Source organism: Synechococcus sp. W55.2, from assembly GCF_047461635.1.
Classification (GTDB): domain Bacteria; phylum Cyanobacteriota; class Cyanobacteriia; order Thermostichales; family Thermostichaceae; genus Thermostichus.
This window is the reverse complement of the sequence record NZ_JANSHM010000019.1, coordinates 1-43,231: the sequence shown is the minus strand read 5'-3', so window position 1 is coordinate 43,231 and position 43,231 is coordinate 1. Positions and strand designations below refer to the sequence as shown.

40 protein-coding genes and 1 tRNA gene are annotated in these 43,231 nt (G+C 60.0%); 21 read left to right on the top strand and 20 right to left on the bottom strand.

The features are described from left to right. Positions 1-293 precede the first annotated feature (293 nt). From NW828_RS05905 to NW828_RS05870, 8 genes are all read left to right on the top strand, one after another. On the top strand, positions 294-977 hold the full coding sequence (locus NW828_RS05905) for a hypothetical protein (RefSeq protein ID WP_414382407.1): 684 nt from the start codon (positions 294-296) through the stop codon (positions 975-977). A gap of 36 nt (positions 978-1,013) precedes the next feature. Beyond that, the gene (locus NW828_RS05900; protein WP_414382405.1) at positions 1,014-1,937 is read left to right on the top strand and encodes an ABC transporter permease; all 924 of its coding nucleotides are present in this window, start codon (positions 1,014-1,016) and stop codon (positions 1,935-1,937) included. 343 nt (positions 1,938-2,280) lie between these two features. After that, positions 2,281-2,433 (top strand): photosystem II protein Y, encoded by a 153-nt coding sequence (locus NW828_RS05895; RefSeq protein ID WP_414330801.1) that lies wholly within the window; start codon positions 2,281-2,283, stop codon positions 2,431-2,433. 34 nt (positions 2,434-2,467) lie between these two features. Beyond that, positions 2,468-3,568 (top strand): NAD(P)/FAD-dependent oxidoreductase, encoded by a 1,101-nt coding sequence (locus NW828_RS05890; RefSeq protein ID WP_414382402.1) that lies wholly within the window; start codon positions 2,468-2,470, stop codon positions 3,566-3,568. 177 nt (positions 3,569-3,745) lie between these two features. Further along, complete coding sequence (locus tag NW828_RS05885) at positions 3,746-4,651, top strand: 6-carboxytetrahydropterin synthase (RefSeq protein ID WP_011432318.1); 906 nt, start codon at positions 3,746-3,748, stop codon at positions 4,649-4,651. Positions 4,652-4,661: 10 nt separating this feature from the next. Next, positions 4,662-5,978, top strand: a complete 1,317-nt coding sequence (locus NW828_RS05880) for a DNA double-strand break repair nuclease NurA (RefSeq protein ID WP_011432319.1) — start codon at positions 4,662-4,664, stop codon at positions 5,976-5,978. A 110-nt stretch (positions 5,979-6,088) separates the two neighbouring features. Next, on the top strand, positions 6,089-9,538 hold the full coding sequence (gene treS / locus NW828_RS05875; RefSeq protein ID WP_414382399.1) for a maltose alpha-D-glucosyltransferase: 3,450 nt from the start codon (positions 6,089-6,091) through the stop codon (positions 9,536-9,538). A 47-nt stretch (positions 9,539-9,585) separates the two neighbouring features. Next, positions 9,586-10,344: an SOS response-associated peptidase gene (locus tag NW828_RS05870; RefSeq protein WP_414382397.1), complete on the top strand. Its 759-nt coding sequence runs from the start codon at positions 9,586-9,588 to the stop codon at positions 10,342-10,344. On the opposite strand, the gene dprA is transcribed toward NW828_RS05870, so the two are convergent. Continuing rightward, on the bottom strand, positions 10,283-11,440 hold the full coding sequence (gene dprA / locus NW828_RS05865; RefSeq protein WP_414382395.1) for a DNA-processing protein DprA: 1,158 nt from the start codon (positions 11,438-11,440) through the stop codon (positions 10,283-10,285). The two genes, NW828_RS05870 and dprA, sit on opposite strands and share 62 nt — an antisense overlap. A 138-nt stretch (positions 11,441-11,578) precedes the next feature. Between dprA and NW828_RS05860 the strand changes: the two genes are divergently transcribed. Continuing rightward, positions 11,579-11,770 carry a hypothetical protein gene (locus NW828_RS05860; protein WP_414382392.1) on the top strand — a complete coding sequence of 64 codons (192 nt, stop codon included), beginning with the start codon at positions 11,579-11,581 and terminating at the stop codon, positions 11,768-11,770. Continuing rightward, on the top strand, positions 11,763-13,217 hold the full coding sequence (locus tag NW828_RS05855) for a sodium:solute symporter family protein (RefSeq protein ID WP_414382390.1): 1,455 nt from the start codon (positions 11,763-11,765) through the stop codon (positions 13,215-13,217). The genes NW828_RS05860 and NW828_RS05855 overlap by 8 nt, the downstream gene beginning before the upstream one ends. 24 nt (positions 13,218-13,241) lie before the next feature. Here the strand turns inward: NW828_RS05855 and NW828_RS05850 are convergent, their stop codons facing one another. Both NW828_RS05850 and clpS read right to left on the bottom strand, forming a co-directional pair. Then, positions 13,242-14,066 (bottom strand): lysostaphin resistance A-like protein, encoded by an 825-nt coding sequence (locus tag NW828_RS05850; RefSeq protein WP_414382387.1) that lies wholly within the window; start codon positions 14,064-14,066, stop codon positions 13,242-13,244. 14 nt (positions 14,067-14,080) lie between these two features. Then, positions 14,081-14,362, bottom strand: a complete 282-nt coding sequence (clpS, locus tag NW828_RS05845) for an ATP-dependent Clp protease adapter ClpS (RefSeq protein ID WP_011432326.1) — start codon at positions 14,360-14,362, stop codon at positions 14,081-14,083. A 284-nt stretch (positions 14,363-14,646) separates the two neighbouring features. On the opposite strand from clpS, the gene NW828_RS05840 reads away from it, so the two are divergent. Next, entirely contained in the window at positions 14,647-16,374 is a 1,728-nt protein-coding gene (locus tag NW828_RS05840; protein ID WP_414382384.1) for an alkaline phosphatase D family protein, read from the top strand. Between the two features lie 241 nt (positions 16,375-16,615). Beyond that, positions 16,616-16,975, top strand: a complete 360-nt coding sequence (locus NW828_RS05835; protein ID WP_414382381.1) for a hypothetical protein — start codon at positions 16,616-16,618, stop codon at positions 16,973-16,975. 56 nt (positions 16,976-17,031) lie between these two features. On the opposite strand, the gene NW828_RS05830 is transcribed toward NW828_RS05835, so the two are convergent. From NW828_RS05830 to NW828_RS05820, 3 genes are all read right to left on the bottom strand, one after another. Beyond that, positions 17,032-19,326, bottom strand: coding sequence for a glycosyltransferase family 2 protein (locus NW828_RS05830; RefSeq protein WP_414382378.1), 2,295 nt, complete (start codon positions 19,324-19,326; stop codon positions 17,032-17,034). 49 nt (positions 19,327-19,375) lie between these two features. After that, positions 19,376-21,310, bottom strand: coding sequence for a cellulose biosynthesis cyclic di-GMP-binding regulatory protein BcsB (locus NW828_RS05825; RefSeq protein ID WP_414382375.1), 1,935 nt, complete (start codon positions 21,308-21,310; stop codon positions 19,376-19,378). 150 nt (positions 21,311-21,460) lie between these two features. Next, positions 21,461-21,862 carry a cupin domain-containing protein gene (locus NW828_RS05820; RefSeq protein WP_148202691.1) on the bottom strand — a complete coding sequence of 134 codons (402 nt, stop codon included), beginning with the start codon at positions 21,860-21,862 and terminating at the stop codon, positions 21,461-21,463. Positions 21,863-22,156: 294 nt separating this feature from the next. On the opposite strand from NW828_RS05820, the gene NW828_RS05815 reads away from it, so the two are divergent. From NW828_RS05815 to NW828_RS05800, 4 genes are all read left to right on the top strand, one after another. Then, positions 22,157-23,797 (top strand): hypothetical protein, encoded by a 1,641-nt coding sequence (locus NW828_RS05815; protein WP_414382372.1) that lies wholly within the window; start codon positions 22,157-22,159, stop codon positions 23,795-23,797. Next, entirely contained in the window at positions 23,794-24,927 is a 1,134-nt protein-coding gene (locus NW828_RS05810; protein ID WP_414382370.1) for a hypothetical protein, read from the top strand. Before NW828_RS05815 ends, NW828_RS05810 begins: the two co-directional genes overlap by 4 nt. Positions 24,928-25,062: 135 nt before the next feature. Further along, positions 25,063-25,875 (top strand): hypothetical protein, encoded by an 813-nt coding sequence (locus NW828_RS05805; RefSeq protein ID WP_414382367.1) that lies wholly within the window; start codon positions 25,063-25,065, stop codon positions 25,873-25,875. A gap of 101 nt (positions 25,876-25,976) precedes the next feature. Further along, positions 25,977-26,819 (top strand): universal stress protein, encoded by an 843-nt coding sequence (locus tag NW828_RS05800; RefSeq protein ID WP_414382364.1) that lies wholly within the window; start codon positions 25,977-25,979, stop codon positions 26,817-26,819. 8 nt (positions 26,820-26,827) lie between these two features. Here NW828_RS05800 and NW828_RS05795 read toward each other — a convergent pair whose 3' ends face one another. The 4 genes from NW828_RS05795 to prmA all read right to left on the bottom strand — a co-directional run bounded on the left by NW828_RS05795 (position 26,828) and on the right by prmA (position 31,421). Beyond that, the gene (locus NW828_RS05795) at positions 26,828-28,339 is read right to left on the bottom strand and encodes a hypothetical protein (protein ID WP_414382361.1); all 1,512 of its coding nucleotides are present in this window, start codon (positions 28,337-28,339) and stop codon (positions 26,828-26,830) included. Between the two features lie 7 nt (positions 28,340-28,346). After that, positions 28,347-29,630 carry a histidine--tRNA ligase gene (hisS, locus tag NW828_RS05790; RefSeq protein ID WP_414382359.1) on the bottom strand — a complete coding sequence of 428 codons (1,284 nt, stop codon included), beginning with the start codon at positions 29,628-29,630 and terminating at the stop codon, positions 28,347-28,349. 94 nt (positions 29,631-29,724) lie between these two features. Further along, on the bottom strand, positions 29,725-30,561 hold the full coding sequence (locus tag NW828_RS05785) for a 16S rRNA (uracil(1498)-N(3))-methyltransferase (RefSeq protein WP_414382356.1): 837 nt from the start codon (positions 30,559-30,561) through the stop codon (positions 29,725-29,727). Beyond that, a complete protein-coding gene (gene prmA / locus NW828_RS05780; protein WP_414382408.1) occupies positions 30,531-31,421 on the bottom strand; it encodes a 50S ribosomal protein L11 methyltransferase in 891 nt (296 codons plus the stop codon). The genes NW828_RS05785 and prmA overlap by 31 nt, the downstream gene beginning before the upstream one ends. Before the next feature lie 481 nt (positions 31,422-31,902). On the opposite strand from prmA, the gene NW828_RS05775 reads away from it, so the two are divergent. After that, complete coding sequence (locus tag NW828_RS05775; protein ID WP_414382353.1) at positions 31,903-32,736, top strand: hypothetical protein; 834 nt, start codon at positions 31,903-31,905, stop codon at positions 32,734-32,736. On the opposite strand, the gene NW828_RS05770 is transcribed toward NW828_RS05775, so the two are convergent. Together NW828_RS05770 and NW828_RS05765 are read right to left on the bottom strand one after the other, a co-directional pair. Next, entirely contained in the window at positions 32,733-33,482 is a 750-nt protein-coding gene (locus NW828_RS05770; RefSeq protein WP_414344751.1) for a phycocyanobilin:ferredoxin oxidoreductase, read from the bottom strand. The genes NW828_RS05775 and NW828_RS05770 overlap by 4 nt on opposite strands. A 165-nt stretch (positions 33,483-33,647) precedes the next feature. After that, positions 33,648-33,734 (bottom strand) — tRNA-Ser (locus NW828_RS05765). A 152-nt stretch (positions 33,735-33,886) separates the two neighbouring features. Between NW828_RS05765 and panB the strand changes: the two genes are divergently transcribed. Beyond that, complete coding sequence (gene panB, locus NW828_RS05760; RefSeq protein ID WP_414382350.1) at positions 33,887-34,672, top strand: 3-methyl-2-oxobutanoate hydroxymethyltransferase; 786 nt, start codon at positions 33,887-33,889, stop codon at positions 34,670-34,672. Positions 34,673-34,809: 137 nt separating this feature from the next. On the opposite strand, the gene NW828_RS05755 is transcribed toward panB, so the two are convergent. Beyond that, the gene (locus NW828_RS05755) at positions 34,810-35,238 is read right to left on the bottom strand and encodes a hypothetical protein (protein WP_414382347.1); all 429 of its coding nucleotides are present in this window, start codon (positions 35,236-35,238) and stop codon (positions 34,810-34,812) included. 87 nt (positions 35,239-35,325) lie between these two features. Between NW828_RS05755 and NW828_RS05750 the strand changes: the two genes are divergently transcribed. After that, complete coding sequence (locus NW828_RS05750) at positions 35,326-37,026, top strand: hypothetical protein (RefSeq protein WP_414382345.1); 1,701 nt, start codon at positions 35,326-35,328, stop codon at positions 37,024-37,026. Here NW828_RS05750 and NW828_RS05745 read toward each other — a convergent pair. The 4 genes from NW828_RS05745 to NW828_RS05730 form a co-directional block, all read right to left on the bottom strand. Continuing rightward, positions 37,020-38,228: a glycosyltransferase gene (locus NW828_RS05745; protein WP_414382342.1), complete on the bottom strand. Its 1,209-nt coding sequence runs from the start codon at positions 38,226-38,228 to the stop codon at positions 37,020-37,022. The genes NW828_RS05750 and NW828_RS05745 overlap by 7 nt on opposite strands. A 29-nt stretch (positions 38,229-38,257) precedes the next feature. After that, positions 38,258-38,671 carry a PH domain-containing protein gene (locus tag NW828_RS05740; protein ID WP_414382340.1) on the bottom strand — a complete coding sequence of 138 codons (414 nt, stop codon included), beginning with the start codon at positions 38,669-38,671 and terminating at the stop codon, positions 38,258-38,260. 75 nt (positions 38,672-38,746) lie between these two features. Continuing rightward, the gene (locus NW828_RS05735; RefSeq protein WP_011432348.1) at positions 38,747-39,253 is read right to left on the bottom strand and encodes a hypothetical protein; all 507 of its coding nucleotides are present in this window, start codon (positions 39,251-39,253) and stop codon (positions 38,747-38,749) included. Positions 39,254-39,315: 62 nt separating this feature from the next. Then, positions 39,316-40,131 carry an ion transporter gene (locus NW828_RS05730; RefSeq protein WP_414382337.1) on the bottom strand — a complete coding sequence of 272 codons (816 nt, stop codon included), beginning with the start codon at positions 40,129-40,131 and terminating at the stop codon, positions 39,316-39,318. 148 nt (positions 40,132-40,279) lie between these two features. Here NW828_RS05730 and NW828_RS05725 point away from each other — a divergent pair, with 148 nt between their 5' ends. Beyond that, positions 40,280-40,873 (top strand): Maf family protein, encoded by a 594-nt coding sequence (locus NW828_RS05725; RefSeq protein ID WP_414382334.1) that lies wholly within the window; start codon positions 40,280-40,282, stop codon positions 40,871-40,873. Here the strand turns inward: NW828_RS05725 and gatB are convergent. From gatB to NW828_RS05710, 3 genes are all read right to left on the bottom strand, one after another. Beyond that, a complete protein-coding gene (gene gatB / locus NW828_RS05720) occupies positions 40,870-42,342 on the bottom strand; it encodes an Asp-tRNA(Asn)/Glu-tRNA(Gln) amidotransferase subunit GatB (RefSeq protein ID WP_414351470.1) in 1,473 nt (490 codons plus the stop codon). The two genes, NW828_RS05725 and gatB, sit on opposite strands and share 4 nt — an antisense overlap. Positions 42,343-42,489: 147 nt before the next feature. Further along, positions 42,490-42,774: an acylphosphatase gene (locus NW828_RS05715; RefSeq protein WP_414382332.1), complete on the bottom strand. Its 285-nt coding sequence runs from the start codon at positions 42,772-42,774 to the stop codon at positions 42,490-42,492. Further along, the gene (locus tag NW828_RS05710) at positions 42,771-42,953 is read right to left on the bottom strand and encodes a hypothetical protein (protein ID WP_041436250.1); all 183 of its coding nucleotides are present in this window, start codon (positions 42,951-42,953) and stop codon (positions 42,771-42,773) included. Before NW828_RS05710 ends, NW828_RS05715 begins: the two co-directional genes overlap by 4 nt. A 43-nt stretch (positions 42,954-42,996) precedes the next feature. Here NW828_RS05710 and NW828_RS05705 point away from each other — a divergent pair. Next, positions 42,997-43,231, top strand: a 235-nt coding sequence (locus NW828_RS05705) for a hypothetical protein (protein WP_414382329.1), incomplete at its 3' end; no start/stop codon positions are given.

Below are 43,231 nucleotides of genomic sequence, written 5' to 3'. Positions count from 1 at the left end.
GTTCTATCATAACTTCCGCATTCCTCCCGACACTGACCCTACGGGTACAGTGCGGGGCTCCTGCGATTTCTAGCTGAGGCCAGAACAGATCCAGCTGGCCTTGTCCGCAGCAGAGGTGCGGAGCACTTTCCCGTGAGAAGTGTCTTGAGCTGAGGAGCTGAGAAGAGGGCTGGCTGCTATCTTTGTCGGATGGCCCTCCTTGGTCTTGTTGAATCTCTGCCCATGCTGCTGTTGCTGACCAATCTGATTGCCGTTTTGCTGTTTTTGCTCTGCCCTTAGTGGATGCTGAGTGGATGCTGAGGCGGGAGTTCGGCGGAGCAGGGGTGCTGGCGGGAACCTTTGGCCTCATCGACCCGCAGCAGTTGGGAATCCCGGAGACTTTGGCGGTGGGTTGGATCCCAGGGTTGAGCTGGGCCTGGGTGCTGTTGGCGCTGTTGTCATGTCTGGCTCTGGGGATCAAGGAGCGGCAAGTGCGGGCCCGCTGGCTGTACAGCTTGGGAGTGGTCGGTCTGGTTCTATTTGGGCTGGGCTTGCTCTGGTTTTATGGGGCAGTGGGGGCGGTGAATAGGGCGGCCCTGGCGGAGGGGATCCCGCCGGCTCGGTTGCCGTTGCGGCGGTTCAGCCCTTCTTTGGCTGGCTATGCCAGCTTTGCCTATGCCCTGCTGCTGTTGCTGCTGGGGCGGCTGCAGTTGCCGGGAGGAAAAGCTTTTTTGGTGCGGCAGCGGCAGATCATCGTACCCCTGAGTGCCTTGGGGGCGGCGGTGGCAGCAGGGGCGGTGGTGGTGGGGTTGCTGCGGCCCGGCTTAGGCTCCTCGCCCGATTCGCCTTTTTTTGTAAAGCTGAGCACCAAAGTGGACTTGATCACCTACACCTTTTCATTGCTGCAGGCGGCCTGTTGCCCGGCTATTTCACGGATCCCTTGCAGGCAGCCCAGGTGGAAATGGACTGCGATGAACGCTCAACTTGAGTACCTCTGAGCGGAGATCTCGTTTGCGCTGGCGCTGCGGAGCAATATGGCAACTCTGTTTTGGGCTTTGATCCCGGCTACCCTGCGCTCCACTACCCCTCTGTTGCTCACGGCCTTGGGGGGCATGTACTCCGAACGCAGCGGCGTGGTCAATATTGCCCTGGAGGGGATCATCTTGTTTGGGGCTTTGGCGGCGGCGGTAACCACCCAACGCCTGGAAGCTTCCCTTCTGGCCCAGACTCCAGCAGCTCAGGTGGGTTGGATCCCTTGGGTGGGTTTGTTGGCCGGCGCCTTAGGGGGGGTGGCCATTGCCTTTGTGCATGCGCTGATGTGCATCCGCTACAGAGCCGATCAAATTGTCAGCGGCACTGCCATCAACCTGTTGGCCATGAGCGTGCCTTCGCTGGTGCTGCAATCGTTCTACGGCAACACCACCAACTCTCAAGAAATTGTCAATCGGCTGCCGCTGTGGCATGGGTTTAGCCCCTTGGTGTATCTGGCCTTTCTGTTGGTGCCAATCTCCTGGTGGTTGCTGTTCAAAACACCCTGGGGCTTGCGGCTGCGAGCGGTGGGAGAGCATCCTCAGGCTGCTGCCACCATGGGGGTGGATGTCCTGGGTATGCGCTACGCGGCGGTGCTGCTCTCCGGCCTGTTGGGGGGCCTGGCGGGGGCCTACCTTTCCATTGGCTTTTTGAACCAGTTTGTCCGCAACATGTCAGCAGGAAAGGGCCTTATCGCCTTGGCAGCGATGATCTTCGGCAAGTGGCACCCCTTCGGGATCCTGGGCGCGACGCTGTTGTTTGGGGCCACCGACACCCTGGCCATTCAACTGCAAGGGGGAGATGTGATGCCGCCCGTGTTGATCCAGGCGTTGCCCTTTGTGTTGACGATGGGGGTTCTATCGGGAATGCAGGGCCGCGCCCGCCGCACTCGTCCGCCGGCTGCCTTGGGCAAAATCTACAGCAACTGAGAAAGAGCCCAGAATTAAGATCCAAGTTGCGGGCTTGGGCAGCAGTTAGTCAGGTGATCGGGGTCGATTGCACATCCCTGGTGGGTGCGCTAGTTCTGGACGCGATTCTCAGTGTGGGCCTGTTGGCTCCCGCCTTGGCAGCCCAGATGGGGCAAAGTCTAGCCGGTAGGGATCCCCATTTGGGTTTATTCTGGACTTAGCCATCTTTCCAGAGTTGCACCTCAGCTTGTGCGGGATCCAGAGTCGAAAATGGTTTCACCCTATCGGGATTCCGGCAGTTGCCAACCCTGGAGGCTCTTGTTCCGAGCAGTCGGTAAATCTATGTTAGGGGGGGATGAAAACCATGGACATTGATCTCCGTCCGCTGATCGTTCTGTCGCCCATTGTTTTGGTGGTTGCCTGGGCTGCCTACAACATCATCAAGGCTGCCATCAAGGGAGAAGCCAAGCTCTTCGGAGAGAGGGGCAACAACCCCTTCGGCAGAGGCGGGAGCTGAACGTGCGGATCCGGTCACAGCTGGCAGGCTCAGTATGCTAGGCGAAGCAACCCAGGCAGCGGTAACCCCTTCCGAGGGAGCCCGCTCAACATCCGCCGATGTGATTGTCATCGGGGCGGGAGTGGCCGGTTTGGTGTGTGCAAGGCAACTGCTGCGGGCGGGGCTGCGGGTTCTGGTGCTGGAAAAATCGGCGGGCTTGGGCGGGCGCATGGCCACCCGTCGAGTTGAGCACGCTGGGCAAACGGTGCCAGTGGATCATGGGGCTCAATACCTGACTGCCGATTCGGATGGCTTTTATCGCTGGGTGAAGGAGCTGCTGGGCCTGGGGCTGCTGGCGGAATGGACGCGCTCGCTGCATGTGCTGGATCGAGAAGGGCTGCGCCCAGAGGATCCCAACGACGAGAAACCACGCTACGCTTGCCCCCAGGGCATGACAATGCTGGCCAAACACTTGGCTGCCCCGCTATCGGTACACACCCAAACTCGTGTGGTCAGCCTCAAACCTTTGGCAACAAGCTGGCAATTGAGGGCGGAGAACGGCCAATGCTACGAGGCTGCTGCCCTGGTGGCGACAATTCCGGCCCCCCAGTTGCTGCCCCTGCTCCGGGAAGGGATCCCTTCGGCTGAAAACCTGTTGCCTCTGCTGGAATCCGCCCAGTATCAACCCTGCCTTGCGGTTTTGGCGGGCTACTCTGAGCATACGCCGCCTTGGAAGGGGATCAAGTGCTTGGAGGATCCGATGTTGGCCTGGCTGGGACTGGACAGCAGCAAGCGCCTGCAGCCGCTCCCGCCTGTGGTGGTCTTGCATGGGGGGGCGGAGTGGTCATCTCTGTACTTGGAGGCCGGCCCCTCTGAGCTGGAAAAGGCCGGTCGAGAATTGCTGGCCCACGCAGCCCAACGGCTGGATCCCTGGTTGGCTTCGCCACAATGGATGCAGGTGCACCGTTGGCGCTACGCTTTGCCTTTGGAAACCACGGGATTGGCCAGCTTAAGCACCCGTGTGCCGGTTTCCGCTGCTGAGGGATTGCCTTTGGTTTGTGCCGGCGATTGGTGCGCCGGAGGGCGCGTAGAGGGGGCTTGGCTCTCAGGACACAATGCCGCCAAAACCTTGCTCGAAATGCTTTCTGGGAAATGAGGGTATGCACAGGCCGACCCGGTCGGCAGGGCAAGTGCCTGACCTGGCGCAGGACAGAGATGACGGCAAGACCACTGGGAGGGTAGGCTGAGGGCCGCTGAGAATTTCCACCCTCTGGGCCGGGGAGTGTGTCAAGCTAAAGGGTGGATCCCCCGGCAGATGCTCTCCTCTCCACTCATGTCCAGAATCTGTACAATCTACCGACGTGCGCAATTTGCCGCCAGCCATCGGTACTGGTTGCCCGAACTCTCAGAAGCCGAGAACTTAGCCCGCTTTGGCCCAAATGCCCGTTTTCCCGGCCATGGCCACAACTATGTGCTGGAGGTGGGCATGAGTGGTGAGGTGGATGACTATGGGATGGTGCTCAACCTCTCGGAGGTGAAGCAGGTGATCCGGCAGCGGGTGATTCAAGATCTCAACTTTGCTTATCTAAATCAAGCTTGGCCGGAGTTTGCCCAAACCTTGCCCACTACCGAGTTTATCGCTTACGTGATTTGGCAACGCCTGGCCGATGCCTTGCCCCTAACCAGCGTCCGTCTGTACGAAGATCCTGAGCTTTGGGCCGAATACCGAGGAGAAGCCATGCAAGCCTACTTGACTGTTGCCACCCATTTCAGCGCCGCCCACCGCTTGGCTCTGGATCACCTGAGTTTTGAAGAAAACAGCGCCATCTACGGCCTCTGTGCCCGTCCCCACGGCCACGGCCACAACTACGGCCTGGAGATCACCGTCAAGGGATCCATCGACCCGCGCACGGGGATGATCGTGGACTTGGCGGCCCTGCAGCGGCTGATCGAGGAGCAGGTGGTGAAGCCGCTGGATCACACCTTTTTGAACAAAGACATTCCCTACTTTGCCCAGGTGGTGCCTACTGCCGAAAACATCGCCCTCTACATCCAGCGGCTGCTGACTCTGCCCCTGCGGGAGCTGGGGGTGCAGTTGCATCGGGTTCGCCTGCAGGAGAGTCCCAACAACAGCAGCGAGGTCTACGGGGAGTTTCCGCTGGAAGAGCTGCTCAACTCCTCAGAAGGACAAGATGTGGCTTCTTCCGCTTCTGGCAGCCGTATTGCCATGCAGGGCTGATGCGGCCATCATGTTGGATCTGGTTAAGCTGAGCGGGCAAATTCCTGCGTTCACCCGGCACCTGCAACAGGAGTCGAAAGCCAGCCAAGAACGCCTCCGCCAAGCCTGGCAAGTTTTCGAGCGCTGGCAGCAGGAGCCGCAGGTTTGGCAGTCCCGCTGGGTGGAGTGGGGATCCCATCTGTCGTTTGTTTGCGCCAGCCCCGCCGAGCCGCCGGAAGCCTGGGGATCCCTGCCCAAGGTCGAGCCTCTGCAGGGGCGACACACGGTGGTGGCCACGGATGGATCCCAGATTTTGCCCAGTCACCACGAGATTGCCTACTGCTCGCTGATCAATGTTGGGCGCGTGGTTCTCCACTACGGCACCCAGGAGTGGCCGCTCCTGGACAGCCAGCCCCTGCTGCTGTATGGAGATGGGCCCCTTGCCCAGCAAAACCGCTCAGACTCCCCTCTCTCGGAACCGCGGGCAGAAGGGTTGCCGAGGGCCCCCCTTAACCGGCGAGACTCTCGCCCGCAGCGCGCTCCAGGTGAACGCAATCCTACCAGCGGCACGGAGTCCTCGTTGGGGCTGGAAGAGATACTGGCCTTACGACGCTCCCAAGCGGAACTGGAGGAGCTGGCTCGTTTGGCCCTGTCGGTGCCCCGTCGCCGCACCACGCTGGCGCTCCTGGATGGATCCCTAATCCCTTGGGGACTGGAGCCTCTGCCCCAGTCGGCCCGGCGCCCCTGGTTGGATCCCATTCTGGCGACCTTGGAGCAGTTGCGGGCGGCCCGCATTCCTCTCGTGGGTTACATCAGCGCCTCCCGCAGCAGCGAAACCCTCAACTACCTGCGCTTGGGGCTGTGCCCGTACCTGGGCTGTGACTGCTACCGCTACTGTCCCGGCGAGAAGTCTCCTCCCTGCCATCCCTTCGCCCCCCTGGCAGACCGCGTCTTTTGGGGATCCCTGCTGCAGCCGGGAGAGCGCAGCCCCCTTTGGCGCAGCGGCGCCAGCGTGTTGGACGCCTTCGGGGAACACCACGTCCACTGTTGTTACCTCAATGTTGGCGAGGGATCCCTGGGCCAAGCCGAAATTGCTCGCCTGGAGTTTCCCGCTTGGGTGGTCCAGGATGCGGAGTTGCTGCAGCGGGCTCTGGCAGGGGTGCTGAGCCAAGTGCACAAGGGCTTTGGCTACCCCATCGCCTTGGCGGAAGCCCATCATTTGGCGGTGGTGAGAAGCGGGGATCGGCAGCGGTTTTTTGCCTTGATCGAGCAGGAGCTGCTCCGGGCCGGCCTGCGCCACGTGGCCGTCTCCCGCAAGGAAGCCCAGAAGCGGAGTGGCATTGCCTGAACCGACGCCGGGGATCCCTGGCACCCAAGAGAAGGCTGTAGCCTATTGAGGGGATCCCCATTCAACGGCTAGGGTTGCCAAGGTGTCCCAATCCTGTCTCTGTTGCCGACATGACCGACATGATGATCCGAGCCCCTCTGCGCAGCCTCATCTCCCCCCTCACCCACGACCCCCTTTGGTACAAAGATGCAATCATCTACGAGCTGCCGGCACGGGCCTTTTTCGACAGCGACGGCGATGGCGTGGGCGACTTCCAGGGCCTGACCGAAAAGCTGGACTACTTGCAAGAACTGGGGATTACAGCCGTCTGGCTGCTGCCGTTTTTCCCCTCGCCTTTAAAAGATGACGGCTACGACGTTTCTGACTTTACCAGTGTTCACCCTGACTTGGGCACCCTAGAGGACTTCAAGATCTTTCTGGAGGCTGCCCATAAGCGGGGGATCCGCGTCATCATTGAGCTCATCCTCAACCACACTTCGGATCAGCACCCCTGGTTTCAGCGGGCCAGACGAGCTGCCCCCGGCACCCTCGAGCGGGACTTTTACGTTTGGAGCGATACCCCCGAAAAGTACAAAGAGGCCCGCATTATCTTTCAAGACTTTGAAGCCTCCAACTGGACCTGGGATTCAGCGGCCAAGGCCTACTACTGGCACCGCTTTTACTCCCACCAGCCAGATCTCAACTACGACAACCCCGCCGTACAAAAAGCCATGTTCGAGGTGGTGGACTTTTGGCTGAGCTTGGGGGTAGATGGCATGCGGCTGGACGCGGTGCCTTATCTCTACGAGCGGGAGGGCACCACCTGCGAGAGCCTACCGGAGACCCATGCCTTTCTCAAGGCTCTGCGCCGACACATTGACCAAAGGTATCCTGGCCGCATGCTGCTGGCGGAGGCCAACCAGTGGCCAGAAGATGCTGTGGCCTACTTCGGCGATGGGGACGAGTGCCACATGGAGTTCCACTTTCCCCTCATGCCACGGCTGTTTATGGCCATCCAGATGGAGGATCGCTTCCCCATCATTGACATCCTGCAACAAACCCCTCCCATTCCTGAAACCTGCCAGTGGGCCCTCTTCCTGCGCAACCACGACGAGCTCACCCTGGAGATGGTCACTGACGAGGAGCGGGACTACATGTACCAGGTGTACGCCAAGGATCCCAACGCGCGGGTGAACCTGGGGATCCGCCGCCGCTTGGCCCCCCTGCTGGGCAACAGCCGCCGCCGCATCGAGCTGATGAACAGCCTGCTGTTTTCTCTGCCCGGCACGCCGGTCATCTACTACGGGGACGAGATCGGCATGGGGGACAACATCTACCTGGGGGATCGCAATAGCGTGCGCACCCCCATGCAGTGGAGCGCCGACCGCAACGCCGGCTTTTCGCGGGCCAACCCTCAGAAGCTCTACCTGCCCATCGTCATCGACGCCGAGTACCACTACGAAGCTGTCAATGTGGAGGCGCAGCGAAACAACCCCCATTCCCTGTGGTGGACCATGAAGCGGCTCATCGCCGTGCGCAAGCGATTCCAAGCTTTTGGCCGCGGCTCCTTTGAGCTGCTCCACCCAGAAAACCGCAAGGTGCTTGCCTTTGTGCGAGCCTACCGCGGCGAGCGCATCTTGGTGGTGGCCAATCTCTCCCGCTACGCCCAGTGGGTGGGGCTGGATCTATCGCCGTGGGAAGGATTGATCCCGGTGGAGATCTTTGGCCACACCGAGTTTCCCCCTATTGGGCGACTGCCCTATTTCCTAACGCTAGGCCCCCATTCCTTTTACTGGTTTTCCCTTGAGCCCAAAACGGAGACCATCCACCTCAGCCCCAGCAAAGCGGAGGAGCAGGAACGCCTGGTCCCTCTGGTTGTTCAAAGTGGTAGTCCTCTGGTTGTTCAAAGTGGTAGTTGGGACAGTCTCTTGCAAGGGGAAAGCCAAAAGCAGCTGGAGGCAGTCTTGGCGGACTACCTCTACCGCTGTCGTTGGTTTGGCTCCCAAAACCGCCAGCTCCAGGCGATCCATATCCTGCAGGCTATCCCCTGCCGCCGAGAAGAGGAGTCCTTGCTGGGCAGCCAGATCTTGCTTCTCCAGGCCGAGTTTATCGAGGGCGATACGCAGCTCTACTCTCTCCCTGTGGGCTATGCCACCCAAGAAGCAGCCGTACACCTGCGCCTAGAGATGCCCCAGGCGGTCATCCTCCCTGTGCAAGTGGCCGGAGGGCCGGCGGGAGTAATTTTCAACGCTCTGGCTGACAAAAGCTTCTTGCTGCGGCTGCTGCAGCTAATTGCCCAGCAGGGCCGCCTGCGTCACCGTCAGGGAGAGCTCTGTGCCACTAGCTTTGCTGCCCTTGAGCATGACCTGGAACCCCGCCTCCTCAAGGCGGAGCAGAGCTACACCTCCGTTGTCTATGGCAACCACTACCTCCTCAAGCTCTACCACCGGGTGGCCGAGGGGGTAAACCCAGAGCTGGAGATAGGCCGCTACCTGCTGGAGCGCCATCCCCAGGTGCGCGTGCCACGGCTGCTGGGATCCCTGGAGTATCGCCGTCGTCGCGGGGCACGCGGGTTTGATCCCGCCGATCAACCCATCACCCTGGCCATTTTGCAGGAGTACATCCCCAACGAGGGAGATGCCTGGCACTACACCCTGGACAGCCTGGGGCAATTTTTTGAGGCGGTGCTGGTTCACCACCAAGAGGTGGATCCCGTGCCCGTGCCGCAGGGATCCTTCTTGGAGCTTTCCCAACAGCCCTTGCCGGAGCTGGCCTACGCCACCATCGGCAGCTACCTAGAATCGGTGCGGATCTTGGCCAAGCGCACCGCCGAGCTGCACATCGCCCTGGCTGCCGATACGGAGAACAAAGACTTTGCCCCAGAGCCTTTCTCCAGCCTGTACCAGCGCTCCGTTTACCAGTCCATGCGCAACTTGGTGGGGCAGGTGTTTCCGCTGCTGTTCGCGTCAGCGGGACGGAGTCCTTATAAGCAGCTCCCCAAGCTGCCGGAAGCAGAGGCCAACTTGGCTCGGGCTGTTTGCGACCAAGAAGGGGAAATCATGAGCCGCTTCCGCCTGATCCTGGAGCGGAAGATCACTGCCCTGCGTACCCGCTGCCACGGGGATTATCACCTGGGCCAGGTGCTGTTTACCGGCAAAGACTTTGTCATCATCGACTTTGAAGGGGAGCCGGCCCGCTCTTTGGGCGAACGGCGTCTCAAGCGTTGCCCCTTGCGGGATGTGGCAGGGATGCTGCGATCCTTCCACTACGCCGTCCACACCGCCTTGCGCCAGCAACTGGAGAGCGGCCTGGTCTGCGCCGACCACTGCCCCGACATGATGCGGTGGGCCCAGTTTTGGCACCGCTGGGTCTGTGCTGTCTTTTTGGCTGAATATCTGCAGGTAGCTTCCCAAGCGGCTTTTTTGCCCCGCAGCCTGCAAGAGATAGAGGTGTTGTTGGACGCCTATCTGCTGGAAAAAGCCATTTACGAGCTGGGCTATGAGTTGAACCACCGCCCCGAGTGGGTGGAGATTCCCCTGCGCGGGATCTTGCAACTGCTGGGCATTTCCACCAAGGTTTAGGGGATCCTGTCGGCAGGCCATTTGGGGTGAGCGACTGGGGGACAAACATGTGTGGACGGTTTAGCCTGGCAGTGGCCCCAGAAGTGCTGATGCAGCATTTCGGCTTGCCGGCGGCAGCCCAAGAAAGGGCAGCTGTCCCCCGGTATAACATCGCTCCTTCTCAGCCGGTGCTGGCGGTGGTGGCGGGATCCCTTCAGCGCGAGGCAACCCATTTTCGCTGGGGCTTGATCCCCAGCTGGAGCCGAGCTCCTCAGGCCGGCTGGATCAATGCCCGAGCTGAGACAGTAGCTGAGAAGCCTTCTTTCCGCGAAGCTTTCCGCCGGCGTCGCTGCTTGATCCCGGCCGATGGTTTCTACGAGTGGGCCGACTCAGGTACGGCCAAGAAGAGCAGACAACCCTACTGGTTTCACCTGCTGGATCGACCGGTATTTGCCTTTGCCGGCATTTGGGAACGCTGGCGCAGTCCAGAGGGGGTGGAGGTGGAAACCTGTGCCATCCTCAACACTGCCGCCAACCGTCTGATGCAGCTTTTTCACGAGCGGATGCCCGTGATTTTGACGGAAAACGACTACGACCTCTGGCTGGATCCCCAGGTGCAGGATCCCAAGCTGCTTTTGCCCTTGCTCCGCCCCTACCCAGCAGAAGCCATGGCGGCTTATCCGGTCAGCACCCATGTGAACAATCCCCGCCACGAGGATCCCACTTGCCGCGCTCCCACAGGAGAGGCAGTGCGGGGGGCCGACTTCAGCGCGCTCGACGATAGCGCATCCCCGGCAGTTGCACGAGCCAGCCTTCCAATTCCATAAGCAGCAGGGTGCTGGAGAGGGTGGTGATGTCCATCTGGGTGGCCTGGGCCAAGGCATCGATGCTGAGGATCTCGGTTCCAATGGTTTGCCATAGGATTTGCTGCCGGGGATCGGTGGGGGCAGTGGGTTGGGGTTCTGTCTTGGGCGGGGATCCCTGAACTAAGCCCAAGTCTTTCAACAGATCCTCGATCCCCAGGATCATGCCGGCGCCGTCGCGGATGAGGTGGAGACAGCCACGGGCCGCCGCCGTGTCGATATTCCCCGGCAACGCATAGACTTCCCGACCGTAGTGGTTGGCTAAGTGAGCAGTGATCAGCGCTCCAGAGGTCTCAGGAGCTTCCATCACCAAAGTGGCGCGGCAGAGGCCGGCAATGATGCGGTTGCGCTGGGGAAAATGCTCCTTGGCCGGTGGCGTGCCGGGGGGATATTCGCTGAGGATGGCCCCTTGGGCCAGGATGCGCCGGTAGAGAGCTTGATGGTGAGCTGGGTAAACTTTGTCCACCCCCGTTCCCACCACGGCCACCGTCTTGCCGCCGGCATCCAGACAGGCCTGGTGGGCAATGCCGTCGATCCCCGTTGCCAGCCCCGAGACCACCACACAGCCAGCTTCCGCCAGGGCAGCGCTGACTTTCTGGGTCCACTGTCGACCGTAGGCCGTAGGGGCGCGGGTGCCGACGATGGCAATAGCCGGCTGTTGCCAATTGGGACATTCTCCTAGGGCATAGAGAATGGGCGGGGGATCTGGCACCTCCCACAGCAGCGGCGGATAGTCCGGATCTGCAGGCGTGAGAAAGGGGATCCCCGCTTTGAGGGTTTCCTCCAGGATCTGCTCGGGATCAAGGCCAGGACGGGCAGAGACAATAGCCTGGGCCAGGGTGGGGCCAATGCCTTCCACCTGTCGCAGGGCCGGGGCATCCGCTTGCCAAGCCCGCTCCAGGGATCCAAAAAACTCCGCCAGCCGCTTGAGCCGGTGGGGGCCAATCCCTTTGATGCGGGCCCAAGCTAGCCAGTAGGGCCGCTCCCGTTCTTCATGGCCTGGCCCACGGGAAGGCTCCCTCTTGCCAACAGGATCTGAAGGGGAAAGGGGAAAAGACAATTTAGCTCTGCGCAGTAGTGGCTGTATCTTAAATGATTGGCAAAAGGAACGCTTGGCAAAAAAGCAGGAGATGGGTAGATGTCAGGGTTGGATCCCGCCGGTAACCTTCAAGGATCAAGGCAGCTGCGGTTTGGGCGGATGCGCCAAGCTTGGGTGTGGGGGACCTATCCCCTGTTGTGGCTGTTGACCTGGGTGGGATCCCGCTCGGCCCAGCCCCAGTTTTTGGGGATCCCGGCCTGGTATTGGCTGGCGGGATTGGCTGTCCTGCTGTTGGTACCTCTTAACTTCTACATTGTGCGCGTTTTCTGGCCGAGAGGCGGAGATGAGTAACACGGTTTTGAGTCTGGGTGTGGTGGGGGCATACTTGCTGCTGCTGGCGGCCATTGGCTTCTGGAGCTATCGCCACAGCGGCCAGGATCCGGTGAGCTATTTTTTGGCAGGGCGGGGGTTGGGATCCCTGGCTCTAACCTTGACGACGCTGGCGACGCTGCTCAGTGCCTTTACCTTCATTGGGGTGCCAGCGGATGCCTATACCCACGGCCTAGGGATCTTCCTGGGGGTGGGAGTGACCACCGCCTTCATTTCGGGGCTGTTTTTGTGGGTGGGCTACCGGGTATGGCTAGCAGCCCAACACTTTGGCTTCATCACCCCTTCCGAGTTTTTCGGCCACCGCTTCAACAGCCCTCTTTTGGCTCTACTCTACTGCCTTAGCGCCCTGACGTTTACCGCCCCCTACATCAGCATCCAGATCATTGGCGGAGCCCGCACCCTGGCGGCGGTGTTGGGGGAGGGGATCCCCTACTGGCCCTTAGCGGTGGTGGTGGCGCTGGTGATCTTGGGGTATGTGCTCTTTGGCGGATCCCAGGCGGTGGTCTGGACGGACGTGGTGCAGGGGATCATCCTGATTTTGGGGATGGGGGTGGCCTTTGTTGCCCTAGCCCTGGGGGTGGGCCAGGAGGCTGCCGGGCAGTTGGATCCCTGGCTGAGCTTGCCCGGCCCCAATGGGCGCTGGAGCTGGCAGGGGCTATTTGGCAACCAGTTGCTGTTTTTCATGGCCACGCCCCTTTTCCCGCAATTTTTCCAGCGCTTCTACATGGCCAAAAGTGCCCGGCCCTTCCAGACCCTGATGGTAGTCTGGCCGCTGCTGATTCTGCTGGTCTTTTTCCCAGCAGCTCTGCTGGGGGTTTGGGGCCGCCTGGCTTTTCCCAGCCTGGAGAAAACGGATCAGATTATGCCCATGATGTTGCAAACCCTGCCCAGCGGCGTAGCAGCGGTGGTGATTACGGCGGCCCTGGCTGCTCTCATGTCTACAGCTGACTCCCAGCTTCTCACCGCCAGCTCCCTAGTGACGCGGGATCTGGTGGTTACCTTCTTCAGGCGCCAGCTTTCCCCCCACCAAGAAGAGTTGCTAGGCCGCTGGGTGGTGCTGGGGATCGGCCTAGCTTCCTTTGTGATTGCTCTTAACCCGCCGGGGCTGATTGTGGAGATTGCCACCTGGAGCTTTCAGGGCAACGCCATGCTGTTCCCTGTCTTAATTGCCGGCCTGTACTGGAAGCGGGCTACCCGCGCTGGGGCTGTAGCAGGAGCCTTGGTCTCCAGCGGCCTGACTTTAGGTTGGCTGTCGGGTCTGTTGCCGCGGGCTTGGACAGGGGGCTGGTTACCCGTAATCCCGGCAGTGGTGATCGGCAGTGGGGTGTTAATTGGCGTAAGCTTGCTTACCCAGCCGCCCAAGGAGCAGGTGACCGCCTACTACGAGGAAGGGCCTTGGGGAGAGTAGGTTATTCTTTATCGATCAGCTCAATCAACGCTTTTCCAGGTCTGCCGGTAGCCAGCCAGCTTGAGCCAGGCCGTTGAGAAATGCGAAAGTCCCTCCTAGAAAAAGCAAGCCCATCAGGCCCGCCAAGGGGTTGCCACCAATCCCCGTTAGCCACGCTGGCGCCTTGCCGGTGTAGTCTATCCAGGCCAAGTTGTTGACCCAGGCCATGCCCCATACCCAACCCGCGTGCAGCCCTAGGCTAAGGCCCAGCTTGTTTTGGTTCCAGACCCTCGCCTGCACCAGCAGCAGCCCCATCAGCCACAGTCCGGGAAATTGCGGCCAGGTGGCGAGAATCTCAGGCAAAGGCTTCAGGAAATGGGCCATAGCAAACAGGAAGCTGGATCCCCACACCGCAGTGCTGCAACCGTAGTCCAGCAGCATCTCCTGCAGCAGCCAGCCGCGAAAAAACAGCTCCTCCGCCAGCGCCACCCCCAAGCCCAAAAGCAACCCCAGCAACCCATAGACCAGCAGGGATCCCCCTCCTACCGCCCTCCAACTCAGCCAACCCAGGGATCCCTCCAGGCCCAAAAGCAAGAAAAGCCCCCCGACCCCGATCCCCAGGCCCCACAGGATCCCGCCTCGGCAAGGCCAACTGCCATCCAGTCCATAGGCGGCAAACCCGGATCCCCACACCCATAGCCAGGCTAGCAGCAGGGCATACAGGAGCAGCCACAGGTACTCCCGTCGTTCAGGAAGAAGCCAACTCCCCAGCCCGAGCAACGGCAGCCAGGCCAAGAGCGGGATCGCCAAGAAAAGCAGCAGACGCAGCAGAAATGGACAAGCCCTCAGCTTGGAGATCGGCAGGCCCATCCAACCCGCCCCGCCTAGCGTTCCGGCTCAATGGAACTGGTCAGGCCATGTTGCCGCAACTGTTCGCAGTAAAACTCCGCATGCTCCCGCGGCACCACGATCACCACAGCAACGCCGTTGTGGTGGGCTTCCAGCATGATCTCAGTGGCTTGCGGCGGCATCATCGCCGGGATCACCTTCACCAGCACCTGAACCACGTACTCCATGGTGTTGACATCGTCGTTGTGCAGCAACACCCGGTACATGGGCATGTGCTTTGGGGTTACAGAAGGCTTGACCAGAGTCTCCGTAGCCACAACGATCCCTCCTTCGGCAGGGTCAACAAGAAGTCTAAGGAACGCAAAACTGCAAAAATGGGGCAAAACCAGGAAAAACTGTAATGAAATTTTAGCCTTCTCAGCAAGCTCTGTGAAAAGGCCGTGGGGAACCTGGGCGCAGGGGTCAGAGCCGTTAAACCAACCCTAACCCAGCCTTCACCTGCCCACAACCTCAGCTTGGGGGCAAAAGTGCTTGACTAAAAAGGCGATTGGCCTTTGTTGCGGATCCCTTTACATTTGCCTGCGTCCCTGAGGTGGGTCTCATGAGTTCCCTGCGTTCCCGTCGCTTTTTCCTGCAACTGCTTATGTTTGGAGGTGGGGCAGCCGCCCTGGCTGCCTGTGGAGGCACCTCCAGTTCCTCCATTCCCCCCCTGGGAGAGCCTGGATTTCCCCAAGGGGTATTTGCCGGGGATCCCACCTCGGAAGGGGCGGTGCTTTCCACGCGGGTGATCCCGGCCAGTGCAACAGACACGGTTGCGGTGACGTTGCAGGTGGCTGAGAATTCCGAGTTCAACCCCATTTCGCAACAAGTTTCGCTTACTGCTCGCCGTGTGGCGGGCCGCAACTACCGCACTGAGCCAGGCGACTACATTGCTCGTGCCGTCGTCACCGGCTTGAGGCCAGCGCAGCGCTACTTCTACCGGTTTGTCAGCGAGGGGTTTACCAGTCCCGTGGGACAGTTCCGCACCCTGCCGGCTCCTGGGGATGGGCGGCCTGTTCGTTTTCTGCACATTAGCTGCGCCAACGAGCCTCCCTTTCCTATTGGGGCAGCCATGCTGGCAGAAGTCAGCCGCGGCGATATCGATTTCATCTCCTTTAACGGCGACACTGTCTACGCCGATCGCTTCTGGCTGGGGCTGGATCCCATCGGCAACTTGGAGTTCTATCGCAGCCTCTATCGGGATCAGCGGGATCCCAACTATGCCGGGCGGGAGTTCGCGCAACTGTTTGGCCGGACTTCCTTTGTTGTCAACTGGGACGATCACGAGGTAATTGACAACTACAGCGGCCAGAAGGCTCGCGGCGGCCGGGCCACTCAGCTGAACGACACCACCGGGCAAACCCGCGATGTGGAAGATCTCAAGGTGCTGGGCTACCAGGCTTTTTTTGAGTACAACCCCATCACCCCCAACCTGACGGACGTAGCGGGTGTGGATAGCCGGGATCGGCTGTTTCGCAGCTTCCGCTACGGGGCCAATGCCGAAGTCTTTATCCTGGATCTGCGCCAGTACCGGGATTTGGCCGCCGTGACCCCCATTTTGCCCATTTTGCCTCCCGGCCTGACCCGGCAGCGCTTTTTGGAGCTGGCTGGCATTCGCCTCACGCCCGAACAGGAAACCCTTTTCTTCGGCCCACCCGGCTCCGAGCAAGCCCTGTTTAACCTGCTGCGCCGCACGCCCCGTACCCTCTTGGGCAATCCGCAGAAGCAGTGGCTGTTCAACGGCCTGCGCAACTCCACCGCCACCTACAAGTTCATCGTCAGCGAGTTTCCCATCACGGTGACCTACTTCCGCTCCAACGATGTTTGGGAAGGCTACTGGCTGGAGCGGCAGGAAGTCATTGACTTTATTGAGAGCAACAACATCCGCAACGTGGTGTTCCTGACGGGCAACAACCACGCCGGCTTCATCGGCCAGGTCAACCCCGGCAGCAGCAACCCCATCTGGGAAGTGTGGACTGGCCCCACCGGGCGAAGCGTTACGGCCCTGAGCATTGACGAGCTGGGCAATCAACTGGGGATCCCCAATGCCAGCCGCCTGTATTACCGGATTGTGAACGGCTTTTTGGCACCGGTGAACCCGGCCAATCCCCAGGTGAGCGGGATCCCAGGGGTAACGACGGGCAACTTGCGCTTTTTGGAGCTGGCGGTGCCCAACTACAACGTTATTGAAGTGTCCGGCAGCCGCTGCACCATTCAAATCAAAGGCCCTACCGGCAGTGTTTTGACGGATCCCTTAGGGCGAAGGGGGGAACTGAATTTGCCGCAATAAAACCACAATAAAGAAGTCGGCTCAACCGATGAGCCAGCTGCGCCGGATTGTCAATCAGAATTAAGGGATCCCTGCTTCGGTTGGGATCCCTTTTTTGTATCCCTTTTTCGCGATTTTTAACGTGGGATCCTTAACGTGATCTGGATCGTTCGGGAAAGACGGATCCGGGTGCTAGAGTGTGGGCGTTGAGGTGGATCCCTGTAGAAAATCTATCTCCGTTTTTCAGTAGGAGGGCAGTCTTATGGCTTCGGTGCGGGGCTGGTTGGTGGCAAGCTTAATAGGAGCGGCCACAGTTATCGGGGGCGCTGCCGCCTGGGCTCAGAGCCGTAGTTTGTGGCTTTTTAATGGACAATCGACCGTAGTTACAGGCTATTTCTACCGAGGTGAAAACATCTGGGCGCAGTGCGACCAGGATTGCTTCGATGTGGATCTGGTGCTTTACGATGCCAGCGGTCAGGTGGTGGCTGCAGACGAACTGTTGGACGATTTCCCCATCGTGCAGGCGCCCTACGAGGGCAACTTTTCTGTCAAGGTGATCATGGCTAGCTGTCTCCACCCCAGTGGTTGTGCTGTGATCGTAGACTCGGACTACAGCTTCTAGAAGGGTGCTGGCTGTCCTCACTTCGTCGCCACTGCTTGGGAAACCGATTCAGTAGCCTAGGCTGCTTTATGAGCAGCTTCCTGGACTTTGGCATGGGTAAACTTGCTCAGCCCGTGGATGGTCTTTTCCCAGTAGAAGGGCTTGGTGAAAAGCTGCCACAGAGCCATGTAAGCTGCCATAGAGTGCAGTTGCCAGTAGATGGGGTTGAGCAGGGCATAGAAGGCCAGATCGTAGTACCCTCGCCGGAAAACGGCCACCAAGTTGAGGTAAATCCCAATGGCATTGCCCACCAGGAGGTTAAACAAGCCCAGATAAACCAGCCAACTGGGGAAAATGTTTTGCAGCCAATGGGCGCGGGTGAGCAGCCAGTAAATAAACAGCAGCCACATGATGGGGCTGGTGAGAAAGGTAAAGAAGCTGCCGCCAATAAAAAACTGGTAAGACAGCCAGTTCTTCAGGCCCAGCTTGCGCAACGAGCGCAGGGGGTTGCGGTTGTGCACCAGCCAAGTTTGCATGTAGCCTTTGATCCAGCGGGAGCGCTGCCGGATCCAGTTTTTAACGGCACAGTTGGCCTCTTCGTAGGTGGTGGAGTTGATCACGCCCACGGTATAGCCGTGCTGGCTGGCGCGGATGCCCAAGTCGGCGTCTTCAGTGACGTTGAACGGATCCCATCCCTGCAGCTCCCGCAGGCGGTCAGTGCGAAAGTGGTTGCTGGTGCCACCCAAGGGGATCGGCATTCTGAGAGTTTCCAAACCCGGCAGCAGATAGTCGAACCAATAGGAATACTCCAAGGTAAACATGCGGGTGAGGAAGTTCTCGTTGCGGTTGAAATAGTTGAGGGCGGCCTGGACGCAGACCAAGCTGGGATCCCCTTTTCGGAAGGCAATGACCGCTTTTTTGAGTTGATCTGGGTCAGGAATATCTTCAGCGTCGTAGATGGTGAGATATTCGCCACGGGCAAAGGCCAGGCCGTAGTTGCAGGCTTTGGGTTTGGTCTTGGGCTTGCTATCCGGTACCAGCAGTAGGCGCACGTAGCGGGGGGGCTTGGCAGCTCGAGCTGCCTCAATGGTGTCTCGGTCGTTTTCCTCCAACAGAATAAGCACATCCAACCGCTCGTGGGGGTAATCCAGCTTAGAGAGAGACTTGATCAAAATCGGCATCACTTCCGGTTCTTTGTAGACCGGCACCAGGATGGTATAGATAGGCAAGTCGCGATCATCCAAAGCGGCTACTTCCTCATCGGTAATCTGGTGGAAGCGATCGGCGGATCCCACCAGGCTGAGCAGCAGTTTGAACAGGATTGAAGCGACGTAAAAAAGATTGATCAGCAGCACCAAGATCGTTAGAGTCGCCCAGGGAGCAGTGGCCAATCCCCAAAGCAACAGCAGCAGCAGGCCATAGCCCACCGCAATCTGGGAGGGGGTAAACACCCGCGAGGCCGATTCCTCCGGCAGGCGGGCCATGAGCTTGTACACCGCCTCTTGGCTAAACTGGGAGCCCTGATCCTGGCTGAGAAGCTGCGTGATATCCTGCTCGGTGCCCAGAACTTTTTCAATACGCAAGCCTGGCCGCCAAGCGTAGAGGATCTCATCCACCGCCCAGTCCAGGGGGTCGTTCACCATCACCGTGAGAGTGTTCTGATCCGTCCAGGCCAAGGGATAGAACAGGTAACGCATCATCGCCTCAGGATCAAACTGTTTGCTCAAAGCTGGATCTCGATGAAGCAGCCCTGTCCCTATCAATTCAGACACTGTCGGATACCCTAACAACTGAGTGAGAATGCTCAGGTACTCCGGCGTGGAAAGGTAGCTGAGCCGGGTCAAAAGCTGACCTAGGCTGGATCCGGTGCGGCGACGAATGGCCAGAAGATCCTGCCATTGTTTCAGAGTAAGCCGACTGCCTACCAGCTCTGCCGTCAGCTTGCGTTCAATGAGGGCGGTCAGAATCTGTTTTTCGGTGGCCGGGATCTCCCAAATCCGATCGGCTTCGGGGCAGAGGCGCTTGACATTTTGCCAGACAATGGGATGGCCCGGCTCCTCGGTAGCAACCACTACGGTTCGCGGGTCGAGCCAGCCACAGGGCAGAAAGCGCACCGGCACCAGATCGATAGGCTCGATCAGCCAAGGCAGCTCTAGGTCGAGGGGATGCTCGAGCAACCAGCTCCTCAGCTTGGGCCGATCCAAGATCTGACAGCAGAGGCGAGCAAACTGACGGGGGTGCATTGCCCTCAAGCTCCAGAGGGCCCGCGGCAGGGAACAATCAGCTTGTTTTTGATAGCGATAAGCCTTTGCCAACTGCTCCTGGGTTAGACAGCCTGTGCGCACCAACCAGTATTCGATCAGCGTTAACATAAGCTCAAAATCAGGTTAATTCTAGGCGAATCTTAGGTTCTCGCTTGGCTTAAGAGGGGGTTGGCGACTCAGGGCGGCGGGCCAAGCGTTGGTAGGTATTCCAGGCTCCTACTGCTAGCAAAAGGGCCAGCAGCAGCACTAACCAATAGCGGTATTGCCACAACAAAAGCTGCCAACTGAAGCGACCGGGGTAGCGCACTCGATAGCCTGCCGGCGTGAGATCCCAGCTCTGTACTTGGGTGAGATCGGGGGCAGCGGCATAGGCGGTGAGCACGTTTCCCTGTAGCTGGTTGGCCAGGCGGGTGCGCGGATCGGCAAGGCCGCGGCTGAGGCGCTCTGCCAAAGCCGGGTCAGATCCCCACCAGGAAAGCCAAAGGTTCGGCTTACCTTTCAGGAGAAAGTACTGCAAAAGGCCGAGGTTTTCTTGAGGCTGAGCGGCCAAGGCCACCTGCTGGTTGAGGGGATTGATGATTTCAAACTGGGATCCCAGCCGGATGGGGCTATTAAGCTCCACCTGATCTGGCCCAGCCACGATCACCTGCCAGGCAAAGTTCCCCGTCTCCAGGTTGGCTTCCTCTTTGGGCAAAACCTCAAGGGTGGGCAGCAGGGGTCGGGCAGCCAGCCGGCTGAGGGCACCGACCAGGTAGGCGGCAGCCGGCAGCAGTTGGGGATCCCCCAGCCCAACCCGTCCGGATCCCTGCAGCACCGCCGGGATCTCCTGCAGCTCGCCGCTAGGGGCTTGGTAGCCGCTCCAGAGAAGGCCAGAGCTATCGGAACGCACTTGCAAAGTCAGCGGGGTCAGGGATCCCTGGCAATTACCGGGGCTGGCGCCATAGTCAAAGCGGAGCTCCAGTTGATTAAAGCGGCGCAGCAGGCGGGTGGGCAGGATTACGGTCTCGTTGAGCTGGGTGCGCCCGGTTAGGTTGTAGGTGCGCAACAGAACGCCATTCAAGAACACGTAGCCGGTGAGGCGATCCCCCACTCGGCCATCCACCGGGTTCATAATGACGTCTAGTTGCGCCGCCAGATCCCGCGGCCGCCCCCCCAATTGGGACAGGTTGAAGTTGAAGACCAAAGACTGGCTGCCAAACCCCCGCAACATGGGATCCACGATCCCCAGCTCTCGCAGGCTGAGGCGGTTGGCCCTGAGCGCCTTCTCCAAATCGGATACTGCTACCACCTGGATCCCTCGGCTCACCAGACCTGCCCGCTTCCACTCTTCATAGAGGGCAAGAATGGACTCGCGGCGGGCGGCTACCCGTAGGCGGGATCCCTCGGGGGTAATTTCATGCTGCAGGTGGGGGGTGAAGTTGGCCGGTTCTAGGGTAACCTGAGCTCCTGCAACCGGGCGGTTGCTCCAGAGAATAGGGGTCTGGGGAAAGAGGTGGGAAAGCAAGCTATAGAGCCAAAGGGCCGCTTCTGCGGCTTCAGGAGTGAGGTTGGCTGGCACCACCAGAGTAAGCTGAGGGTATACCAGGCGCAGAAAGCCAGCCACCGTGGTATCCGGAACGCGGGGCACCAACTCAAAGAAACTGTCCCGCCCCACCGTCAGCAACAGATTGCCGGTGTTGAGATCGGCGCAGATGTCATCGCTGATGCTCAAAAAAGGCTGGACGGAGACAGTAATAAAGCGCTCACCAGGGGGCAGATCTGGGATCGGCACCCGCACCACCGGCTCCTGCCGCAGATCTTGCACCAGGAAGATACCCGCCAGCTCGTCATTGATCAGCACCCGCACCGTGGACGTAGGTTTCAACACCGGCGAGGGATACAGGCGCAACTGCACAAAGCTGGCCTCGGGGTCAAGGCCGTTGAGGGGGGCAGGGACAGTAACATCCAGGCGCGGGTTAGCTCCTTGCAGCAGCACCGAGCGGTCGTAGCCCAGCCTTTGCAGAGAAATGACTTCCGCTGCCTGGGCAGCCGTTGGCCCGCAACACCAAAGCAAACCGGCAACCCACAAAGCCCACTGTCTTGCCTTCTGCATCACCTTGACCCCCTCTTGCTTATCCCTCACTTGTCTAGTGCAGGCAAGCCCCTTGGCCCACCTGACCCAAGTTTGCCCGACATGCAGAAATCTGTAAGCTTTCGGGGTCTGTACGCACAAATCGTGGATTCGGATGCCCAGGGGATCCCTTTACTGGCGGGCGTAGTCGTCCTCAAAGCGCACGATGTCGTCTTCCCCGAGGTATTCCCCGTTTTGCACCTCGATCAACACCAAGGGAAGGGTGCCGGGGTTTTCCAGGCGGTGCTTGGTGCAGGGGGGAATGTAGGTGGACTCGTTGGAGCTCAGCAGCATCACCTCTTCTCCACGGGTAACCTTCGCTGTGCCCCTGACCACGATCCAGTGCTCGCTGCGGTGGTAGTGCATCTGCAGGCTGAGCCGATGGCCAGGCTTCACCTCGATGCGCTTGATCTTGTACATCGGGCCTTCATCCAAAACCCAGAAGGATCCCCAGGGACGGGTCTCTGCTTGAGAGGGCACCAGCTCAAGCGCTGGAACTGCTGCTTCATTCACGTCCCGCACAGCCTGCAACATAAGATCATGTCCTCGCAAAGTCACCCTCATTCTCTCTCAGCGTCCGAGACCTCCTCATCGACAATATGGCTGAATTGGCCTACGCCAAAACTCGTAGATAAAGTCTCTCAGGCCAGGGAATGCTAATCTAGCCCTGTGTCCAGTTCCCAGACACGTCAGCCCATCCCCACGCCCTACTTGAGACATGTTCTCATTAACACTAAATAGCTCTTGAGGCTCGATTGGCGATTTAACCAGTTACCCTCCAATTAATCTCCAATTAATTCTAAATTCTTGAAGCTACTGAAGTAACCCATGTTTCTCACCAAGCTCAGGGCTTTCTTGCGGCTCTTCGGGTCTACCGGGATCCTGTTTCTGCTGCTGGCTAGCCTTCTGTGGGGTTTGAAGGAAGGCTGGAGCTGGGTGAGCTTGGAGATGCAGTTTCTTGGCTATAAGGGATCCGTGGCGGCCTTGGGGCCGGATCCGCGCCTGCCCATTGTGGGCACCACCTTTCCTCCCTTGCTGGTGCTGGCTACGGCCATTCTGGGACGATCCCCGCTGTTGTTGCAGACTGTCTTCGGCTCTCTGGTGCTGGGCTGGGTGTGGCGGCAGTTACGCCGTTTGCCGGTGGAGGTGGGATGGTGCTGGCTGTGGGGTTTGTTGATGATGCTGCAGCCGGCTTTGATCTTGATGCTGCTGCGCAGCCCCGCTTGGACGGCCACCTCGCTTTTGCTGGGGGTAAACATGGCCTTGTTGTTTCCCCTGGCTGACGAGAAACGAGCAGCGGGGAAGTCAGTGGCGGCAGGGGATGAGCTGCCTATTACCCTGAGGCTGCTGCTCGTTGGGCTGGCGCTGGGGCCCCTGATGGTGCTGCGCTGGGAAAGCGGATGGCTGCTGCCCTGGGCGGGGATGCTGCTGCTGGTGGCCTTTCGCCGAGAAGTCTGGGGGTTTCGCTGGGCCTCGCTGTTGGTGGCCGGCTTTGTCAGCCTAGCCTTGATCCTGAGCTGGCTGTATGTGAATTGGCTGTCGGTAGGGGATCCCTGGGCTTTCACCTACCAGGTGGGCAGCGGTCTGCGGCTGCCGCAATTGCGGGAAGACTTGCAGCAGGCGGGTGGCTGGCGGGGGGTGCTGGAGGCTGGGAAATGGCTGGCGGTGCTGGCCCCTGCCTATCTGCTGTTGGGGCTGGGATCCCTGCTGGGCCGAGGCCCGGGTCGCTGGGTATGGGCTCTGGTCTGGGGGATGCCGCTGGTCATCCTGCTGGCTTCTCTAGGGCAGGGGCTGTTTTTGCGGGAGCTGAGCCGCTTTGGCCTTTTCTGGGTGCCGCTGCCTTTGCTGATGGGCGCCTACTTGTGTCGCGGAGCCGGCCCCGGCTGGGCTAAGCGCCTGTTGATCACTGCCCTCTTGGGGTTGAACTGCCTCACTGCCGGTTATGGGGTGAGCCAAGAGCCGGGTTTCCTCATGCCCCTGGTGGCCGAGGAGCGGGATCTCTGGGAGCGGCTGGTGGCAGGGGTAGTGCCCCTTAGTGGCGAGTTGGAAGCTGCCCAAAACCTGTATGAAGTAACCTCTGCTGGGCAAGCCCTAGAAGACTGGCGGAGGCTGCGGCAGGAAAAGCGCCAGGTCGGGCAGTATCTCTATCGCCACCTGTTGCCCGGACAAAAAGTGCTGGTGGACGACGACATCCACTTTGAGGCTATCTTTTGGGCAAGGGATCCCCGCTCTTTCCTTACTCCTCACCAGTACGAGTTTGCCCTGGCCCTTCAGCATCCCCAGGAAAGGGTGGACTACCTCTTGGTAGCGGGGCTGGCGGATCCCTTGCGGAGCGCCGATCGCATCCTGCAATTTTGGCCTGAGCTCAATTTTGAGGGGCTGCCGGGCTTCAGGGAGGTTTATAGCTCCCCCCAAGTGCGGCTGTGGGCTCGCCAACACCAAGAGGAACCGCAGGAGGAGAGGAGATGAAAAGGAGACGATCCTGGCAGCGGCGACAGGTGCTGCAAGCGGGCGGAGCGCTGCTGGCTGCCTATGGGGTTGCCGGCTGTGGCCAGGAGTTTTTGAGTCAGCAGGGGAGTCGCAGCCCGGAAAATGCCGAGACGGGAAGCATGAACTTGTCAGAGCTGCTGGCCCGCTGGCAGGTGGGCATTGGCGAGGATCCCGGTCGCTTCCTCTGGGAAATCGAGTCGGATCCGCAGGTGGCGGCAGTGGCGCAGGGGTGGGATCCCCATTTCCTGAGCGGCTGGCTGAACAGCTTTGATCACCGCCAGGGGGATCTCTCCTTTTGGCGCAACTGGCACCAGGCCGGGCTTTTGCGGCAGTGGTTTGAGCGGGGCTATACCCTCCACATCATCACCTGGGAAGACGACACCCACCGCCCCTGCGGCGACTACCACATCTCCAAGCAGTTTGTCCAGGATGTAGCCGAATTGGCCGGCTATATCGCTCAAGCCAACCCCCAAGGCCGCCCTACCTATTGGAGCCTGGCCACGGAGTTTTCCTATTGGCGGATCCCAGCAGATACCTACAACGCCGACACTGCTTTCTACTACCAAGCCCTAATGCGCAATGTCCTCACAGCCCGCCAAGCCATCAAGGAGCGGCTGCCGGCAGCCGAAGTAGCCCTGTGCTGGGGGGGCTGGATTGCCACCTTTGACGACCCTTCCCGGGGGGCAGGCCGCAGCATGGTGGAGCCCTTTGCCGAGACCATGAGCCAAATGGACGGGATCGCCTTCCAGTCGATGCGCCAGCGGCGGCCAGGGGAGTTTAACCCAGAGCTGAACGGCCCGGATCCCGGTAACCCAGAGCAAATCCGCCTCTGTTGCCGCCTGTTTTCCCCCATCCACTCCAACCTGATGTTGGCCCACTACGAGCCCTCCATCAAAGACAAGCACCCCAGTGGCGGACGGGCCGACACCGTCCATACAGACTTTCAGCTCATGAGCCAGCCGGAGTGGCTGCAGGAAGTGTCTCAACTGGGGCTGCGGCGCTTTTCCCTCATGCACTACGGCCTCTACAAAGGGGATCCCTATGGGGCGCTGACGGCAGCGCGGCAATTCCGGGCCCGGGTGGGCTTGCCGGCTGCCACCGCCAGTTAGCAGTCGTTCCAAAGCCGGTTTTGTCCCGGATCTTGACCCAAATCTTGATCCTAGGGATACAATCCCCCTGAAGCTGCCGGGATCCCTGCCATGGAGAAGCTGAGATTTCTAAGGGCAAGCCTGCTGGCGAGTCTAGTGGTTAGTGCAATGCCGCCGGAGCTGCCGGCCTGGGCAGGATGCGGTTTTCCCCGCGGTGCCGGCAAGACTTTTTTTTCGCTGCAGCCGGAGGTCTATCGGCCTCGCACCCGCTTTGATCAGGGGGGACGCCTGCAGCCGGCCCTTTCGGAGTACGGAGAAACCCGCCTCAACCTTCTCGCCGAGACTGGCCTTAGCGATCAGCTCACCCTCAATCTCAACACCAGCTATGTTTTCCTGGAAAACCGCTTTGCCAGCGGAGCCGATACCATCACCCAGCGCAACCAGGGCCTGCGGGATCTGGAGCTGGGCCTGCGTCACACTTGGGGAGAGGGGGATCCCTTCTTCTCGGCTCAGCTAACGGCCTTGATCCCGCCCGGATATGCCACCCAAGACATTCCCCTGCCCTTGGGGTACGGCGTCTTCGGCTATGATCTCAAAGTTGGGGCGGCAGCCAATACCCAGTTGGGATCCCTGCCCGCCTTTTTCGACTCCTGCCTCACGTTCCGAGATTACTTGGGCTATCCCGGGGATCGGGTCAAGGCCAGCCTGACCTTCGGGGCAGACCTGACTCCTGAGCTGCAGGCCATCCTGGCCCTGGATGGGGATTTTACGTTGGGCAACGGTGCACCTTTGCTGTTTGGAGATTTGGCGGTTCAGGATCCCGACTACGACAACCTCAAGCTTTCGGGCCAGCTCAACTGGCGGTTGGAGGGAGGGTTAACGCTGGGCTTGGGAGGGTTTCAATTCTTGACCGGCCGCAACACCAACGCCGGCGGCGGCTTCACCGGCTATGTGTGGCTAAGTTACTAAAACCCAACAAAATGTTGCAGGACATCCCCTACGGTAACAGGGATCCGCAGGGGCAGATCTAGGATGAGTCTTGGCAAACTACGGCCCGGAGAACGGATCCCATGTCTCGATTTGAGAACCTCATTGCCGCCATCGATGGCAGCGGCCCCACTGAGCAAATGGTGCATACCCTTCTGTCTCTGCCGGCCTTTGCCCAGTGCCACGTGACATTGCTGCATGCGGTGCCTTCCCAGACCTCTGCCGAGGAGATGCGGGCTGCCTGGCAAAAGGGGCAGGAACTGCTGGCCCAAACCCTGCAGACTTTCCCCCCCCGCCCAGGGCTAAAGATCAGCACGCAACTGGTGGAAGGGGATCCCAAGGTGGTGGTGCTGCAGGTGGCCGAGTCCCTGCCCAATCCGCTGATTGTCATGGGATCCCGGGGGCGCAACCGCATCATGGCCATTTTGCAGAACTCGGTGAGCCAATATGTGTTCCAGCTCGCCTCCTGCCCAATGCTGCTGGTCAAAGACGACGCCTACGTCAAATACCCCAGCCATGTCATGGTGGCCCTCAACAACTCCCCCGCTGCCCAGGCCGCCTTTGCCACGGCCCTTGACTTGATCTCCGGCATTCAAGGGGCCCAGATCTTCCTGGCCTCTGTGCAGTTGGATGCCGACAACCCAGGTAGAGATGAGGCCCTAGATCGGGCAATCGATACCCTCAAAAACCGGCAAATCGGCCACCAAGTGTTAACTGCCGTCGGGGATCCGGGCACAGAAATTGTCCGCTTAGCCGCCGAGAGCAACGCCGATCTGCTGGTGATGGGATCCCCTGACCGCCGACCTACCATTGCCCGCAGCATTCCCGATTTGGATCGGCTGTTGGGGCGTTCCATCTCTGACTATGTGCGGGTTCACATCGGCTGCCCCGTGCTGATGGTGCGTTCCGTCCAAGACAGCGACTGAGCCAGGCTTCAAGGCAGTATGGAGCGGCGCTCTGTAACTCGGTCACTCTGCTGCTGACGATCCGGGCTGACGGCCCAAGCTTCAAAGATCAGCTCAGGGACTCCGGGAGGGATGGTCATGCGGGTGAGGGCTTGCCACTGCCCCTGCTCGTCACGGGAGAAGTCCAGCAACCAACGGGGGCCATCCACCAAAGAGCGAGTGCGCCCGTGCTTCACCCAAAACTTGATCCAAAAAGGGGCTTGATGGCCTGCAGCAGGGTTGGTCGTGGGGGGCAAGCGCAACACCACATCGAAATTGTCTCCGGCTCGGAGTTGCTCGGGCACCACCAGTTGTGGCGCCGGGCACACTTCTGGCGGCGGGGGCGAGTTTTTGGTGTCCTTGCTGGTGGCAGGCAGGGCGAATGCAGGCGGAGGTGGGGTGGCCGGGCTCCCTGCTGGGGCTGGCAGGGCGGCATCCTCGCCCATTGGCTCAGCTTGGGGGGGTGAGGGAAGAGGGGAAATCGGCGCCGCAGGCTGGGGGTTAGGTTCGGGTGCGGCCTTAGCAGAGGGCTCTGCCGGCTGAGTCGAGCCGGGATCCCCTCCAGCAGGAGCACTGTGCTGCCAGATGCGCAGCAGCTTTTGCAAGGTTCGTTCGGGAGAGAGCAGGGTTGCGGTCGAGGCAGGACTGGCAGCATCGGCCAGCCTCTCTTCCTCTTGCTGCTGCGGGAGGGGGATCCCTGCGCCAAGAAGTCCTGCCTCTTGGCTGCGACAGCGAATGGAAAAGGGGATGGTCAGGGTCTGAGGCGACGGCTCTGGATCCCACCAGGAGGAGGGAGTAAGGGCCAGTTCTCCCCGTAAAGGACGGGCCCACACTTGGCTGGGCAGGGTGATGGGGATGCTGAACACCGCCGTCCGCGCCCCCGTCGGGAGTTGAATTTGCCGTTGTCCCTGGAAAAGCGGCCTCTCCTCCCCTTCTGGCCAAACCTGTACCCGCAGCTCGCCGCTGCAGCCGATCCGCCCCGTCAACACCAGCACCTCGTCCGGGGATCCCTCCAATTCACTGTGCATTAGGGAAAACAGCTCTGGCGGGATGGCGACCTCTTTTTTCTGGGGGGGCTCAAACCCGGCCTCTTCAGCCACCGGGGCAGGGATCCCTCGTTCCGGCTCCAGAGGGGCAGGCACAACCTGAAAACGGAGACAATTGTCCAACTCGGTTTCGCCGAACAGTTCTGCGATCAAGTCGGCATCTCGGCAGTGCAATTCCCAAAACCCAGGGGTGAGGTGGCTGGCGGGCAAAATAATGCCGATCCCTTCATCGTTGGTGCGCACAGAACGGGTTTGGACTTGTGGGGGAGTCGGGGCGGTGTCAGGGCCCTGATTCTGCGACGACAGAGGACGCTGCCGGACTTCCACCGTGATGGTGAAGTGGGGCTGGGGCGAACGGGCAACAATGGTGTAGGTATCTTCTTCCAGAACTGCTCCCTCGGCTGGTACTGGCTGCCAGTCTTCCTGGCCGTCCCGCCGAACCCAGAAATTTAACATAGCTCCATCACCTTGGTGCTCCGCACTGCTGACGCGAATGGCATGCCAGATACTGAATCAGATCGGCTTGCAAAAGGGTTTGCTGTTGCCCTGTAGGCAGGTGCTTAAGCTGTACCTCTCCGGCCACAGCTTCCGCATCCCCTAGCACAACAGCCCAAGTTGCGCCGCTGCGGCTGGCCCGTTTGAACTGCTTGCCAAAGGCGCTGCCGCTCAGATCCAGCTCGGTGCAGAAACCAGCTTGGCGCAGCGCTTGAGCGATCCGGAGGGATTGGGCCTCAGCCTTCGCCCCACGGGAGATCACGTAAACCTCGACCGGTGCTGGCGGAGCCTCCCCTTGTTTCTTTTGCAACAGCAGCACCAGCCGCTCCATGCCGATGGCCCAGCCCACCGCTGGGGTAGAAGGTCCGCCCAGCTCTTCCACCAAGCCGTCGTAGCGACCACCCCCACAGACGGTACTCTGGGATCCCAAGTCAGGTGAGACGATCTCAAAGGCGGTGTCGGTGTAGTAGTCCAGGCCCCGCACCAAGTAGGGATCCAACTGGTAGGGAATATCCAACATCTGCAGGTGAGCTTGCACCTGCTCGAAGAAAGCCCGCGATTCTGGGCCGAGGTAATCCGGCAGCTTGGGGGCCCCCTCGGCAATCTCGCGGGTGCGGGGATCCTTGCTGTCTAGAATGCGCAGCGGGTTGCGGGTGAGACGCTCTTGTGAGTCAGGATCCAGCTTCTCCCGCAAGGGGGTGAGGTAGTCCACCAGGGCCTGGCGATAGGCCCGCCGATCCTGCAGATCCCCCAGGGAATTGAGCCGCAAGCTCAGGTTCTCCGCCCCCACCGCTTGCAACAGCTCCCAGGCCAAGGCGATGACTTCCGCATCGGCGCGGGGATCCCGGCTGCCCAGCAGCTCTACCCCCAACTGGTGGAACTGGCGTTGCCGCCCCGCCTGGGGACGCTCATAGCGAAACATCGGCCCACAATACCAGAGGCGTTGCACATCTCCAGCCATTTGCAGCCCGTGCTGAATGTAGGCCCGCACCACACCTGCTGTGTTCTCTGGGCGCAGGCTCACCTCTTGCTCGCCACGGGTGCTGAAGGAGTACATCTCCTTGCCCACCACGTCGGTGGCACTGCCAATGCTGCGGGCAAAGAGCTCCGTCAACTCCAGGATGGGGGTGCGAATTTCTTGGTAGTTGGCCCGTCCCAGGATCTCTCGGGCGCTGGCTTCCACCTGCTGCCAGAGCCGCACCTCCTGCGGCAGAATATCTCGGGTGCCCCGCACCGCCTGGATCATCTCCATTCTCGTTCTCCCTCCCTGGGGTGGGCCTGGCCGCCTGCTATGCCAATGGCTGTTCTCGTCAAAGGACTCCGTCCCCCTGACGCAAACGGCCTAGTCATTGATTATCGGCGACAACACTCCCCGTCGCTAGCGGAGCCAAATGACCCCGATCCAAGCTCGAGTCCAACCAGGAGTAGGTGGCGGCAATTTGGCTGGTGGCAACAACAGCGGCGGTGGTAGCTCGCAAGATGGTAGGGCCAAGGGAGACGGACACTCCCCCATATTCCTCAGCCTGCCGACGTTCGGCAACCGTCCAGCCCCCTTCTGGGCCAATGGCTATGGCCAAGGCCGGGATCTGCAGCTTTGGCAGGGCCTGCACCAGCAGGGGGGCGTTCTCGCGCGCCACGGCTATACCCCACCAGAAGGACTCCGTCCGAGTAGCGCGAACGGCTTGCAGCTCCGCCAGCCAACTTGTCCAAGGGGTGGGGGGATCGACCTGAGGCCAGCGCAACCGCTCACATTGTTCTGCGGCCTCCCGCACAATTTTTTGCCAGCGTTCCTGCCGCCCAGATCCCGGTTCCAACACGGTGCGCTCTGTCAGCAGGGGGGTAATTCGCGCCACCCCCAGCTCGGTAACCTGGCGGAGCACCTCGTCAAACCCCTGCCCTTTGACCACCGCCAAGCCCAGATGCAAAAAAACGGGCAATTCCCGCGGCAGCGTCTCCACCTCGCCCACAATTTGGGATCCCTGAGCCTGCCAACGGGCCGCCCACAGCTTGCCTGAGCCGTCCAAAACCAAAAAGAGATCCCCCGGCCTGAGGCGGCGCACCCGCTGCAAGTAGTGCTGTTGCGGGCCGGTTAAATGGAGAACACCGCTGGGATCCCGCTGCGCTGGGTCAATCGCCAATCGGGGCAAAGCGCTCAGGTCATGCGTGCGTTCAGACAACACCATTCCCCCCGTCGCCAGAGGGCTGCCACCACCCATTCGTTGGCCTCCAGCATCTCCGCCACCAACTTGGCCTGCTCGATGAGGATGCCGCTGAGGATCAGCCATCCCCCCTCCTTCACCACCAGCCGAAACTCCGGGATCATATCCAGGATCACATCTGCCAGGATGTTGCACACCAACCCATCCACCATTTCGGGAATCTGCTCCAGGCTGCCCTGAGCCACCACAATGCGATCCGTCAGGCCGTTGAGATCGCGGTTGTGCATCGTGGCTTGCACCGCCAGGGGGTCGATGTCCACCGCAAACACCCGCTTCACCCCCAGCAGGGCCGCCGCCAACGACAGAATCCCGGATCCACAGCCCACATCGGCCACAGTCACTCCCTCGGCACCCCCGCCGCCCTCCAGGCGCATCTCCAGCGACTCCAGACAGAGCTGAGTGGTGGGGTGAGTGCCCGTGCCGAAGGCCATACCGGGATCCAGCCGCAACAGGTGCCGACCGGGGTGAGGGGGCGGATCCAGCCAGGCCGGACAAATGAGCAACTTATCCCCGATGGGTTGGGGCTGCCAGTGCTGCTTCCAACTGCTGCTCCAATCTTCCGCCTCTATGCGTTCCCAGCGCAGCTTCGGAACCCGCTGACCGGCAATGAGGGCATCCTGCTGCAGGCGCAGGGAGAGGGCTGCCAAATCCAAGAGGCTGACGTGAGGCCAAGGCAGATAGGCGTGAATGCAGACCTGATCTTCGCCGTGGGCTTGGCTGGTCATGCCCCGACAGCCAAAATTCTCCAGCCGCCAAAAGATCAGGTCTTCTTGGGCAGGGGAGGCGATGAGACTGAGATCCCACCAAGCACCAGCGGGGTCCAGCGCTTGTGCGGGCGAAAACGGAGTGGGATTGGCAACAGTTCTGCTCACAGGGATCCCTTCACAAACCTAAAGGAAAACCAAAGTGATGGCTAACAAGATGGCGCTCCAAGTCGCCAAGCCAGCTACACACAATGCGGTACTTTATATCAAAAATTGCAGCACTCTACTCAATCCATAGTTTAGGCTTTAAGAGCCTACTCCAGCTATCCCGGCTATCCTAGGATTTGAAGGCTTACGCCGTCGGTTCAGCAGCGAAAAAAGGGGGGGAGCCCCCCCAATTGGGGGATGACCCTCAGCGGCTCTTTGGATGACCAGCTCAGCCCTGTGAGATAGATTAAGTCCAAAAGCATTGAACAAGAATTGGATGCAGCGTTGACATTCGTTTCGAGCCTCAGTGATTTTGCGGATAAATGAGGTTTGGCTGGGGCGTACTGAGCAACGATGTAAGGATGAAGAAAGAGCAATGCAGGTGGCGAGGTCGATGTCAATTGAGCAGTCAGGGCAGCAGCCGAAGGTAGCTCCTTGGGGGATTACCAGAGGGGAAAGGGCTGCCCATGAGGATCCCCAGCCGCTCAAAGTCAGCACTCCCAAAGACTCCGTGCCGCTGACGCGATCCGCTCTGATGCGGCGTTTTAATCAGAGCTTTCCGCCTTTTTACAGCCAGTTTGTCAGCAGCGAGGTGCAGGCCCAAAATCTGCGCTTGGCCTACGCCCTCTACCAGACCCGCAAGGCGGTGGTACAGATGCAGGACGAAGGTCGCAAGACGGTGGTCTGTCTGGCCTACCGCAACCGACCTTCTCTGCTCAGCGATCTGTTTGGGGTGTTCACTGCTTTTAATCTCTCGGTGCATGGCATTCATCTCTATGGGCAGATCTACTCACCGCACCTGGTGTTTATCCGCACCATCGTCTCCCGCGATGGCCACAGCCTATCTTCCCAAACCAAGCTCAGCCTAGAACGGGCCATTCACGAATGCCTGGCGGGTGTGTTTCGCGTTCACGAAACCTTGGCACTGGAGTTTGATCTCAAGGCCGGACTAAAAGACGTGCAGGTTTCTTTTTATTTTGACCCGGTGTTTCATTTGCCCACACTTCTGGTGGATGTGGACAACCAGCCGGGCGCGTTCTACCGGGTGATGACGGTTCTTGCGCAGGAGGATTTGACCGTTGTTAACCTCAATTTGATGCTCCGCCGCAAGCAAACGCGCTTCATTTTTTACTTGCTAGGGCCGGATTCAACTCCAACCATGCCGGAGTTCTTAGGGCAAAAATTGGCCTTGAGCATCCAGCAGCGGCTGCAAGGGGATCCCGCCTAGATCTGCACGGGACTGGGAGGCAAGTCAAAAAGGACGGTGTTCATGTAGCGCTCTGCCCAGGCGGGGCCAAAAGCTTTTTCCAAAACGCGGCGGGTGCGGTCGTTCTGCTGTTGCTGGCTGCAATAGCGCTGCTGCCCCTGGTAGTGGGCCAAAATCTGGCCGGGATCCGTCTGTGGGGGGATCTGCTGCGCCAGCCGGCAGTGAATTTCCAGGAAACGGCAGGCAAAGTGTAAAAAGCGCTCGGCCTCTGCTTCGTCGGCAGGACGCACGAACAGACAGTAGGGAGAAAAAATCGTGCCCCACTCCGGCAACCGGCGCCGGTGTTGGAAAGGGACGAGATGGGATCCCAACGCTTCCAGCTCTTGGATATAGAGATCGGGCAAGCTGGGGGTCACCGGCGAGAGATCGACAATGGCGGCGCTCACCTGTCCGCGACCGACCACAATGTCGCAACCGAACAGCGGCAGCGGGTACTGCGGCTGCGGAAACATAACGCAATGGAGAATATCCAGGCTCTGCCCGGCCTGGGCCAGCTCCAGGTGCAGTTTGCGAAAGGGATCCCCTTGGTAGCAGCGGTTTTCAATTTGCAATTTCTCACCCTCTAGGCGGCCTTCCACGTAGCCCAGATCTTCAGGCAGAGGATAGGGGGCTAGGGTGAGGGTAGATCCCCAAACGTTCAGGATTGCCTCAGATAAGCCCTGAATGAGCGGATGCAGTTGGGCAGAGAGAGCAGGAGCGGTGAACATAAGACTCTAGAAGAAAGGCCAAGAACCCCATCCAACCTTGACCTTGGCTCCATGCCAAAGTGTTATGGGGAAACCGCACCGCTGATGCGAAGGGCTTGGGTGGGATCCCCAAAAATCCCAGAGGCCCTAGCTGGGCAAGGCGTTCTAAAACTGTATGCCTGAAGACGGAAGGGGTGGGATTCGAACCCACGGTGACCTTGCAGTCACAACGCTTTTCGAGAGCGTCACAATCAACCACTCTGTCACCCTTCCAGTCTGCTGTAGGGCTTTACTATCTTAACGGCAAACCGAGTCTCCTGCTTCTTCCCAGCCTCAAAGCCAAGCTTGTCTCCTCCCGCGGGATCCGGTTGATGGGAAAGTGCTCCGCACCGCTGGCGGGAACGCCCAGATGAGATCATAGGGATATGGCTGCTTTATCCATTCACCACTTTCGCCAGGCCAAGCAGGCGGGTCAACCTTTGGTGGCCCTCACGGCTGCCGACTACGCCACCGCTCAGATTTTGGATCAGGCTGGGATCGACTTGATCCTGGTGGGCGACAGCTTGGCCATGACCCACTTGGGGTATACCAGCACCCTGCCCCTGACGCTGGAACAGATGCTCCATCACGCCCAGGCGGTGCGCCGCGGGGTAGAACGGGCCTTTTTGGTGGCCGACTTGCCCTTTTTGACTTATCAAGTCCACAAAGAACAAGCTCTCCTCTCAGCAGGGCGGTTGATGAAGGAGGCAGGAGTCAACGGGGTCAAGCTGGAGGGGGGCTACCCCGACATGGTGGAAACGGTGGCCTTTCTGGTGCAGCGGGGGATCCCGGTTTTGGGTCATATCGGCCTCACTCCGCAGGCCAAACATCAACTGGGGGGCTATCGCCAGCAGGGAAAAAACCCTCCAGAGGCCGAGCGTCTGCGACAAGAGGCCCTCAGCCTGGAACAAGCAGGGGCATTTGCCCTGGTTCTGGAGCACATGCCGGCGGAATTGGCTGCCCAAATCTCGGCCCAGGTGGGGATCCCAACCCTGGGCATTGGAGCCGGGCCGGCTTGCGATGGTCAGATTTTGGTCACCCACGACCTGCTGGGGCTGAGCGAGCGGCTCCCCCCTTTTGCCAAGGCCTATACCAATTTGAGACAGGCGATCCGAGAAGCAGTGGAAGCTTTCGCCGACGATGTTCGCCAAAAAGTATTTCCCCCCCGCTGAAGGGATCCCTTACCCATTCAAAGCTTGGGCAGAGGTGCTATGCCTACGGCACCTCATACTGCTACCTACTGCTACGCAATGCTTATGGGAACGGGAACCGCACCGCTTTCTCAAGGCTGGGCAAGGATAGGGCGACCTCAGGGATCCCTGAGCAGCACCGTCCCGGTCACCACAGCGCTTTGGCCCAACCGGTCGAAGACCCGCAAACTGACTAGGTAGGAGCCGGGCACCAAGCTTAGGGGAGGACGAATGCGGAAGCGGGTTGTACAAGACACCTCTCCCGACACACAATTCACCTGCGCTGCCGAGAGCGTCTGAACCTCAATCCCCGACCACGACACCTGAAACGCCAGCTCCGCCGGGATCCGGCCCGGCACCGATACCGAAACCCCCAGCTCCAAAAAGCCGTTCCGATGTACCACAGAAGGAATATCGCTGCTGGTGATCAAAGGCGGCAGCGGAGTACTGGCCGTCAGCGCATCGGCACCACAACCGACCAAGGCCACACCCAGCAGGCCCAGCACCCATCCCCAAGGTTTGGATCCCAGCTTCATCACAGGGTTCATCTGAAAACTCACCTTCTCAGTATAGAGGGCGGGGGCAACAGAGTTAGTGTTGGTTCTGGGAAAAGCTAAAAATTTACACTACAGATAGTGGCGAGCTGGATTTTCATCCAGACCATCTGCTACAGTAAGGCCCATAACCTGTCGAGCAGCCTGGATATGGAAGGGGAAGAGGAGCTAAAAGCCTTGCGGGCGCGGGTGCGCAACCTAGAGCGATCCCTCGCCGAATCGGAAGCGCTGTCATTGCAGCAGATTGAGTGCATCCATCGCCTGGAACATCAACTGCTGGAAGCACAGGCCCAGATTCAAGAGCGGGATCAAGCTTTGCAAGCGTGTCAAGAGGAGAAAGCGCGGCTGGCCCAGCGCCCTACCCCAGAGGCTTTTCAGCTTCAGCAACAGCACATCGAAGAACTGCAGAATCTCCTGTGGGAAATGGAGCGCCGTCCAACGCTGGAGCACTACCACATTCTGCAGCAGCAGTTGCAAACCAGTCAGACGGAAATTGAAACCCTCAAGGCGGAATTGCAGCGGCGCGTCGATCCGGCCCGATTTTACCAACTGCAGCAGGAGCTCCTGGAGCTGAAACAGCAGGCCAACCAATTGGGAGAATACGCCGTCAAGTTGCCGCAGGTGCAGCTTTTGCAAGCCCAACTGCAGCTCCGTGTACAGCAGCTAGAGGAGGAAAAAGCACAATTGCAAGCGCAAATCCAAGAGTTGGCTGCTCGACCTTCTGCACAAGAACTGGAAACCCTACGGGCGGAGCTAGAGGCTGCCCACCGCCAAGCGGAAGCCGAATGGCAGCGTTTGAAGACCCATCTGGAAACCGAAAAGGCACACATGGAAGCTGACCTGAACACCGCCCGGCAACGTATTCGCGAACTGGAAGAGCGTCCTACCCCAGAGCAATGGGCACGCTTGCAGGCGGAGCTGGATCATCTGCGCCAACAGGCCTCTTTTGCCAAGGCCGAGCGGGCCACCTTGCTGGAAGAGCTGCAGCAGAGTCAGCGGCAGCAGGCCGAGCAAGCCCAACAGATTGCCAAGCTGGAAGCGGAAGCAGCCCAGGCCGCCCACCTCAGGGAAACAGAGTCCTCACAGGCGCAGCGAATCCTTGCCCTGGAGGAGCAGGTGCAGGCTTTGACCCGCGAGCTTGGTGCTTTGCGAGCCGAGCGGGATCAGCTCATGCAAGAGTTGGCCCAGCGTCCCACCCTTGCCCAGTGGCAGGAAGTTCAGCAGCAGGTGCAGGACACCCGAGAAAGCCTGGAAGCAGCCCGGCGGGGGCGAGAACTGGCCGAGGCCCATCATCTGGTCAGCCAAAAGCAAATCGAGAAGTTGCAGCAGCAGGTGATGGCTTTGAAAACCGAGTGTGTGCAGGCCCACGCCTACGCGCAAACCCAAGAAAAGGAAGTGGCCCTGCTGCAGCAGCGCAATCAAGAACTGGAAGAGCAACTGGCCACACTGCGTCAGTCGGCCTCCGCTTCCCCTCAGCCAGCGGTTGTCGAGCCCAGGTCGAATCATCGGGCTAGTGCTCCGCACCGCTGGCGCGACCAGGAACGGATTCCTGCCGCGGCTGACGAGTCTGCTCCTTCCCCGGCCACCACCTGGAGAACACCCACCCCAGGGATCCCGCCGCTCACCCTGGACGAGCGGGAAGAAAGTGCCCCGCTCGGCTGGCGCCAACGGACAGAAAGGCTCCTGAAACGCTCCGCTTTGGCCGCTTCACGGGCAGGAGGGGAAACGGGCAGTCGCAACCGGATTGAGTTGCCGACTTTTGTGCAGCGGCGGCCCTACTGAGCGCTCCATTCTCGGGGATCCAACCGTTCTCCAGCTTGAAAACGAGGCCAAGCCCAGCGCAACAGGGCTCCCAGCTGGGCATGAAACCGCTCTGGGGCAAATTGCAGAGCATGGGCCCGAATCCGCTGCGGATCCCATTCCTGTCGATCCGCCTGCCGCAGCCCTTCCACCAGCGCTTCCACACTGGCCTCGGGAATGAGGATGCCGGTTTGGCCGTGGATGACCGTCTCTTGGGCACCTCCCCGGTTGAGGGCAACCACGGGGCGGCCGCAGGCCTGGGCCTCCACTGCCACTAGGCCAAAATCCTCCTCCCAGGGGAACAGCAGCAGCCGGCAATTGGCTAGCAGTTCCCGGAAACGATCGGGGGGCTGATGGGGCAAAAACTCCACCTGCGGCCCCGCCAGTCGCTTGAGCCGAGCCAGCTCCGGCCCTTCGCCCACAACCAGCAGCCGACGACCCAGCCGTTCACAGGCGGCAATCACCAGATCCACCCGTTTGTAGGGCACCAGTCGGCCTGCCACCAGGTCATAATCGGCGCTGGGATCCGCCACCGGCTCCAACCCCTGCAGCGGAACGGGCGGATAAATGACCACAGCCTCGCGGCGATAGAGCTTGGCAATGCGGCGGCGAATGTGCTGGGAGTTGGCGATCAACAGATCTGGACGTTGAGCTGCCAGAAAATCCCACTGGCGCAGGCGGTGCAGCAGCCATTGGCTAATTGTGCGAATGGGCCCGATTCTCCCCAACCCTTCTCGCTGCAGATACAGCTCCCGGTTCTCCCACAGGTAACGGGTGGGGCTGTGGATGTAGCTCAGGTGCAGGGTAGAGGCTCCCGTCAGGATCCCTTTGGCAAAGGCGTGGCTGCTGGAGATCACACAGTCATACCCCGAAAAGTCGAAGCTCTCATAGGCCAACGGCATCCAGGGCAGCAGATACTTGAGGCGGGCGTGGTAGTCAGGGCGCAGCACCCCCAGCCACTTGGCCCAGCCTTGCAAAAAGGAGGTGTGAATCGACAGCTCCTGCCAGCTCGGCGGCAGGGTGTGAGCGGAGAAGAGACTAACGTAAAGGGGGGCCTGTGGGGCAAAAGCCACCAGCTCCTGCAGAACCTTTTCCGATCCCCCCGGCCAGATCAGGTACTCGTGCACCAGGGCCAGGCGCTCAGGCCAAGCGGGATCCCGGCTGGGAAGAGTGGGGACAGCCACAGGAAGGGATCCCCAAGGCTCAGGCACGGTCAGGACTGGGCAGAGCGGCGCTTTTTGGCAATTGGGCCGCTCACCTGCTTGGCTTTCTCGTCGATCCGCTCATTGATGTAGTTGTAGATCTCGCGGAAGCGAGGCAAGGCCCGCATCTCCAGGCGACTGCCGTCCTTGAGGGTGAGCACCATGTCTCCCCACACGCCCAAGCCACGGGGCACCATAACCACCTTGGCAATCTCGCCGTAGATTACATCTGAGCGCTCCTTGCCGCCCCATCCCCCAATCACGGTGATGCGACGATTGGTAATCCGATAGTGTACCCACAGCTTACGCACCAGTGCCCCCACAAACAGAGGCAAGCCGACAAGTGTAGCCCCAATGAAGGAGTTCAACACCAAATCGCCACTGTGGGGGCCGCCCTCAAAAAAAACCTCCTCTTGCACCGCCATGCAGAGCACCGTCCGGTTGTTTAGAGTGTTGCCGTTAACGATCTTAAACGATTTCTCAGCTTTCCCCAACTGGGGCTAACGGCAGGTTCGGGATTGGGTCAGCCTTCGGACGGCTTGTAGGGAACGGCAGGTGGCCAAGACCAGGTAAACAAACAACACCATCACCACCACCGCCACCGCTGCGGCTCCGGCATTACCCAGCCAGCCCCACCCTTCCAGCCCCGTCAGGGCCACCAAAGCCCAAGAAGCCGGGTGCAGCATTCCCCCCAACAGGAGAATTTGCGAGAGCATTTGCCCAGCCGTAAAGCGGGATCCCAGCACTACCAGGGCCAGTCCGCCGCCGATGTTGATCAACCCCATGTTGCCCAAAAAGGCGTAGCAAATGTGCCAGGCGTACTTTTGTTTGGGCACCTCCTGCCAGAGGAGGGGCTCGGCAGGGATCCCCGAAGCCTCCTGGGGGGCGAGCGGCAACGGCTGAACTTGGCTGAGGATCCAGCCGAGGACAATGGCGGCAACCAGCATCGCCACGCCCGCCTTCACGTTCAGCTTGCCGGGGATGGTTAGCTCGGGGTGGGCCAACATCGCAGATCTTCCTGCAACCCGTCCTAGCCTATCCTGTCTTTGCCCCAAATTGGCCAACAGCCTCAATCCCTTGGATAGAGCAGTGTGCCACAGCGTTTGCAGAATTGGGCATCCCCATCGTGTTGGGACAAACCGCACCCTGGGCAGGCCCATTGCACCGAGTTGCCGCTTTTTACCAGTTGCTTGATCAACTCCCCCACTTGCCAAGGGATCAGGGCTATGCCCGTCAAGATCATCAACACTGTCAGCAGCCGGCCCAGCTCAGAAGTGGGGGTGAGATCCCCAAACCCCACCGTGGTCATGGTAACGACGGAAAAGTAGAAAGCATCCAAAAAGGTGGCAAAAGCGCCAGGATTCACTGGATGTTCTACCTGATAGATCAGCCCAGAGTAGACGAAAACAATGGCAAAGAGGGTGAAGAAAATGCGCAGCAAAATGCGGCTATCGGCGGAGATCACTTGCCCAAACAGGGTTTTGCCCTCTACCAGGCGCAGCAGCCGCAAAATGCGAAACCAACGGAAGATGCGAATGAAGCGAATATCGGTTAGCCCGGCAAAAAAAGGCAAAATGGCGAGCAAATCGATGAGCGAATACAAGCTCACGACATAGCGCAACTTCTGCGGGGCCGCTGCCAGTCGGAGCAGATATTCCACCACAAACAGGCCGAGAATGAGGCGATCCACCCGCTCCAGCCAAAGACGTACCTCAGGGGGAATGGGATAGGTTTCCACCACAAAGAAGGTGGATGAACAGAAAACCAGCGCCGCCACCAGCAAGTTCACCCAGCGGCTTTCCGGGGTGTCTTGATCCCCCCAATAGCGCTGAAGGATCCCGGAACGGGCAAGATCGAGATCAGCTTGGGTGGGGAGAGTGGTCACAAACGGGATCCAGCTGGGAAGATATCGAGAGAGTTTCCTTTCAACGCCCATCAGGCGCATACTAACTAAGCTAATGGAAACTAGCTCACAGAGCGAACTTCCCCTAAGCAAACGTCCAGGCTTTGGGTGTTAATTAGGTGTTGAGTCGATGTTGCCTCCTATCGTACTGGCCTCGCAATCCCTTGCCCGCCGCCAATTGTTAAAGGCTGCCGGGATCCCCCATCGCGTTCAACCCAGCTACTTCGACGAAAGCCAAATCCAGAGCTCTAATCCGGTGGAGCTGGTGCAGAAGCTGGCCTCGGCAAAAGCCGAAGTGGTGGCGGCCCAGCAACGGGAGCCCGTCTTGGTCGTGGGGGCCGACTCCGTGCTCTACCTAGATGGCGAGATCCTGGGCAAGCCGGCCAATGCTCTGGAGGCGGAACGGCGCCTGCGGCAAATGCGGGGCGAAGTGGGAGAGCTCTACACAGGCCATGCCTTGATTGACACGAAGCAGAACCGCCGCCTCACCCACTATGCGGTGACGCGGGTGTTTTTTGCCAAGCCCAGCGACGAGGAGATCCGCGCCTATGTGGCCACCGGTGAGCCTTTGGCCTGTGCCGGCTGTTTTGCCATCGATGGTCGTGGCAGCCTGTTTGTGGAGCGGATCGAGGGGTGCCCTGGCAATGTGATCGGGCTGAGTTTGCCCCTGCTGCGGCGCATGATGCAGGAGTTGGGCTATTCCCTCACAGATGCTTGGAGCTAGCCGTCGAGGTGTTGCTTGAGCAGGTCGTTGGCCAGCTTTGGATCTGCCCGTCCCTGAGTTTTTTTCATCAATTGCCCGACAAAGTAGCCGAAGAGCTTGGTTTTGCCCCCCCGATACTGCTGCAGTTGCTCGGGGTTTTCTGCCAGCACCTCGGCGATCATCTGCCCCAGCAGAGCGCTATCCGAGATTTGGGTCATGCCCTTAGCTTCCACCAGGGCGCGGGCCGATCCCCCTTTTTCCAGCAGTTCTGGCAGGATCTCCTTGGCGATTTTGCTGGAGATGGTGCCCTGCTCGATGAGGCCAATCAGCTCGGCCAGGGTTTCCGGCTTCAGGGCAATGTCGGGATAGTCCAGCTTGTGGGTGTTGAGGTAGCTGGCGATGTCGCTCATCATCCAGTTGGCGGCTGCTTTCGGGTCGGCACCGGCGGCGATCACGGCTTCAAAGTATTCGGCGGTGTTGCGTTCATCGCTGAGGTAGCGGGCATCGTACACCGAGAGGCCGTACACCTCCTGATAACGTCGCCGCTTCACACCGGGCAATTCCGGCAGCTCTGCCCTCCAGCGGGCCTTTTGCTCTTCGGTAACGCGAATCGGCGGCAGATCCGGCTCCGGGAAATAGCGATAGTCGCTGGATCCCTCTTTCTTGCGCATGCTGATGGTGCGCTGGCTGTTTTCTTCCCAAAGGCGGGTCTCTTGCACGATCCGCTCGCCCGCCTCCACAACCTTGACCTGGCGGTTGAATTCGTACTCGATGGCCCGTTGGATGGCGTTGAAGGAGTTCATGTTTTTAATTTCCACCTTCGTGCCAAAGGTCTGGGATCCCAGCGGACGCACCGAGATGTTCACATCACAGCGCAGGGATCCCTCCTGCAGGTTGCCATCGCACAGCCCGGCATAGCGCAGGATGCGGCGCAGCTCTTGCACATACTCGGCTGCCTCTTCCCCGCTGCGGATGTCCGGCTCGCTGACGATCTCGATGAGGGGAACCCCCGCCCGGTTGAAATCCACCAAAGAGTAGCTGGATCCCGATAGGCGGTCGCTGCCAGCGTGGACCAGCTTGCCCGCATCTTCTTCCATGTGCAGACGGGTGATGCCGATGCGCTTGGTACGACCGTCGCTGAGCTGGATCTCAATCCAGCCGTGGGTAGCAATCGGCAGGTCGTATTGGGAGATTTGGTAGTTTTTGGGCAAGTCGGGGTAAAAGTACTGCTTGCGGTCGAACTTGCTGTAGGGGGCAATGGTGCAATTCAAGGCCAAACCCGCTTTGACCGCGTACTCCAGCACCTTTTCGTTGAGCACCGGCAGGGTGCCGGGCAGGCCCATGCAGATGGGGTCAATCTGGGTGTTGGGGGGAGCGCCAAAGGCTGTCGCGCTGCTGGAGAAGATCTTGGAGCGAGTGCTGAGCTGGCAGTGAACTTCCAGCCCAATCACAGCTTCGTATTGCACTTTGGCGGGGGCAGCAACAGTCATGGGATGGGAAAAACTGGCGGTGTAACCATTCTAGTGCGACCTTGGGGATCCCAGCTCACAGACAGTTTCTGGGGACGGCAGCCCAGAACTAGCGGACGAAGCTGAAGTGCTGCAGGTCAAAGAAATCCTTGGAACAGCCAAACTCCTTCAAACGGTAGGGCGAATCTCAAAGGTGGGTAGACCTTCCGGCGGCTCGGAACGTTGCTCAATGGCCTCCACAACCGAACCGGGGCTGCCCTGTTGGCACCAGCGCAGCATGGCCTCCACCGCAGCAGGGGATCCTTCAAAAACGGCCTCGACGCGACCATCCCGCAAGTTGCGCACCCAGCCGCCAACACCGGAATTGCGGGCCATGGCTTCGGTGTGGGCGCGAAACCCCACCCCCTGAACCCGCCCCCGTACCCAGACGTGAACGCGAACCCTGTCACTCATGCCGACGGGGATCCCTCCGTTGTGCTGCAGGGTTCTGGCGACTCGGTCGGCTCCTCCGGAGTCTCTGAGGTCTGCCGATCCAGCCACCCCACAAGAACGTTGACCAGGGCAACCAAGCCTAGGAGCCCCAGCGAGATCCCACAGGCATACCCAATCGCTTGCCACAGCACGGAAGACATGAACCCAACCTCACGAACGCTTGTGCAGAGGATCCCACCCTTCATGCACCGTGACACCCTCCCGGCGCTCGTCCTGTGGATAGAGCGCGGGCCACCCTTCCCGTCAGCAGGACGGAGTCCTTACCTCGCGGCTGGGCATTCCTGCCCCACGCCACTTGTCTGGGTCTACAACCCCCGACAAAACGACTGGACAGGTGGTTCCCCTTCCCCAGCCTCCCTGGCTACTGCCAGCTTGCAAAACAAGTCTAATCCACAGGGAACGGTGCATCGGCAGGCAG

Excerpts from the sequence above, each read along its gene's own strand:
- NW828_RS05880 (WP_011432319.1), top strand. The coding sequence starts at position 4,662 with ATGTTGGATCTGGTTAAGCTGAGCGGGCAAATTCCTGCGTTCACCCGG.
- NW828_RS05810 (WP_414382370.1), top strand. The coding sequence starts at position 23,794 with ATGAAAAGGAGACGATCCTGGCAGCGGCGACAGGTGCTGCAAGCGGGC.
- NW828_RS05725 (WP_414382334.1), top strand. The coding sequence starts at position 40,280 with ATGTTGCCTCCTATCGTACTGGCCTCGCAATCCCTTGCCCGCCGCCAA.
- NW828_RS05755 (WP_414382347.1), bottom strand. The coding sequence starts at position 35,238 with ATGAACCCTGTGATGAAGCTGGGATCCAAACCTTGGGGATGGGTGCTG.
- NW828_RS05890 (WP_414382402.1), top strand. The coding sequence starts at position 2,468 with ATGCTAGGCGAAGCAACCCAGGCAGCGGTAACCCCTTCCGAGGGAGCC.
- NW828_RS05815 (WP_414382372.1), top strand. The coding sequence starts at position 22,157 with ATGTTTCTCACCAAGCTCAGGGCTTTCTTGCGGCTCTTCGGGTCTACC.
- NW828_RS05840 (WP_414382384.1), top strand. The coding sequence starts at position 14,647 with ATGAGTTCCCTGCGTTCCCGTCGCTTTTTCCTGCAACTGCTTATGTTT.
- NW828_RS05735 (WP_011432348.1), bottom strand. The coding sequence starts at position 39,253 with ATGTTGGCCCACCCCGAGCTAACCATCCCCGGCAAGCTGAACGTGAAG.
- NW828_RS05800 (WP_414382364.1), top strand. The coding sequence starts at position 25,977 with ATGTCTCGATTTGAGAACCTCATTGCCGCCATCGATGGCAGCGGCCCC.
- NW828_RS05715 (WP_414382332.1), bottom strand. The coding sequence starts at position 42,774 with ATGAGTGACAGGGTTCGCGTTCACGTCTGGGTACGGGGGCGGGTTCAG.
- NW828_RS05775 (WP_414382353.1), top strand. The coding sequence starts at position 31,903 with ATGTCAATTGAGCAGTCAGGGCAGCAGCCGAAGGTAGCTCCTTGGGGG.
- NW828_RS05835 (WP_414382381.1), top strand. The coding sequence starts at position 16,616 with ATGGCTTCGGTGCGGGGCTGGTTGGTGGCAAGCTTAATAGGAGCGGCC.
- NW828_RS05820 (WP_148202691.1), bottom strand. The coding sequence starts at position 21,862 with ATGTTGCAGGCTGTGCGGGACGTGAATGAAGCAGCAGTTCCAGCGCTT.
- NW828_RS05895 (WP_414330801.1), top strand. The coding sequence starts at position 2,281 with ATGGACATTGATCTCCGTCCGCTGATCGTTCTGTCGCCCATTGTTTTG.
- panB (WP_414382350.1), top strand. The coding sequence starts at position 33,887 with ATGGCTGCTTTATCCATTCACCACTTTCGCCAGGCCAAGCAGGCGGGT.
- NW828_RS05850 (WP_414382387.1), bottom strand. The coding sequence starts at position 14,066 with ATGGGCCTGCCGATCTCCAAGCTGAGGGCTTGTCCATTTCTGCTGCGT.
- NW828_RS05770 (WP_414344751.1), bottom strand. The coding sequence starts at position 33,482 with ATGTTCACCGCTCCTGCTCTCTCTGCCCAACTGCATCCGCTCATTCAG.
- NW828_RS05885 (WP_011432318.1), top strand. The coding sequence starts at position 3,746 with ATGTCCAGAATCTGTACAATCTACCGACGTGCGCAATTTGCCGCCAGC.
- gatB (WP_414351470.1), bottom strand. The coding sequence starts at position 42,342 with ATGACTGTTGCTGCCCCCGCCAAAGTGCAATACGAAGCTGTGATTGGG.
- NW828_RS05795 (WP_414382361.1), bottom strand. The coding sequence starts at position 28,339 with ATGTTAAATTTCTGGGTTCGGCGGGACGGCCAGGAAGACTGGCAGCCA.
- NW828_RS05905 (WP_414382407.1), top strand. The coding sequence starts at position 294 with ATGCTGAGGCGGGAGTTCGGCGGAGCAGGGGTGCTGGCGGGAACCTTT.
- NW828_RS05900 (WP_414382405.1), top strand. The coding sequence starts at position 1,014 with ATGGCAACTCTGTTTTGGGCTTTGATCCCGGCTACCCTGCGCTCCACT.
- NW828_RS05710 (WP_041436250.1), bottom strand. The coding sequence starts at position 42,953 with ATGTCTTCCGTGCTGTGGCAAGCGATTGGGTATGCCTGTGGGATCTCG.
- hisS (WP_414382359.1), bottom strand. The coding sequence starts at position 29,630 with ATGGAGATGATCCAGGCGGTGCGGGGCACCCGAGATATTCTGCCGCAG.
- NW828_RS05740 (WP_414382340.1), bottom strand. The coding sequence starts at position 38,671 with ATGGCGGTGCAAGAGGAGGTTTTTTTTGAGGGCGGCCCCCACAGTGGC.
- NW828_RS05855 (WP_414382390.1), top strand. The coding sequence starts at position 11,763 with ATGAGTAACACGGTTTTGAGTCTGGGTGTGGTGGGGGCATACTTGCTG.
- NW828_RS05830 (WP_414382378.1), bottom strand. The coding sequence starts at position 19,326 with ATGTTAACGCTGATCGAATACTGGTTGGTGCGCACAGGCTGTCTAACC.
- NW828_RS05785 (WP_414382356.1), bottom strand. The coding sequence starts at position 30,561 with ATGGTGTTGTCTGAACGCACGCATGACCTGAGCGCTTTGCCCCGATTG.
- NW828_RS05825 (WP_414382375.1), bottom strand. The coding sequence starts at position 21,310 with ATGCAGAAGGCAAGACAGTGGGCTTTGTGGGTTGCCGGTTTGCTTTGG.
- treS (WP_414382399.1), top strand. The coding sequence starts at position 6,089 with ATGACCGACATGATGATCCGAGCCCCTCTGCGCAGCCTCATCTCCCCC.
- NW828_RS05870 (WP_414382397.1), top strand. The coding sequence starts at position 9,586 with ATGTGTGGACGGTTTAGCCTGGCAGTGGCCCCAGAAGTGCTGATGCAG.
- NW828_RS05860 (WP_414382392.1), top strand. The coding sequence starts at position 11,579 with ATGCGCCAAGCTTGGGTGTGGGGGACCTATCCCCTGTTGTGGCTGTTG.